The sequence below is a fragment of the Bradyrhizobium sp. 33ap4 genome (genome assembly GCF_032654765.1).
GTDB lineage: Bacteria > Pseudomonadota > Alphaproteobacteria > Rhizobiales > Xanthobacteraceae > Bradyrhizobium > Bradyrhizobium australafricanum.
The window spans coordinates 38,472-95,951 of record NZ_JAUMTJ010000018.1 but is presented as its reverse complement, the minus strand read 5'-3'; the positions used below and the strand labels follow the sequence as shown (position 1 = coordinate 95,951).

Annotated in this window: 50 protein-coding genes and 1 pseudogene (1 of these 51 cut by a window edge); 15 read left to right on the top strand and 36 right to left on the bottom strand. The window is 65.1% G+C overall.

The features are described from left to right. The 8 genes from Q2M23_RS15980 to Q2M23_RS15945 all read right to left on the bottom strand — a co-directional run. Window positions 1-451: the 5' portion of a calcium:proton antiporter gene (locus Q2M23_RS15980; RefSeq protein ID WP_057019011.1), read on the bottom strand. 647 nt of this gene lie to the left of the window's left edge; 451 of the gene's 1,098 nt are visible here — the first part of the coding sequence; it begins with the start codon at window positions 449-451; its stop codon lies beyond the left edge, outside the window. Between the two features lie 53 nt (window positions 452-504). Further along, complete coding sequence (locus tag Q2M23_RS15975) at window positions 505-1,323, bottom strand: alpha/beta hydrolase (protein ID WP_168855435.1); 819 nt, start codon at window positions 1,321-1,323, stop codon at window positions 505-507. Window positions 1,324-1,338: 15 nt separating this feature from the next. Beyond that, a complete protein-coding gene (locus Q2M23_RS15970; protein ID WP_200844487.1) occupies window positions 1,339-1,509 on the bottom strand; it encodes a hypothetical protein in 171 nt (56 codons plus the stop codon). A gap of 10 nt (window positions 1,510-1,519) precedes the next feature. Beyond that, entirely contained in the window at window positions 1,520-2,917 is a 1,398-nt protein-coding gene (locus Q2M23_RS15965) for an NAD(P)(+) transhydrogenase (Re/Si-specific) subunit beta (protein ID WP_253638613.1), read from the bottom strand. A 43-nt stretch (window positions 2,918-2,960) separates the two neighbouring features. Next, the gene (locus Q2M23_RS15960; RefSeq protein ID WP_016841609.1) at window positions 2,961-3,278 is read right to left on the bottom strand and encodes a proton-translocating transhydrogenase family protein; all 318 of its coding nucleotides are present in this window, start codon (window positions 3,276-3,278) and stop codon (window positions 2,961-2,963) included. Between the two features lie 11 nt (window positions 3,279-3,289). Then, window positions 3,290-4,414: a Re/Si-specific NAD(P)(+) transhydrogenase subunit alpha gene (locus tag Q2M23_RS15955; protein ID WP_229192827.1), complete on the bottom strand. Its 1,125-nt coding sequence runs from the start codon at window positions 4,412-4,414 to the stop codon at window positions 3,290-3,292. A 144-nt stretch (window positions 4,415-4,558) separates the two neighbouring features. After that, entirely contained in the window at window positions 4,559-4,711 is a 153-nt protein-coding gene (locus tag Q2M23_RS15950; protein ID WP_092080774.1) for an aa3-type cytochrome c oxidase subunit IV, read from the bottom strand. A 267-nt stretch (window positions 4,712-4,978) separates the two neighbouring features. Then, window positions 4,979-6,895, bottom strand: a complete 1,917-nt coding sequence (locus Q2M23_RS15945; protein WP_168855433.1) for a M3 family oligoendopeptidase — start codon at window positions 6,893-6,895, stop codon at window positions 4,979-4,981. Between the two features lie 142 nt (window positions 6,896-7,037). Between Q2M23_RS15945 and Q2M23_RS15940 the strand changes: the two genes are divergently transcribed. The 3 genes from Q2M23_RS15940 (at window position 7,038) to Q2M23_RS15930 (ending at window position 12,994) form a co-directional block, all read left to right on the top strand. Further along, a complete protein-coding gene (locus Q2M23_RS15940) occupies window positions 7,038-8,528 on the top strand; it encodes a sigma-54 dependent transcriptional regulator (protein WP_316396090.1) in 1,491 nt (496 codons plus the stop codon). A gap of 307 nt (window positions 8,529-8,835) precedes the next feature. Next, entirely contained in the window at window positions 8,836-11,133 is a 2,298-nt protein-coding gene (locus Q2M23_RS15935; RefSeq protein WP_316396089.1) for a murein L,D-transpeptidase, read from the top strand. Window positions 11,134-11,398: 265 nt separating this feature from the next. Beyond that, window positions 11,399-12,994 (top strand): DUF882 domain-containing protein, encoded by a 1,596-nt coding sequence (locus Q2M23_RS15930; protein WP_316396088.1) that lies wholly within the window; start codon window positions 11,399-11,401, stop codon window positions 12,992-12,994. Window positions 12,995-13,030: 36 nt separating this feature from the next. Here the strand turns inward: Q2M23_RS15930 and Q2M23_RS15925 are convergent, their stop codons facing one another. From Q2M23_RS15925 to Q2M23_RS15915, 3 genes are all read right to left on the bottom strand, one after another. Beyond that, the gene (locus tag Q2M23_RS15925; protein WP_076828030.1) at window positions 13,031-14,794 is read right to left on the bottom strand and encodes an adenylate/guanylate cyclase domain-containing protein; all 1,764 of its coding nucleotides are present in this window, start codon (window positions 14,792-14,794) and stop codon (window positions 13,031-13,033) included. A gap of 173 nt (window positions 14,795-14,967) precedes the next feature. Further along, entirely contained in the window at window positions 14,968-15,240 is a 273-nt protein-coding gene (locus Q2M23_RS15920; protein WP_016841616.1) for a DUF2312 domain-containing protein, read from the bottom strand. 271 nt (window positions 15,241-15,511) lie between these two features. Next, on the bottom strand, window positions 15,512-15,814 hold the full coding sequence (locus Q2M23_RS15915; protein ID WP_050422684.1) for a DUF1244 domain-containing protein: 303 nt from the start codon (window positions 15,812-15,814) through the stop codon (window positions 15,512-15,514). 196 nt (window positions 15,815-16,010) lie between these two features. Between Q2M23_RS15915 and Q2M23_RS15910 the strand changes: the two genes are divergently transcribed. Then, window positions 16,011-16,619 (top strand): DUF1036 domain-containing protein, encoded by a 609-nt coding sequence (locus tag Q2M23_RS15910; RefSeq protein ID WP_038377731.1) that lies wholly within the window; start codon window positions 16,011-16,013, stop codon window positions 16,617-16,619. After that, window positions 16,616-18,052: a pyruvate kinase gene (gene pyk / locus Q2M23_RS15905; RefSeq protein ID WP_316396087.1), complete on the top strand. Its 1,437-nt coding sequence runs from the start codon at window positions 16,616-16,618 to the stop codon at window positions 18,050-18,052. Before Q2M23_RS15910 ends, pyk begins: the two co-directional genes overlap by 4 nt. 77 nt (window positions 18,053-18,129) lie before the next feature. Here pyk and Q2M23_RS15900 read toward each other — a convergent pair whose 3' ends face one another. Further along, window positions 18,130-18,558, bottom strand: a complete 429-nt coding sequence (locus Q2M23_RS15900; RefSeq protein ID WP_016841620.1) for an OsmC family protein — start codon at window positions 18,556-18,558, stop codon at window positions 18,130-18,132. Window positions 18,559-18,652: 94 nt separating this feature from the next. Beyond that, window positions 18,653-19,327 carry a TetR/AcrR family transcriptional regulator gene (locus Q2M23_RS15895; RefSeq protein ID WP_026191806.1) on the bottom strand — a complete coding sequence of 225 codons (675 nt, stop codon included), beginning with the start codon at window positions 19,325-19,327 and terminating at the stop codon, window positions 18,653-18,655. Between the two features lie 397 nt (window positions 19,328-19,724). On the opposite strand from Q2M23_RS15895, the gene Q2M23_RS15890 reads away from it, so the two are divergent. Then, window positions 19,725-21,224, top strand: a complete 1,500-nt coding sequence (locus Q2M23_RS15890) for a hypothetical protein (RefSeq protein WP_316396086.1) — start codon at window positions 19,725-19,727, stop codon at window positions 21,222-21,224. Window positions 21,225-21,434: 210 nt separating this feature from the next. Here the strand turns inward: Q2M23_RS15890 and Q2M23_RS15885 are convergent, their stop codons facing one another. From Q2M23_RS15885 to Q2M23_RS15820, 14 genes are all read right to left on the bottom strand, one after another. Beyond that, on the bottom strand, window positions 21,435-22,634 hold the full coding sequence (locus Q2M23_RS15885; protein WP_316396085.1) for an ABC transporter substrate-binding protein: 1,200 nt from the start codon (window positions 22,632-22,634) through the stop codon (window positions 21,435-21,437). A gap of 121 nt (window positions 22,635-22,755) precedes the next feature. Beyond that, window positions 22,756-22,932: a hypothetical protein gene (locus Q2M23_RS15880; protein WP_316396084.1), complete on the bottom strand. Its 177-nt coding sequence runs from the start codon at window positions 22,930-22,932 to the stop codon at window positions 22,756-22,758. A gap of 250 nt (window positions 22,933-23,182) precedes the next feature. Further along, window positions 23,183-25,105: an ATP-dependent zinc metalloprotease FtsH gene (ftsH, locus tag Q2M23_RS15875; protein ID WP_057018122.1), complete on the bottom strand. Its 1,923-nt coding sequence runs from the start codon at window positions 25,103-25,105 to the stop codon at window positions 23,183-23,185. A 258-nt stretch (window positions 25,106-25,363) separates the two neighbouring features. Then, window positions 25,364-26,398: a tRNA lysidine(34) synthetase TilS gene (tilS, locus tag Q2M23_RS15870; protein ID WP_316396082.1), complete on the bottom strand. Its 1,035-nt coding sequence runs from the start codon at window positions 26,396-26,398 to the stop codon at window positions 25,364-25,366. Window positions 26,399-26,450: 52 nt separating this feature from the next. Beyond that, window positions 26,451-27,491 (bottom strand): tol-pal system protein YbgF, encoded by a 1,041-nt coding sequence (gene ybgF / locus Q2M23_RS15865; protein ID WP_168855424.1) that lies wholly within the window; start codon window positions 27,489-27,491, stop codon window positions 26,451-26,453. Between the two features lie 250 nt (window positions 27,492-27,741). Continuing rightward, a complete protein-coding gene (gene pal, locus Q2M23_RS15860; RefSeq protein WP_016846948.1) occupies window positions 27,742-28,224 on the bottom strand; it encodes a peptidoglycan-associated lipoprotein Pal in 483 nt (160 codons plus the stop codon). 272 nt (window positions 28,225-28,496) lie between these two features. Next, on the bottom strand, window positions 28,497-29,231 hold the full coding sequence (locus Q2M23_RS15855) for an N-acyl amino acid synthase FeeM domain-containing protein (protein ID WP_057018120.1): 735 nt from the start codon (window positions 29,229-29,231) through the stop codon (window positions 28,497-28,499). A gap of 172 nt (window positions 29,232-29,403) precedes the next feature. Beyond that, window positions 29,404-31,728 (bottom strand): putative bifunctional diguanylate cyclase/phosphodiesterase, encoded by a 2,325-nt coding sequence (locus tag Q2M23_RS15850; RefSeq protein ID WP_316396081.1) that lies wholly within the window; start codon window positions 31,726-31,728, stop codon window positions 29,404-29,406. 184 nt (window positions 31,729-31,912) lie between these two features. After that, the gene (tolB, locus tag Q2M23_RS15845) at window positions 31,913-33,238 is read right to left on the bottom strand and encodes a Tol-Pal system beta propeller repeat protein TolB (protein ID WP_028340643.1); all 1,326 of its coding nucleotides are present in this window, start codon (window positions 33,236-33,238) and stop codon (window positions 31,913-31,915) included. A gap of 72 nt (window positions 33,239-33,310) precedes the next feature. Then, a complete protein-coding gene (locus Q2M23_RS15840) occupies window positions 33,311-34,243 on the bottom strand; it encodes a cell envelope integrity protein TolA (RefSeq protein WP_316396080.1) in 933 nt (310 codons plus the stop codon). Between the two features lie 30 nt (window positions 34,244-34,273). Then, window positions 34,274-34,741 (bottom strand): biopolymer transporter ExbD, encoded by a 468-nt coding sequence (locus tag Q2M23_RS15835; protein ID WP_016846953.1) that lies wholly within the window; start codon window positions 34,739-34,741, stop codon window positions 34,274-34,276. 34 nt (window positions 34,742-34,775) lie between these two features. After that, window positions 34,776-35,489 (bottom strand): protein TolQ, encoded by a 714-nt coding sequence (gene tolQ / locus Q2M23_RS15830; RefSeq protein ID WP_016846954.1) that lies wholly within the window; start codon window positions 35,487-35,489, stop codon window positions 34,776-34,778. A 550-nt stretch (window positions 35,490-36,039) separates the two neighbouring features. After that, window positions 36,040-36,426 carry a fluoride efflux transporter CrcB gene (gene crcB, locus Q2M23_RS15825; RefSeq protein WP_057018130.1) on the bottom strand — a complete coding sequence of 129 codons (387 nt, stop codon included), beginning with the start codon at window positions 36,424-36,426 and terminating at the stop codon, window positions 36,040-36,042. Window positions 36,427-36,669: 243 nt separating this feature from the next. Next, window positions 36,670-37,269 carry a superoxide dismutase gene (locus tag Q2M23_RS15820; protein ID WP_016846956.1) on the bottom strand — a complete coding sequence of 200 codons (600 nt, stop codon included), beginning with the start codon at window positions 37,267-37,269 and terminating at the stop codon, window positions 36,670-36,672. A gap of 139 nt (window positions 37,270-37,408) precedes the next feature. Between Q2M23_RS15820 and Q2M23_RS15815 the strand changes: the two genes are divergently transcribed. The 3 genes and pseudogenes from Q2M23_RS15815 to Q2M23_RS15805 all read left to right on the top strand — a co-directional run bounded on the left by Q2M23_RS15815 (window position 37,409) and on the right by Q2M23_RS15805 (window position 40,164). Further along, complete coding sequence (locus tag Q2M23_RS15815) at window positions 37,409-37,939, top strand: GNAT family N-acetyltransferase (RefSeq protein ID WP_316396079.1); 531 nt, start codon at window positions 37,409-37,411, stop codon at window positions 37,937-37,939. A 136-nt stretch (window positions 37,940-38,075) separates the two neighbouring features. Further along, window positions 38,076-39,461 carry an MATE family efflux transporter gene (locus Q2M23_RS15810; RefSeq protein ID WP_316396078.1) on the top strand — a complete coding sequence of 462 codons (1,386 nt, stop codon included), beginning with the start codon at window positions 38,076-38,078 and terminating at the stop codon, window positions 39,459-39,461. Between the two features lie 260 nt (window positions 39,462-39,721). Beyond that, a pseudogene (locus Q2M23_RS15805) lies at window positions 39,722-40,164 on the top strand (DUF2147 domain-containing protein). Window positions 40,165-40,408: 244 nt separating this feature from the next. Here Q2M23_RS15805 and Q2M23_RS15800 read toward each other — a convergent pair. From Q2M23_RS15800 to Q2M23_RS15780, 5 genes are all read right to left on the bottom strand, one after another. Continuing rightward, window positions 40,409-41,557: a DUF3095 domain-containing protein gene (locus Q2M23_RS15800; RefSeq protein WP_057018114.1), complete on the bottom strand. Its 1,149-nt coding sequence runs from the start codon at window positions 41,555-41,557 to the stop codon at window positions 40,409-40,411. 171 nt (window positions 41,558-41,728) lie between these two features. Next, window positions 41,729-42,934 (bottom strand): zinc metallochaperone GTPase ZigA, encoded by a 1,206-nt coding sequence (zigA, locus tag Q2M23_RS15795; protein ID WP_316396077.1) that lies wholly within the window; start codon window positions 42,932-42,934, stop codon window positions 41,729-41,731. Between the two features lie 258 nt (window positions 42,935-43,192). Further along, window positions 43,193-45,055, bottom strand: coding sequence for a molecular chaperone HtpG (gene htpG, locus Q2M23_RS15790; RefSeq protein ID WP_316396076.1), 1,863 nt, complete (start codon window positions 45,053-45,055; stop codon window positions 43,193-43,195). Between the two features lie 91 nt (window positions 45,056-45,146). Further along, complete coding sequence (locus Q2M23_RS15785; protein WP_168858395.1) at window positions 45,147-45,953, bottom strand: MBL fold metallo-hydrolase; 807 nt, start codon at window positions 45,951-45,953, stop codon at window positions 45,147-45,149. Window positions 45,954-46,013: 60 nt separating this feature from the next. Beyond that, window positions 46,014-46,994 (bottom strand): AraC family transcriptional regulator, encoded by a 981-nt coding sequence (locus Q2M23_RS15780; RefSeq protein ID WP_076828101.1) that lies wholly within the window; start codon window positions 46,992-46,994, stop codon window positions 46,014-46,016. 184 nt (window positions 46,995-47,178) lie between these two features. Here Q2M23_RS15780 and Q2M23_RS15775 point away from each other — a divergent pair, with 184 nt between their 5' ends. Next, on the top strand, window positions 47,179-47,730 hold the full coding sequence (locus Q2M23_RS15775) for a sigma factor-like helix-turn-helix DNA-binding protein (RefSeq protein ID WP_244558823.1): 552 nt from the start codon (window positions 47,179-47,181) through the stop codon (window positions 47,728-47,730). On the opposite strand, the gene Q2M23_RS15770 is transcribed toward Q2M23_RS15775, so the two are convergent. Beyond that, entirely contained in the window at window positions 47,690-48,784 is a 1,095-nt protein-coding gene (locus Q2M23_RS15770) for an asparaginase (protein ID WP_194295354.1), read from the bottom strand. The genes Q2M23_RS15775 and Q2M23_RS15770 overlap by 41 nt on opposite strands. A 112-nt stretch (window positions 48,785-48,896) precedes the next feature. Beyond that, on the bottom strand, window positions 48,897-49,370 hold the full coding sequence (locus tag Q2M23_RS15765) for an AMP-binding protein (RefSeq protein ID WP_316396074.1): 474 nt from the start codon (window positions 49,368-49,370) through the stop codon (window positions 48,897-48,899). Window positions 49,371-49,403: 33 nt separating this feature from the next. On the opposite strand from Q2M23_RS15765, the gene Q2M23_RS15760 reads away from it, so the two are divergent. The 3 genes from Q2M23_RS15760 to Q2M23_RS15750 all read left to right on the top strand — a co-directional run bounded on the left by Q2M23_RS15760 (window position 49,404) and on the right by Q2M23_RS15750 (window position 52,821). Next, on the top strand, window positions 49,404-50,576 hold the full coding sequence (locus Q2M23_RS15760) for an acyl-CoA dehydrogenase family protein (RefSeq protein ID WP_316396073.1): 1,173 nt from the start codon (window positions 49,404-49,406) through the stop codon (window positions 50,574-50,576). Window positions 50,577-50,732: 156 nt separating this feature from the next. Continuing rightward, on the top strand, window positions 50,733-51,347 hold the full coding sequence (locus Q2M23_RS15755; RefSeq protein WP_076828126.1) for a TetR/AcrR family transcriptional regulator: 615 nt from the start codon (window positions 50,733-50,735) through the stop codon (window positions 51,345-51,347). 283 nt (window positions 51,348-51,630) lie between these two features. Beyond that, a complete protein-coding gene (locus Q2M23_RS15750) occupies window positions 51,631-52,821 on the top strand; it encodes an OpgC domain-containing protein (protein ID WP_076828107.1) in 1,191 nt (396 codons plus the stop codon). A gap of 44 nt (window positions 52,822-52,865) precedes the next feature. Here Q2M23_RS15750 and Q2M23_RS15745 read toward each other — a convergent pair whose 3' ends face one another. Beyond that, a complete protein-coding gene (locus Q2M23_RS15745) occupies window positions 52,866-54,155 on the bottom strand; it encodes an MFS transporter (protein ID WP_316396071.1) in 1,290 nt (429 codons plus the stop codon). 183 nt (window positions 54,156-54,338) lie between these two features. Here Q2M23_RS15745 and Q2M23_RS15740 point away from each other — a divergent pair, with 183 nt between their 5' ends. Continuing rightward, window positions 54,339-54,653 (top strand): hypothetical protein, encoded by a 315-nt coding sequence (locus Q2M23_RS15740; RefSeq protein ID WP_316396070.1) that lies wholly within the window; start codon window positions 54,339-54,341, stop codon window positions 54,651-54,653. 271 nt (window positions 54,654-54,924) lie between these two features. Further along, window positions 54,925-56,439 carry an ATP-binding protein gene (locus Q2M23_RS15735; RefSeq protein WP_316396069.1) on the top strand — a complete coding sequence of 505 codons (1,515 nt, stop codon included), beginning with the start codon at window positions 54,925-54,927 and terminating at the stop codon, window positions 56,437-56,439. A gap of 165 nt (window positions 56,440-56,604) precedes the next feature. On the opposite strand, the gene Q2M23_RS15730 is transcribed toward Q2M23_RS15735, so the two are convergent. Next, window positions 56,605-57,480 (bottom strand): hypothetical protein (locus tag Q2M23_RS15730; protein WP_316396068.1); only part of this gene is annotated, 876 nt, incomplete at its 5' end.

Genomic DNA, 57,480 nt, shown 5'->3' with positions numbered 1-57,480 from the left:
TCGCGAGCACGAACAGCACGCTGAGGTAAAGGTTCGCCCCGGTGATCTGGAAATCCTGCTCCTTGTAGCGCAGGCCGCCGATGAAGATGCAGAGCCCGACCAGACCGTTGCAGACGATCATCACCACCGCAAACACCGTGTCGCGGGCCAGGGTCGGCGCCGGCGTTTCGCCCAGCATGATGGTCGAGATCAGCGCCACCTCGATGATCGTCACCGCGAGCGTCAGCAGCAATGTGCCGAACGGCTCGCCGATCCGCTCGGCTATCATCTCGGCATGGTGGACCGCCGCGAACACGGTGCCGAACAGAATGACCAGCAGCACCGCCGCAAACACCCAGCCCCCGGCCGATGGCGCGAAGCTGTAACCGGTGGCCGTGACCGCGGCAAACAACAGCACCGCCAAAACGGGATACAGCCAGGCCGACCGCGGCATCGGTCCGTGTGCACTCATCGTGGGGTCCCCTCACTTCGGTGGCGCGATTATGCGACAGACAATCGCCGCCGTCAGCCTCTTGCGGCGCCGATAAACCGCCGCGCCGTCGCCATCGCACCGAAATCGTCGAGATTGTCGTGCCCGCCACCGGGCAGTCGCACGAATTGCTTGGGCTCATGGGCGAGATCGAACAGGCGCTCGCCGAAGCGAATCGGGATCACCGGATCGTCGGTGCCATGCATGATCAGGAGCGGCGCCTTGACCTGCGCGATGAGCCGGTCGGAGTGGAATTGATCGCGCATCAGGAGGCTGACCGGCACATACCAGAAATGCGCACCGGCGACGTCAGCCGTTGATGTGTAGGGCGCCTCCAGGATCAGCTTGCCGAGGGGATGTTCGGCGGCGAGCGCGACCGCAACGCCGCTGCCGAGCGAGAAACCCCAGGCCACGATCTGCTCGGCGCGGTAGCGCGCGATGGTGAAGGCGTAAGCCGCTGCGGCGTCCTGCAGCAGTCCTTGCTCGCTCGGAGACCCGCTCGACCCTGCGTAACCCCGAAAGGACAGCGCCACCAGCCCGGTGCCGTCGGCCGTGATGGCCTTGAAGCGCGCCACGCGCCCGGCAAGGAAATCGCCATTGCCATGAAAGAACAGCGCGACGGGCCGGCCCGGCTTCGCCGGCACGTGCCAGACGATGACCTTCTCGCCGTCGCCCGTGGTCAGGACATGCTCTTCCGCTTCGGGAAGGCCCGCGGCTGCCGGCGCAGTCCGTCCGACCGGCGGGATCGGAAACAGCAGCTCGCGCTGCTTGACGTAGAGCACCGCGAGCCCGCCGAGATAGACGACGACCGCGGCGATCAGGAACCATTTCAGGATTGCGAGTGCCAGCGCCATCAGCGGTGGCCGCGGCTATGTCTTGCCGTGGAGCTTGAGCAGCTTCTCGACGTCCGCCTTGATGCTGTCGGGGACCGGTCGGCACGCGCACGCCGCCGCATGCGCGACGTGCCACTTGATGCGCTGCTCGCGCGTCGCCTGGAGCGGCATGCGATGCGCTCGATGCCACTCCCGGTTCAGCGCCATCGCTACCGCCTTACATCGCCTTGACGATGTTCTCGGTGACCTTCTTGGCGTCGCCGAGCAACATCATGGTGTTGTCGCGGTAGAACAGCGGGTTGTCGATGCCGGCATAACCCGAGGCGAGCGAGCGCTTGATGAACATCACGGTGCCGGCCTTCCAGACCTGCAGCACCGGCATGCCGTAGATCGGCGAGGTCTTGTCCTCTTCCGCCGCCGGGTTGGTGACGTCGTTGGCGCCGATCACGAAGGCGATGTCGGCCTGGGCGAACTCCGAGTTGATGTCCTCGAGCTCGAACACCTCGTCATAGGGCACGTTGGCCTCGGCCAGCAGCACGTTCATGTGGCCGGGCATGCGGCCCGCCACCGGGTGAATGGCGTATTTCACCTCGACGCCTTCCTTCTTCAGGATGTCGGCCATCTCGCGCAGCGCGTGCTGGGCCTGCGCCACCGCCATGCCGTAGCCGGGCACGATGATGACCTTCGAGGCGTTCTTCATGATAAAGGCGGCGTCATCCGCCGAGCCGAGCTTGGCGGGCTTCTGCTCGCCCGAGCCGCCGCCGGCCGCGGCGGTCTCGCCGCCGAAGCCGCCGAGGATCACCGAGATGAACGAGCGGTTCATCGCGTGGCACATAATGTAGGACAGGATCGCGCCGGAGGAGCCGACCAGCGCGCCGGTGATGATCAGCGCCGAATTGCCGAGCGTGAAGCCGATGCCGGCCGCGGCCCAGCCGGAGTACGAGTTCAGCATCGAGATCACGACCGGCATGTCGGCGCCGCCGATCGGAATGATCATCAGCACGCCGAGCGCCAGCGCGATGATCGTGATCAGCCAGAAGTCGAGCGCGCTGCCGCTCATCACGAGGCCGACGATGAAGAACACCAGCGCCAGCGCCAGCACGATGTTGATGACGTGGCGGAACGGCAGGATGATCGGCGCGCCGCTCATCCGTGCCGACAGCTTCAGGAACGCGATCACCGAGCCGGTGAAGGTCAGCGCGCCGATCGCGACGCCGAGCGACATCTCGACCAGGCTCTGCGGATGGATGTGGCCGGGCGTGCCGATGTCGAACGCCTCGGGCGCATAGAACGCACCGGCGGCGACCAGCACCGCGGCCATGCCGACCAGCGAGTGGAACGCGGCGACGAGCTCGGGCATCGAGGTCATCGGCACCCGGCGCGCGATGACGGCGCCGATGCCGCCGCCGATCGCGACCGCGAGGATGACCAGCACCCAGGCCACGCCGTCGGCCGGCGGATGGCTCGCCAGCGTGGTGCCGACGGCGATCGCCATGCCGATCATGCCGAACATGTTGCCCTGGCGCGACGACGCCGGGCTCGACAGGCCGCGCAGCGACAGGATGAACAGCACCCCCGCCACGAGATACAACAGTGCAGAGAGATTGGCGCTCATCTCAGGTCCCCCAAAATCCTCATCACCCCGAGGTGATTGCCGCTCACTTGGCTTTCTTCTTGTACATCGCGAGCATGCGCTGGGTGACCAGGAAGCCGCCGAAGATGTTCACGCAGGCGAAGATCAGCGCGACGAAGCCGAAGCCGCGGGCCCAGCCCGAACCGCTCGAGACCATGCCGACGCCGACCGCAAGCAGCGCGCCGACCACGATCACCGACGAGATCGCGTTGGTCACGCTCATCAGCGGCGTATGCAGCGCCGGCGTCACCGACCACACCACGAAATAGCCGACAAACACGGCGAGCACGAAAATCGACAGCCGGAACACGAACGGATCGACGGCCTGCGCGAGATGCTCCATGGCTTCTCTCCTTACTTCGGCTGGAAGTTGGGATGGATGACGGCGCCGTCCTTGGTCAGCGCAGTGGCCTTCACCAGCTCGTCGTCCCAATTGACCGCGAGCGCTTTGTTGGCCTTGTCGACCATCGTCTCGATGAACGAGAACAGGTTGCGCGCGTAGAGCCCCGAGGCCGACGCTGCGACGCGGCCGGCGACATTGGTGTAGCCGACGATCTTGATGCCATCGGTCTCGACCACTTCGCCGGGCCTCGCGCCCTCGACATTGCCGCCGCGCTCGACCGCGAGATCGACCAGCACCGAGCCGGGCTTCATCGATTTCACCATCTCGCCGGTGACGAGCATTGGTGCCGGACGGCCGGGGATCAGCGCGGTCGTGATCACGATGTCCTGCTTCTTGATGTGCTCAGCGGTCAGCGCGGCCTGCTTGGCCTGGTACTCCTTGGACATTTCCTTGGCGTAGCCGCCGGCGGTCTGCGCGTTCTTGAATTCCTCGTCCTCGACGGCGAGGAATTTCGCGCCGAGCGATTCGACCTGTTCCTTGGTGGCCGGGCGCACGTCGGTCGCGGTGACGACGGCCCCGAGCCGCCGCGCGGTCGCGATCGCCTGCAGGCCGGCGACGCCGACGCCCATCACGAACACCTTGGCGGCCGGAACGGTGCCGGCGGCGGTCATCATCATCGGGAAGGCGCGGCCAAACGCCTCGGCGCCCTCGATCACGGCGCGGTAGCCGGCCAGATTGGCCTGCGAGGACAAGACGTCCATCACCTGCGCGCGGGTGATGCGCGGCATCAATTCCATCGCGAAGGCGGACACGCCGGCATCGGCCATCGCCTTCAGGGCGGCCTCGTTGCCGTAGGGATCCATGATCGCGATGACCAGCGCGCCGCGCTTGTATTTGGAAAGTTCGGAGGCTTCCGGCCGCTTCACCTTGATGATGATGTCGGCGTCCTTGAGCGCGTCCGCGCTGACGGTGGCGCCAACCGCGGTGAACTCCGAATCGGGAAGGCCCGACTTGATGCCCGCGCCCGGCTCGACCGCGACCTCGGCGCCGAGTGCCCTGAACTTCTTCACGGTATCGGGCGAGGCCGCAACCCGCGGCTCGGACGGATCAATTTCCTTGGCAACGGCAATCTTCATGGGCCCTCCGGCGGCGCGAGCGGCGCACGCGTCTTCAAACTAGCGTTATTTTCGCCAGATTTGGATACCCGGTTTTTACATCCGGGTTTCGACAGCAATTCCGGCACCGCCGCGGGACGGCGGCGCCGCTAGCCGATCTAAGGATCAGACCAGGAAATAGGCCATCAAGGCGAGAATAATGGCGACGCTGATGGTGCCCCATTTGACCAGCATGAGAAACCCTTCATAGGTCTGCTCATGCGCCACGTAATCGTTGCCGTCGGCGGTCGTGTAGGCCACTTCGCTATGGTCTGCCATCGCTGTCCCCAGTCAGAAATTCGCGTCCTCCGCGAGCCATTACCGCAAACGGATAGGCAGGGCAACGGCGCGGTCCCGATCGGGCGATTTGAAGCGCAAATCGTCCCCGATCCACGTTCGAGCGACGACGCCGCGGCAGCCCCTCGGCAGGATTGGCCTCCCAAACGCAGGCATCATGGAACGATCATGCCGCCAGGCGCAAAAAACGCCGAACGAAACTGGCACGGGACCGGCTGCCGCCCGGCCCGGCCGGAACGCCGATGGGCCTCAGCCCATCGCCTCCAGTTCGTCGATCATGCCGGCGATGACGGACAGGCCGCCGTCCCAGAATTTGGGGTCCTTGGCGTCGAGCCCGAACGGCCGCAGCAGCTCGGAATAGTGCTTGGTGCCGCCGGCGGCGAGCATGTCGAGATAGCGCTCCGCAAAGCCTTCGGACGCGTGCTCATAGACCGCATAGAGCGAGTTCACGAGGCAATCCCCGAACGCATAGGCATAGACGTAGAACGGCGAGTGGATGAAGTGCGGAATGTACATCCAGAACGTCTCGTAGCCCGGCTTGATCTCGATCGCCGGCCCCAGGCTCTCGCCCTGCACGCTGAGCCAGATCTGGCCGATCCGCTCGGCGGTGAGTTCGCCGTTCTTGCGCTCGGTATGAACCGCGCGCTCGAATGAATAGAACGCGATCTGCCGCACCACGGTATTGATCATGTCCTCGACCTTGCCCGCGAGCAGCGCCTGGCGCTGCTTGGCGTTCCTGGTCTGGGACAATAGCCGCTTGAAGGTCAGCATCTCGCCGAACACGCTTGCGGTTTCCGCCAGCGTCAGCGGCGTCGGCGCCATCAGCGCGCCGTTCTTCGCCGCCAGCACCTGATGGACGCCGTGACCGAGCTCGTGCGCCAGCGTCATCACGTCGCGCGGTTTGCCCTGATAGTTCATCAGCACATAGGGATGCGCCGACGGCGTGGTCGGATGCGAGAACGCGCCGGGCGCCTTGCCGGGACGGACCGGCGCATCGATCCAGCGATCGTCGAAGAAGCGCTCGGCAATCTCGGCCATCCTGGGCGAGAAGCCGCTATAGGCCGACAGCACCATGTTGCGCGCCTCGGGCCAGGCGATGGTGCCGGTCGCCGCGAACGGCAGCGGGGCGTTGCGGTCCCAGTGCGGCAGCTTCTTCTTTTTGAACCAGCCGGCCTTCAGCGCGTAATAGCGGTGCGACAGCTTCGGATAGGCCGCGCGCACCGAGGCGACCAGCGCATCGACCACCTCGCGCTCGACGCGGTTGTTGAGATGGCGGGAATCTGCGACATCCTGGAAGCCGCGCCAGCGGTCGGAGATTTCCTTGTCCTTGGCGAGCGTGTTGGTGATCAGCGCGAAGCTGCGCTCATTGTCCTTGAAGGTCTTGGCGAGCGCCTGCGCGGCAGCCTTGCGCTTGTCCCCCGCCTTGTCCTGCAGCAGGTTCAGCGTCGGCTCGATCGCGAGCTCCTTGCCGCCAATCTTGAAACGCAGACCGGAGATGGTCTGGTCGAACAGCCGGTTCCAGGCCGCGTAGCCGCTTTGCGCCTTTTCGTGGAACAGCTGCTCGACGCGATCCTCGAGCTGGTACGGCTTGTCCTTGCGCAGATCCTCGATCCACGGCCGGTAATGGCCGAGCTCCGGTTCGGCCATCGCGCGCTCGATCACGTCGTCGTCGACGCGATTGAGCTCGAGCGAGAAGAACAACAGATGCACCGACGCGGCGGTCAGCCGCTCGGAGACATCGCCGTAGAATTTCGAAATCGCGGGATCGACGCTGTCGCCGGCATGGACCAAGCCGGCGTAAGAGCCGAGACGGCCAGCCAAATCGTCGATCGCCTCATAGCGCCTGATCGCCTCGGCCAGCCACTTTCCGCCGCCTTCCTTGGCGGTATTTTCGGCAAGCTTGCCCTTGTAGTCGGTCTCAAACGCGACGCAATCTGCGTCCATTTTCTGCAAGTCGCGTGCGACCTCCGGCGCATCGATTCCGGAGTAGAGATCTGCCAGATTCCATTCCGGAAGCTTGCCGGTCTTGCTGGCTGCCTTTTTCGCCGCCGGACCGCCTGCGGACGATTTGCGTTGCGCGGCCGTTTTGCGCAACGCGGCTTCCTTGCGGAGAGCGGCCTTGCCGAGGGCAGACTTGTTGGATGCAGTTTTGGAGCGCGAGGTCATCTTGTTCGTAACCTTAGTTCAGTCGGAAAGATGTCGGCGGCGGCGGAATGAATGCGGGTTTGCAACATTTAAGAGTGCGTTAATCGGCATCGGCGACATTGCCCCGATTCGAGACAAATAAACGTAGCGTGCGGGGAAAACCATGGCTGCCACCATTTTGATCGCCGATGACGACGCAGTACAGCGCCGTTTGGTTGAAAACATGGTGCAGAAGTGCGGCTATGAGCCCCTCGTCGTGGACAGCGGCGACGCGGCGATCGCGGCCCTGACCGCATCCGAGACGCAGGCGATTGACGCCGTCGTGCTCGACCTCGTGATGCCGGGCCTCGACGGTCTCGGAGTCCTCGCAAAAATTCGTGAAGCTGGTTTGACCGTCCCGGTCATCGTGCAGACCGCGCATGGCGGCATCGACAATGTCGTGTCGGCGATGCGCGCCGGTGCCCAGGATTTCGTCGTCAAGCCGGTCGGCTTCGAGCGGCTGCAGGTTTCCCTGCGCAACGCCCTCAACGCCTCGGCGCTGAAGGGCGAATTGCAGCGGATCCGCCACAGCCGCGAGGGCCGGCTGACCTTCTCCGACATCATCACCCGCAGCGAGGCGATGGCCGGGGTGCTGCGCACCGCGCAAAAGGCCGCGTCCTCGACGATCCCGGTGCTGATCGAGGGCGAATCCGGCGTCGGCAAGGAACTGTTCGCGCGCGCCATTCACGGCAGCAGCGAGCGCAAGGCCAGGCCGTTCGTTGCGGTGAATTGCGGCGCGATCCCGGACAATCTCGTCGAATCGATCCTGTTCGGCCACGAGAAGGGCGCCTTCACCGGCGCCACCGAGCGCCATCAGGGCAAGTTCGTCGAAGCGCATGGCGGCACGCTGTTCCTCGACGAGGTCGGTGAATTGCCGCTGGCCACGCAGGTGAAATTGCTGCGCGCCCTGCAGGAAGGCACCGTCGAGGCGGTCGGCGGCCGCAAGCCGGTCAAGGTCGATGTTCGCATCATCTCGGCGACCAACCGCAAGCTGCTCGATCTCGTGAAAGGCGGCCAGTTCCGTGAGGACCTGTTCTATCGCCTGCACGTGCTGCCGCTGACCATTCCGGCGCTGCGACAGCGGCGCGAAGACATCCCGCATCTGCTGCGGCATTTCCTGGCGCGATTCTGCGCCGAGGAGAACCGCAACATCACCGGCATCAGCGGCGAGGCGATGGCCCACCTCTCGCAGCTCGACTGGCCGGGCAACATCCGCCAGCTCGAGAACACGGTGTATCGCGCCGTGGTGATGAGCGATGGCGACCAGCTCGGGCTCGCCGATTTCCCGCAAGGAACAGCGCATCCGGCGCCGGACGGCAAATCGCTGCAGGGCGAGCCGCTCGTGGTGTCGCCTTCCACGGCCCCCGCCATGATTTCCGGTAATGAAATACCGGTTGTCGCCTCCCTGCCAACCGCCGGCGGCCTTTCCATGCTCAATGCCGCGGGCGAGGTGCGCCCTTTAGAAGATCTCGAGAACGAGATCATCCGCTTCGCGATTTCGCATTATCGCGGACAGATGTCGGAGGTCGCGCGCCGCCTCAAGATCGGCCGCTCGACGCTCTACCGCAAGCTCGACGAAGCTGCGGCCGGCGCGCGCGCAAGCGACGCCACTTAGCTCTCGAGGCCGACAGGCCGCACCAGGGAACCTTTTGAACCGTGTCGTGGCGGTGACAGACAAAGGCTGTGCCGCGTGGCAAAAACGCACAGCCCGGAGCGAAATCAGCTGCTTCGAGGTCAGTTTGTCGTGAGTTGCCCCGCATGGCGCTGGCTGCATGAGAGGGGCAAAGGTATCGTCTGCGTTCGTTGTGTGCAGGCGTGCGAGTCGATCGAGAGGCCGGCGCTTTCGCGCAAGCTATGAAACCAAATTCTGATTTGAACTGTTCCAGCTTGATGAGGGGCAGTTTCACCCAGGGGGTGTGACGATGCGTGACTGTTCGAACAACCGTCGAGGATTTGACCGCGTATTGATGGCCGTCGCGGCAACCTTCCTCACGGTGTCCGCGACCGCGGCCTTCGCGCAGGACACGCCGCACTCCAGCGCCTCGGAACTCGCGATCGACGCGGCGATCCCGCGCCCCGAACCGGCCAACGTGCCGCCCCCCACCGCAAGCGATTTCAAGGCCGACACCACCGCCGCGCTGCCCGATGCAGCCAAGCCGGCCGACGTGAAGCCAGCGGATGTGCACGCCACCGAAGCCAAGCCTGCTGAGACAAAGCCGGTCGACGCCAAGCCGGCAGAGCCGAGCGCGACTGCAAAGGCCGTCGAGCCGATGCCCGCCGATGCCGTAACCGCGCCGGCGACGAAGCCCGCCGACGCGCCAAAGACCGATACCGCCGTCGCGCCGGCGGCGGCCACCCCCGCCCCTGCAACGGCCACCGCGCCTGCCGCAAGCCCCGCGCCTGCAACGGCAGCGGCGCCGACCACAGCTCCTGCTCCCGCGACCGCCGCAGCGCCGGCGGGCGAACCGGCGAAGGCGGCAAGCAACGTTGCTGCCGAGGATCAGCCGGTTGCCGACAAGCTGCGCGAACTGCTCGCCAGCAAGTCGCTGCGTAGCTTTGACCGCAAGAACGAGCGCGCAGCGGCCGAGAAGTTCTATTCGGCTCGCGAATACGCGCCGGTGTTCACCAAGGCCGGCAAGCTGACCGACGCCGGCAAGGGCGTCATCGCCCGCCTGAAGGACGCGGCCGCCGACGGCCTCGATGCATCAGACTATCCGGTGCCGGATTTCGCCGCGGCGACCTCGCCGGACGCGCTGGCCGACGCCGAGCTGAAGCTCGCCGCCAGCATGCTGGACTACGCCCGCCAGGCCCAGAGCGGCCGCATGCACTGGTCGCAGGTGTCGGCGGACATTCTCTATCCGGAGCACCCGATCGATCCGGCGGAAGTGTTCGCCAATGTGACCTCCGCCAAGGACGCCTCCGCCGCGCTCGACGGCTACAACCCGCCGCAGAAGCTCTACAAGGAGCTGAAGAAGAAGCTCGCCGAGTTGCGCGGCCAGGGCGACGGTCCGGTCATCACGATCGCGGACGGTCCGACGCTGAAATATTTGCCGGCGCGCAAGAAGCAGGCCGCGGTCGAGATGGACGATCCGCGCGTGCCGGACCTGCGCAACAAGCTCGGCATCACCGAGGATGCCGACAGCACCAAGTATGACGCGACGGTCGCGCGGGCGGTGGAGAAATTCCAGAGCAGCGTCGACCTCAAGCCGACCGGCGTTCTCGACGAGCGCACGGTCAAGGCGCTGAACAATCCGAAGCGCGACCGGCAGATCGACACCGTGATCGTCAACATGGAGCGCTGGCGCTGGCTGCCGCGCCAGCTCGGCGCGGCCAGTGTCGGCAATGCCTATGTGATCCTCAACATCCCGGACTACACGCTGAAGGTGATGCAGAACGGCGCGCCGGTCTGGACCACCCGCGTCGTCACCGGGAAGCCCGGCCAGCATGCCACGCCGCTTCTGACCGAGACGATGAAGTACATCACGGTCAATCCGACCTGGAACGTGCCGCCGTCGATCATCTACAACGAATATCTGCCGGCCCTGCAGCAGGATCCGACGGTGCTGCAGCGCATGGGCCTCAGGCTCGAGCGCAACCGCGACGGCTCGATCCACATTTCGCAGCCGCCGGGTGAAGCCAACGCGCTCGGCCGCATCCGCTTCAACTTCCCGAACAAGTTCCTGGTCTATCAGCACGACACGCCGGACAAGTACCTGTTCGCGAAGGACGAGCGCGCTTTCAGCCACGGCTGCATGCGCGTGCAGAATCCCGATCAGTACGCCGCCGTCCTGCTCAACATTACCGAGCCGAACCAGCACTACACGCCGGAGCGGATCCGCAGCATGTACGGTTCGAGCGAGGTCGACCTGAAATTCCCGACGCCGATCCCGGTGAACATCACCTACCAGACCGCGTTCGTGGACGATGCCGGCAAGCTGCAATTGCGCAGGGACGTTTACGGCCGCGATGCCAGCATGCTGTCGCTGCTCAGGAACAACCGCGGCAAGGATCTCGAGACGGTGGTGGCGCACGCCCAGCCGAGCTACTCGCGTCCGCCGAGCAGCAGCCTGCCCGCCGGCGTCAATGTCGCCGGCGACAACGGCTTTGGCTCCTCCGGACCAAACTTCTTCGAGCGGCTGTTCGGGGGATTCGGACAGCCGGAGCCGCAGCCGATCCGTCGTGGGCAGGCCCAGCAGCAGCGCCGGGTGATCACCCGCTAGTCTGCATTTCGGCCCGATTGGGATAAATTTTGAAGCAAAATCAACGATCTCGCTCAAAAGGCGAGATCGTTTACGTTAACCATTTCGGGTCTCGGCCGGGGAGCATGGCTATCTTTTGCCACAGTCGCCCAGTTAGTTAAGCCTAACTTGGGGGCGGGTCGGTAAACCTCGGTTAACCCTCCCGCTTTAAGAAAGCGTTCACCGTCTTCCGCAGGGGGTCTGCGAAAGATGCCGACCGAACGCTCGTCGACTGGGTGGGCTCATAGTGCTGGCTGTCTTCGCACGCCGCTGCAATCCGCTGTCGTTGCCTAAGGCCGGATACCAAGTCGGCCTGACTGCGCTATTGCTGTTGGCGGGCGCAGGATCGGTGCACGATGCCACCGCGCTGAACCAGACCCGCACCCTCTCCTTCCACCACACCCATTCCGGCGAAGACCTCACCGTCACCTTCAAGCGCGAGGGCCGCTACGACGAAGGCGCGCTGAAGCAGCTCAACCACTTCCTGCGCGACTGGCGTTCCCAGGATGAAACGGTGATGGACCGTCACCTCTTCGACATCCTGTGGGACGTCTATAACGACGTCGGCGGCAAGCAGCCGATCCAGATCATCTCCGCCTATCGCGCCCCTGCCACCAACGCCATGCTCCGCCGCCGCTCCTCGGGCGTCGCGCGCCACAGCCAGCACATGCTGGGGCATGCGATGGACTTCTTCATCCCGGGCGTGCCGCTGGAGCAGATCCGCTACGCCGGCCTCCGCCTGCAGCGCGGCGGCGTCGGCTTCTATCCGACCTCGGGCTCGCCGTTCGTCCATCTCGACACCGGCAGCATCCGCCACTGGCCGCGCATGACCCGCGATCAGCTGGTCAAGGTGTTCCCCGACGGCCGCACCGTCCATGTCCCGACCGACGGCACGCCGCTCAAGGGCTATGAGCTTGCCAAGGCCGATATCGAGCGCCGCGGCAATGGTGACGATGCCGCGACCATCGGCAAGCCGAGCCTGTTCGCGAAGCTGTTCGGTGGCGGCAAGTCGAGTGACGATGAAGACGAAGGCGCGGCCAGCGTGAACGACAAGCCCGCCGCCAACACCGTGGTGGCTGCCGCCGCGCCCGCCAAAGCCGCCGATCCGGTTCCGCTGCCGCGCGCCAAGCCGCAGTTCGCCGCCGCCATCCAGCTCGCCGCCGCCGACGCCCAGCTCGTGCCGATGCCGAAGGCGAAGCCGGCGGTGCAAGTGGTGCAGGTGGCCGAGAACACCGCGCCGCAATCCCCTGCCGACATCATCAATGCCCGCGGCTTCTGGGGTGACGAGGGTGAGGCGCCGAAGCAGGCGTCGGCGGCGCAGATTGCCGCGCTGAAGGCCCGCGAGGCGGTCGGCGGTAGCGATCCGCAGACCACTGCGAGCACGACAACCGAAAACTTCAACAAGGCGCTGGCCTATGCGCCCGCGGCCTCGCCGGTCGATCGGGCCAACATCGTCGCAGCGACCGCGCCGATCCCGCGCAACGTGCGCCCGACGCGCAATGGTGCGGTCCCTAGCACCGAAATCAACACCGTCGTTGCCAAGGGCGCACCGAGCCAGGGCGTGATCACCACCTCCGCGCGGATCTCGGCTGCCAAGGGCAACGATATCTGGATGCGCGTGGTGATGCTGGCGCCGAGCGCCAGCAATGCCATGCTGACCACGGTGCTTGGCGACACCGACATGACCATGATGCGGGCTCATTTCGTGAAGCCGCAGGCCGCCGTCGTCATGACCTTCTCGGAAGATCCGATGATGGGCATGACCTGCGACCGCTTCTCGGGCTCGGCGACCGCCCTCCTGACGACCCAGTCCTTCGTGCTCCGCACCGCCTCGCTGCGCTGAGCCGCGCTTCTGCCGACAAGATAGCTTTCCGCCCCTTCAGGCCGGCAGCCCTGCCTTGAGCAGGCCGGCCTCGTAGCGTGCCCGATCGGGCTCATACTTGTAGCGCTGGGTTGTCAGATGCGCGGCAACCGAGAAGGTCGGCTCGCGCTTCAGCACCTCGGCGGCGTGGGCAGAGGCCGCCACCGTGTTGCCCATCTGCGCGAAGGTCGCCGCGAGGAAGGCATGATGGGTGTGGTCGGGGCGCGTGATGCGCGAGAACGCCTCGACGGCGTCGGCGTATTTCTCGGCGCAATAGCAGGCCCGGCCGAGATGGCTCCAGAAGCGCTCCGGATGGAACGGATTGAGGCGCATCGCCCGCTTGATCCAGTCGATGCCCTCCTCGGGCCGCCCGAGCCAGGTCAGGAGCTCGCCCTGCTGCACGACCACGAGGTCGTAGTTCGGGTTCAGCGCGAGCGCGCGCTCCTGGTGGAAGGCCGCCTTGTCGTGGTCGTCGCGGTTAAGGTTCAGCGCGGCGAGGATCCGGTGCACGTCACTGTCATTGTCGTCGAGCTTGAGCGCGATCTCGAGCTCTGCGGCGACCTGCGCCATGGTCGCGTCGCGGTCGGTGCACCAGTTGTAGACCCAGGTCTGGCCGAGCACGCAGGCCCGCCAGGCGTGGGCATGGGCATAGTTTGGGTCAAGCACGATGGCCCGCTCGAGCAGGCGCTGCGCCTCCGCGTTGTCGTCCCGTGCCGAGCGATGATGCAGCACCTTGGCGGCAAGCACGCACTCGTAGGCCGCCATGTTGTCGGTCGGCTTGCGCTTGACGCGGTCATGCGCGGCAGCCTCGACGCGCCCCGGCAAGGTCGCCACGATCGCGCGCGTCATCTCGTCCTGGATCGCGAAGATGTCGGCAAGCTCGCGGTCGTAGCGTTCGGCCCAAACGTGCCGGTCGGCCACGGCGTCGATCAGCTGCACGGTGACGCGGATCCGGCCGCCCGCCTTCCGCACGCTGCCTTCCAGCACATAGTCGACGGCGAATTCCTTCGCGACGTCCTGCACCTTCACGGCCTTGCCCTTGTACACGAAGCTCGAGTTGCGCGAGATCACCAGCAGATCGTGGAAGCGCGACAGCTCGGTGATGATGTCCTCGGTGAGCCCGTCGGCGAAGAATTCCTGCTCGGGATCGCCGCTCATGTTGACGAGCGGCAGCACGGCGATGGAAGGCTTCTTGGCGACGACAGGGGCGGCCACCGCACTCGGGTGCTCCGGAACGGGCCTGGCACCGGATTCGAGATGAACGCGAAAAACCCGGATCGGGCGCGCGATGTTCTTGACGGTCTGGTCGCCGAGATCCTCGAAGCTCAGATCTTCCAGGCGATCGCCGACCTGATCGCGCACCGCGCCGGAAATGCAAATGCCGCCGGGCTCGGCCAGCGTCTCCAGACGGGACGCGACGTTGACGCCGTCGCCGAAGATATCGGCGCCGTCAACGATCACGTCGCCAAGATTGATGCCGATGCGAAACTGCATCCACCGCGCCGGCGCGACGTCGGCGTTGCGCTTCGCCATCCGGCTCTGGACCTCGGCCGCGCACAGCACCGCATCGACGACGCTGTGGAATTCGACCAGCAGGCCGTCGCCGGTGGTCTTGATGATGCGGCCGCGATTCTTGGCGATGGCCGGATCGATCAGCTCGATGCGATGGGTTTTGAGGCGCGCAAGGGTGCCCGTCTCGTCAGCCTCCATCAGGCGGCTATAGCCGACCATGTCGGCGGCGAGGACCGCAGCGAGCCGGCGCTCTGGTCCTGGCACGTCCATCTGAACGATCTGCCCGGTTACCTCGCCGGCAGTGTAGCAAATCCCGGGATTTCACCCAAGCCTCGACAGGAGGCCTTCCAGCAGCTTTGACCTGAGCCTTTGAGGGGCGCGCCTTGGAGGACGCCTTTGGGGGCGCCCTTGGCAAACGCCAGCAGGGGTGGCCGCTGGCCGCCTCAGAGCATCCCCAGCGCCTGCATGTAGGTCTCCAGGATGGTCTCCTGCTCCTGGCGCTCGTTCGGATCCTGCTTGCGCAGACGGATGATGGCGCGCAGCGCCTTGACGTCGAAGCCGTTGCCCTTGCTCTCGGCATAAACGTCGCGGATGTCGTCCGAGATCGTCTTCTTCTCTTCTTCCAGCCGCTCGATGCGCTCGATGATGGACTTGAGCTGGTCCTTGGCAAATCGCGTTGCGGGCTCTTCCTTGACGGCGGCAGACGTGGTGGCCATCGCGCACTCCTGAACTGGCATCGAAATGTTACGCGAATACGCGCCTTGCGCACCGCTTGCTGCGGGCGACCCTCGATTTTGGCGCGCGTTCCGTCAAGGAAACATCGCGCTCATCCACAGCGCGCCCACAGGAGATGCTGGTCTTTCAGGTATAAACGTCATTCCGGGGCGATGCGGCAGCATCGAACCCGGAATCTCGAGATTCCCCGATGCGCAATTGCGCACCTGAGGTCTGGTGCTAACGCACCATCCCGGAATGACGTTGCTCGGCTTAATGCCCGCTTTGGGCTTTCTTCATCGCCGCGAGTTGCTCCGGCGTCGCGCTGCCCTGATACTTCGCCTTCCATTCCTCATACGGCATACCGTAGACCGCCTCACGGCTCTCGTCCTTGCTCACGGCAAGGCCCTTGGCGTCGGCCTCTTCCTTCATCCAGTTGGACAGGCAGTTGCGGCAGAAGCCGGCGAGGTTCATCAGGTCGATGTTTTGCACATCGGTGCGGTTGCGCAGGTGACTGACGAGACGCCGGAAGACCGCGGCCTCGAGTTCCGTTCTGGTTTTGTCGTCAATGCTCATGATCGTGATCCCGTGTGTCGCGCTCACCATATTGATATCAGGTGGGAATTGTCACAGATTTTGCCATATCGGCGCGCAAAACGGACCGGTCCGGCCACCCCGGCCATGGTCCGACAGCGTCGCAGACGGGCGCCCGCCCGTTGACAGTGCCGGCCGGGCACGCGAAATCGTCCATGATTTGATATAGCTTCGCTGCATGAGCCCAACAGATTCCCTCGCCTCAGCTCCCCGCAATATCCGTCTGACGTTGGCCGGCCTCCTGCCGGTGCTGGCGCTGGTCGCGGCCTGCCTGTGGACGAGCCCGGCGGCGGCCGATTTCCGGCTCTGCAACAACACCTCGAGCCGCGTCGGCATCGCGCTCGGCTACAAGGACGCCGAGGGCTGGACCACCGAGGGCTGGTGGAACGTGTCGTCGCGCACCTGCGAGACCTTGCTGCGCGGCAACCTTGTGGCGCGCTATTACTACATCTACGCTCTCGACTATGATCGCGGCGGCGAATGGTCCGGCCAGGCCTTCATGTGCTCGCGCGACAAGGAATTCACCATCAAGGGCACCGAAAATTGCCTGGCGCGCGGGTTCGACCGCACCGGCTTCTTCGAGGTCGACACCGGCGAGCAGCGTGCATGGACCGTCCAGCTGACCGAAGCCAACGAACAACAGCCGCAGAAAGTACCGGGAATGCCGGGCGGCGTGGGTCCAGGAAGTCCCGGGGCGATGCCGGGCCTGCCCAACCCGCCGCCGGGCGCAGCGCCGCCGGGCGCGTCTGGTCTGCCGCCAGCCGCACCACCCGGAAACAAACCATGAGACGACTGCGTCGAATCAAGATCCTCGCAACGCTCGGCCCGGCCTCCTCAGACAGCGCGATGATCCGCAAGCTGTTCGAGGCGGGCGCCGACGTCTTCCGCATCAACATGAGCCATACCCCGCATGACAAGATGCGGGAGCTGGTCAAGACCATCCGCAATGTCGAATCGAGCTACGGCCGGCCGATCGGCATCCTGGTCGACCTGCAAGGGCCGAAGCTGCGGCTTGGCTCGTTCGTTGAAGGCGCGACCCAGCTCAAGAACGGCCAGAGCTTCATTCTGGATTCCGACAAGACGCCGGGCGACAACAGCCGCGTCCAGCTTCCGCATCCGGAGATCCTCGCGGCGCTCCGCCCGGGCCATGCGCTGTTGCTCGACGACGGCAAGGTGCGGCTGATCGCCGAGGAAACCTCGCCCGAGCGCGCGATCACGCGCGTCGTGATCGGCGGCAAGATGTCGGACCGCAAGGGCGTCAGCCTGCCCGATACCGATCTGCCGGTGTCGGCGATGACCGCAAAGGACCGCGCCGACCTGGAAGCCGCGCTGCCGGAGGGTATCGACTGGGTCGCGCTGTCCTTCGTGCAGCGCGCCGAGGACGTGATCGAGGCCAAGAAGATGATCCGCGGCCGCGCCGCCGTGATGGCCAAGATCGAGAAGCCGCAGGCGATCGACCGCCTTGCCGACATCATCGAAGCGTCGGACGCGCTGATGGTGGCGCGCGGCGATCTCGGCGTCGAACTGCCGCTGGAACGGGTACCGAGCCTGCAGAAGCAGATGATCCGGATGGCGCGCCGCGCCGGCAGGCCGGTGGTGGTCGCAACCCAGATGCTGGAATCGATGATCCAGGCGCCGGTGCCGACGCGCGCCGAAGTCTCCGACGTCGCCACCGCCGTCTACGAAGGCGCCGACGCCATCATGCTGTCGGCGGAATCCGCCGCCGGCAAATTCCCGGTGGAGGCAGTCTCCACCATGAACCGCATCGGCGAGGAGGTCGAGCGCGACCCGACCTATCGCAACGTGATCAACGCGCAGCGCGTCGATCCCGAAGCGACGGTGGGTGACGCCATTGCCGACGCCGCGCGGCAGATCGCCGAGACGCTCGACCTGTCGGCGATCATCTGCTGGACGTCATCAGGTTCGACCGCGATCCGCGTGGCGCGCGAGCGCCCCAAGGTGCCGGTGGTCGCGATCACGCCGAACCTCGTCACCGGCCGCAAGCTGTCGGTGGTGTGGGGGGTGCATTGCGTGGTCGCCGAGGACGCTCACGATCTCGACGACATGGTCGACCGCGCCGGCTCGATTGCGTTCCGCGACGGTTTTGCCAAGGCCGGCCAGCGCGTCATCATCGTTGCCGGCGTTCCGCTGCGCGCGCCCGGCACCACCAACATGCTGCGCATCGCCTCGGTCGGCCCGAGGGGCGACGCGCAGCTCTAGATTCCAGTTTGACGCGTCTTCTTCACACGAACCGGTGCCTATTTCGCTCGAAAACGCTCTAACCCGCCCCGCCGCGATCAGCCCTGCAATGACGCGTCGAGCGTGATCTTGGTGTTGAGCAGCTTCGACACCGGACATCCGGCCTTCGCCTTGCCGGCCAGTTCCTGGAACGTCGCATTGTCGGCGCCCGGGATCTTCGCCGACAGCGTCAGATGCACCGCGGTGATCGCGAAGCCGTCGGCGACCTTCTCCAGGGTCACATCGGCCTTGGTCTCCATATGCTCCGCCGTGAGCTTGGCTTCGCCCAGGATCAGCGACAGCGCCATCGTGAAGCAGGCGGCGTGCGCCGCGCCGATCAACTCCTCCGGGTTCGAACCCGGTTTGCCCTCGAAACGGCTGGCGAAGCCGTAGGGGTAATCCGAGAGCGCGCCGCTCTTGGTCGAGATCGCGCCCTTGCCGTCCTTGATGCCGCCCTGCCATTTGGCCGAGCCATGGGTTGTCGTCATGCGTTGCTCCGTGAGGTTGGTTGAACCCAGCCCGCAAAACTACAACGCCAATGCGACAGAAGTGTTCTTCGCGCGCGTTGGCCTCATCCTGGACTCAGGCGCCGACCAGCGCCTTCGCCGGAGTCGTCGCCTGCACCACGAGGCCACGCGCGCGTGCGTCCATCACGCCGACCGCGCGCAGCGCAAGCAGCGTCACGGTCTGCACCGCGTCACGCAGCTTGATCGGATCGTCGAGATTGGCCGGCGCCAGCGGGCCGACCAGCGCTTCGTGCAGCGCGCCGAGCAAGGCGGTGGCGGCCAGCGCCGTGTCCTGCGCCGGCAGGTGTCCGGCGCGCACCGCGGCATCGATGCGCATGGCCAGCTCGCCGGAAATATCGCGGCGGCTGGCGAGGCGCGAGGCGGTGACGTCGACGTCGACCGGCTCGGCCAAAATGCCCCAGGCGAGCTTGCGCTGCGACAGCACGTGGACCGCGATCGTCGTCACCGCGGCGGCAAGCGCCGATGACGGCCCTGGCGCGGCATCGGCGGCACGCCGGATCGCCGTGAGCTCGTCGCGCGAGACTTCCGTGATCAATTCCGAGATCAGCTCGGCCTTCGACGGGAAATAGCGGTAGACTGTTCCCGCCGCGACATTGGCCCGCACCGCGACGGGTGCGATCTGGACCGCCGCCATGCCGCCTGCCGCCGCCGCGTCCCGCGCAGCCGACAGGATGGCGCTGCGCCGCGCGGCCAGCCGTTTCACGACCTGATGAGTTCGCCGGTAAACCATGGCATTCCGTCCCCCCGCCGTGCGCCCCGGCCGGCGCCCACCGGCAGAACACACGAGTCTTCAACGTTTTGAGCGATTGATCCCGCAATCGCCTGAAGAAGTGAACAACTATTCAGACTGGTTGACAAGCTGGAATTGTAAGGATTTTTTTGCAACCTCTGGTACCACCTCTGATTGAGCCGGCGGTGCTTCGGGCCTCTCCCCGACCGGTTCAGGGCCGCGATGGTAAATCGCCGGCTAAGGTGATCGCTCGAAATCGAGACATCTGATCTTGCACACACTCGCGATATCGCCGCGGCATTTACCCGAATTTATCGGAAGCCGTGGTCGAGTGCGCGCCAGCATCACGCGTGGCGTTGGCTCTGGATGCCCCCGGCCGAAACAAGCAAGAAAGCGCATGTCACTCTCCATCACCAGCAGCGTGAGCAGCCGTAGCGCGGCGCGAGGACTGGTGCCGCTGTGCGCCGCCGTGGGCGCCTATCTGTTTTATCTCTCGGCCGGCGAAATCCTGCTGCGCGATTCCGACACGATGTGGCAGATCCGGGTCGGACAGTGGATCCTCGAACACGGCGCGATGCCGACATCGGACGTGTTCTCGTTCACCCGTTTCGGCGAGCCCTGGATCTCGAGCTCGTGGCTGTCGCAGGTGGTGTACGCGCTCGTATACGGCGGCGATTGGGCCGGGCCGGTGATCCTGTCGTCGATGGCGATCGGCGCGACGGTCGCAATCTTCCTGCATCTGTTGAGCCCGTATTTCGATCCGGCGCGCGCGCTTCTGATCGCGGCGCTGGCGCTGCTGTTGTCGACGATCCACTTCTTGGCGCGGCCGCATGTGTTGGCGCTGCCGGTGCTGCTGGCGTTCATCGGCGGCCTGCTCGTGGCCGCGGATCGCCGCGCCTCACCGTCATGGTGGCTGCTGCCGCTGATGACGCTGTGGGCCAATCTGCATGGCGGCTTCGTTCTCGGCCTGGCGCTGATCGGACCGATCGGACTGGAGGCGGTGTGGAACGCGGAGCCCGGCCGCCGCCGCCAGCTTGTCGTGCGATGGGGCCTGTTCGGCCTCGCCGCGCTGGCCGCGAGCTGCCTGACGCCCTATGGCTGGAACAGCCTGCTCGGCGCGACCAAGATCCTCAGCCTCGGCAAATTGCTGACGCTGATCGGGGAATGGAAGCCGGCCGATTTCAGCAAGCCCAGCTTCTTCGAAGCCACGCTGCTCGGCCTGATCGGCCTGATCTGCTATCGCAGGCTGACGCTGTCGGTGCCGCGGATCCTGCCGCTGCTCGGGCTGATCTGGATGGCGCTGAGCCATGTCCGCAACATCGAGGTATTCGCGTTCATCGCTCCGCTGGTGCTCGCCAAGCCGATCGCCGAGCAATGGGGAACGGCAGGCGCCACCGCCGCCCGCTTCGGAGAAACGCGCGCATTTCCCGTCGTCACGATCCTGGCTGTGATCGTGATGGTGATCGGCGCGTGGGTGACGACGGCGATGTTCGTCGCGCAGCATCAGTTCAAATTCCTCCCGATGTTCTCGCCCGTTGCCGCGGTCGACGTGCTGCAGCAGCACAAGGCGCAACGCGTGTTCAGCACCGCGCCGTTCGGCGGCTACATGGTCAGCCGCGACATGAAGGTGTTCATCGACGGCCGCGCCGAGCTCTATGGCGAGCAATTCGTGCTCGACTATTACGATGCGCTCGACGCCCGCGACGTCGGCCGGCTGCTGGGCCTGCTCGACAAATACCGGATCGATGCCACGCTGCTGAGCTCGGACTCGCCCGCCGGCAACGCGCTGGATCACCTGAAGGGCTGGAAGCGGCTGTACAAGGACGACATCGCCGTGATCCATGTGCGCTCGGACGAGACGAAGACCGGCGCGGCGGCGGCCACGGGTTCGAAGTAGCTTTGCTATTGCGTTGCCTGGAATCGCGCACTGCTGAGCCCGTCATCCTGAGGTGCGAGCCTTGCGGCGCAATTGCGCCGCTGGGCGAGCCTCGAAGGATGAATCGGCCACCAGTCGGGCCGTCGATCCTTCGAGACGCCGCTGCGCGGCTCCTCAGGATGACGGGTTTGAGCCCCGGCGCTCACAGTTCAAGCGCGATCAGCCCCACCCTCAATTCCCTGTCTGAAGCTCGCCGAAGCGATCCCAGGTCTTGCCGTTGAAGCGCATCAGTTGCATCTGATCGACCGGCACGTGGTCGGCCGGCGAGGTGTTGACCTTGATGCCCGGCAGCAACATCGGCAATTCCAGGCCCTTGATCGCGAATGCCTGACGCAGGATGTTCTCGGTCGAGAGATCGTCGCCGCAGGCCTTCAGCACCGCCTCCAGCGCCATCGCGCTGTTGTAGGCGTTGACGTAGTTGGTGTCGTGCTGGTCGCCTTCCGGCACGTATCCGCTCATGAACTCGCGCCAGCCCTTCATGCCGGGATCGTCGCTCCATGCCGGGTCGTCCGGATCCTTCACATAGGCCGTGGAGATGATGCCGGTGCCGGCCTCGAGGCCGGCAGGCTGCATCACGGTCGAGATCCACACCGCTGTGTTGGACAGGAAAGTCATCGGCCGCCAGCCGATTTCAAAGGCCTTGCGGATCGACTGCGCCGCGAATTTCGGCGTCGCCGCGATCACGAAGACGTCGGCATTGGTGGCCTTCAGCTTGACGATCTGGGAGTCAATCGTCGGGTCCGTGATCTCATAGGTCGCAACCGTGACCAGAGACTCATACCTCTCGCCGAGCACGTCCTTGAGGCCGGCGAGATAGTCGCGGCCGTAGTCGTCGTTCTGCGAGATGACGGCGAACCTTGCATTCGGATTCTTCGCCAGCGCATAGCGCGCATAGAGCCGTGCCTCGTAGCGGAACGGCGCCTGCACGCCCATCGTCGCCTGCGGGAATTGCGTGACGTCGCCGAATTTCGAGGCGCCGGAGGCCAGGAACAGCTGCGGGATGTTCTTGCCCTGCAGGTACTTTGCGATCGCGGTGTTGTGCGCGGTGCCGATCGAGGAGAAGATCAGCGCGACCTCGTCGCTCTCGACGAGGCGGCGCGTCTGCTCCACCGTCTTCGGCGGCGCGTAGGAATCGTCCAGCGAGATGAAGTTGATCTTGCGGCCATTGATGCCGCCGCGATCGTTCAGCATCCTGAAATAGCCGGCTTCGCCCTTGCCGAGCGCGCCGAACGCCGACACCGGCCCGCTATAGGGCATGGTCTGGCCGATCCTGATTTCGGTTGATGTGACGCCGCGCATCTCGGCGGCGAGAGAAGACGTGGGCAGCAGCAGGAACGAAATGGCGCCAAGCGCGCCGAATGCCTTGCGCATCGACCTCCCCTCCCCTTTTTCTTGCCGCGCCTTCAGACATCGCGGCTGTGCCGTTTGACGGCTTGGCGGGAGGATGCCACGGCGTTGCAGCGGAGGCCACGGATATTCGAAAGGCGCGATCTCAGCGCTTGCCGCGGTCCTTGACCGGGATCACGAATTTCAGCCCCGACCAGACGTCATCGACCGCACAGACCTTGACGTCGACCAGGCCGTTCGCGAGCCCGGTTGCGCGGACCTCCTTCTCCGTAAGGTCGGTCGCGACACCCGAACTCTTCTTCGGCCACGATACCCAGATCATGCCGTCAGGGGCGATCGCATGACGGTAACGCCGCAGCCTGGCCGCAAGCCCCTCGGCCTTGGCGGCGAACAGGTGCTACGGCATCGAGCGGTGCCCGTGCGGTCTTCGCTACCAGCACATCGGCGGGCAGCTCGCCGACAACGTCGCCATAGGGAACGGACAACCCGTCGACAAAAATACAAAAGCCCGGCTTGAGGCCGAGCTTTTGCACAACTGGTCTGCCGGAAGTGCCGGCCATCGCGGGCGAGGCTTACGCCTGCGGCTGCGGCTCCATGCCGGTGTCCGGATCGGGACGCGGGCGCGGCTTGCCGGCCGGCGGCACGGCGGATGCGCGCGGCGTCGACGGCTCCAGCACCGACTCGCGATTGGGCTTCTTGCCCTTCAAGAGGTCGATGATCTCGTCGCCGGTCAACGTCTCGAACTCAAGCAGGCCCTTGGCGAGCGCCTCGAGGTCCTCGCGCTTCTCGGTGAGGATCTTGGTCGCCTCGTTGTAGCCTTCCTCGACCAGACGCCTGATCTCGGAGTCGATCTTCTGCACGGTCGCCTCGGACGCGTTCTGCGTGCGCGAGACCGACATGCCGAGGAACACCTCGTCCTGGTTCTCGCCGTAGGAGACGGTGCCGAGCTCTTCCGAGAGGCCCCAGCGCGTCACCATCATGCGGGCAAGGCGGGTCGCCTGCTCGATGTCGGAGGCAGCACCCGAGGTCACCTTCTCGCGGCCGAAGATCAGCTCTTCGGCGACGCGGCCACCCATCATGATGGCAAGGCGCGAAGTCATCTGCTCGAGCGACATCGACAGCTTGTCGCGCTCGGGCAGCTGCATCACCATGCCCAGCGCACGGCCGCGCGGAATGATGGTCGCCTTGTGGATCGGATCGGTCGCGACGACGTTGAGGCCGACGATGGCGTGGCCGCCCTCGTGATAGGCCGTCAGCAGCTTCTCTTCCTCGGTCATCACGAGCGACTTGCGCTCGGCGCCCATCATCACCTTGTCCTTGGCCTCTTCGAACTCGGCCTGCGTCACCATCCGCTTGTTGCGGCGGGCGGCGGTCAGCGCAGCCTCGTTGACGAGGTTCATCAGGTCGGCGCCCGAGAAGCCCGGGGTGCCGCGCGCGATGGTCTTGAGGTTGATATCCGGCGCCAGCGGCACCTTGCGAACGTGAACCTTGAGAATCTGCTCGCGGCCGACGACGTCCGGGTTCGGCACCACGACCTGGCGGTCGAAGCGGCCGGGACGCAGCAGCGCGGGATCGAGCACGTCGGGACGGTTGGTCGCCGCGATCAGGATCACGCCCTCATTGGCCTCGAAGCCGTCCATCTCGACCAGCAGCTGGTTCAGCGTCTGCTCGCGCTCGTCGTTGCCGCCGCCGAGGCCGGCGCCGCGATGACGGCCGACCGCGTCGATTTCGTCGATGAAGATGATGCAGGGCGCGTTCTTCTTGGCCTGCTCGAACATGTCGCGGACGCGGCTCGCGCCGACGCCGACGAACATCTCGACGAAGTCAGAACCGGAGATGGTGAAGAACGGCACGTTGGCTTCGCCCGCGACCGCGCGCGCGATCAGCGTCTTGCCGGTGCCGGGAGGGCCGACCAGCAACACGCCGCGCGGAATCCGTCCACCGAGCCGCTGGAATTTGCCGGGGTCGCGGAGGAATTCGACGATCTCCTGCAGGTCCTGCTTGGCCTCGTCGACACCAGCGACGTCCTCGAAGGTGACGCGGCCATGGGCCTCGGTCAGCATCTTGGCGCGCGACTTGCCAAAGCCCATCGCCTTGCCGGCGCCGCCCTGCATCTGCCGCGACAGGAAGATCCACACGCCGATCAGCGCGATGAACGGCAACCAGGAGACGAGCAGCGAGACGAACCACGGCACGTTGTCGCCGGGCGCCTTCGCGGTGATCTGCACCTTGGCGTCAAAGAGGCGCTTCACGAGCGTCGGATCGCTCGGCGCGTAGGTCTGGAAGCTCGTGCCGTTGTTGAAGGTGCCGTGAATCTCCGGTCCCTGGATCACGACGTCGCGGACATGGCCCTGATCGACCTCAGTGAGAAGCTGCGAGAACGAGATGTCCGAGGACGACGAGCGCTGGCCAGGATTCTGGAAAAGCGTGAACAACGCCAGCAACAGCAGGACAATGATGACCCAGAGGGCGAAATTCCGCAGATTGGCGTTCATGGTCTTCCTTCGTGGTCGCGCGGATCGCGGCCTCTCTCTATCCTTGGGCAGGCTCTGTGGGAATCCCCAGGGAATCCATCCCGTCGATGGCATACAATTTAGGTGCCGCTGGGGTAGATGCCAAGGGAACCACGCACGACTATTTACCGCATCCTAGCGCGATTCCCGGTCAAAAAATGGCGCTGAATCCGGTGTTTTTCCGGGGTGGTTAAGCCTCTTTGCCCGATTATGACAGCGATTGAAACAATCGAACCCGGCTCAGCGGGAGCGCCCCCGGCGGGGCGGTGCCGGGCCGATCCTGATCCGGCCGGCGGCGATGCTGATGACCGCTCCGGCAAGGGTCTGTTTCAGCCTGGATTCGCGTTTTCCCAAAGTCCCATCCAAGGCCTCGTCCATCGCGGCGACCAGGGTTTCGACCTTGCCGAGCTCGGCCGGGCCCTCATGTCCGACGCGGTCGATGGCGCGCTTGAGCAGACGGACGCGGATTTCCTCGGGCATTACTGCGAACAGTGCAGCATCGAAGCCCGCGCCGGAGTTATCCTCGCTCTTCAACGCAAGATAGTGCTCGGCGCCGTCGACCAGCACCTCCAGCGCGGCGTTGGCGCGCGCGATCCGCGCGGCAAGCCGCGCCAGGTTCCGCGCGTCGCCGCCCTCCGCCGCGAGCATCGGCATCAGCGCGCGCAACCGTGGACGCGTGTAGGATCGATCGCGGTTGGTCGGATCGTCGGCAGAGCCGATGCGCGCCTTCTTCAGCGTCGCGATCAGCTGGGCCTTGGAGATGTCGAGCAGCGGCCGTGTCAGCAAGACGCCGTCGCGCTCGGTCTCGCGCGCCATTGCCGAAAGGCCCGCAACGCCGCTGCCGCGCAGCATCCGCATCAACAGCGTCTCGGCCTGATCGTCACGGGTGTGCGCGGTCAAAATATGCGTGGCGCCATGCTTGCGTGCGGCCTGCGCGAGCAGTCGGTAGCGGGCCGCGCGCGCGGCCGCCGGCACGCCGGTTCCAGGCTTTGGTCCAGTCCAACGCAACGTGTGATGCGGCAGCTCGAGACTTCGCGCCAGCCGCTTGACGTCGCGCGCCTCGCGAGCCGCTTCAGGACGCAGGCCGTGATCGACCGTGACCGCCACCAGCCGCGGTCCCTGCGCGAGCGCGCGGCGCCAGCGCGCGGCGAGCCACATCAGCGCGACTGAATCGGGACCGCCGGACACCGCAAGCAGGAGCGCCGGCGCGCCCGCAAGGCCTGCGAACAGGCGCTTGGCGTCCCTTGCCGGGATGGCGGATTGATCGTCGGGCATCGCAAAACCAGCTGCTGGCGGAGAGGCCGGAAGCGGCCTTCCCGCATCTGGTTTAGCACTTCACGCGCTTCTGCTCGCGGTCAACCGCAGCCTTGACCCCGCCGGACGCGCGCGGGTACTTCCGCGTGATCTCGCCGAACGCGGCGCAGGCCGCTTCCTTCTCCTTCAGCGCCGCCAGCGACTGGCCGAGCCGCAGCAGGGCGTCGGGCGCCTTCGCGGACTTGTCGAACTTGGTGGTCACGCCGAGGAAGGTCTCCGCAGCATCGCGATATTGCTGGCGCTGGAAATAGCTTTCGCCGAGCCAGTATTGCGAGTCCGCCACCAGGGGATCGTTCGGATACTTCTGGCCGAAGTTCTTCATTGTCTCTTCGGCGAGCGCATAGTCCTTGCGCTGCATATAGCCGATGCCGAGGTCGAACTCGTCCTTCGACGTCGCCGACGGCGGCAGCGTGGTCAGGGCTGCGCTCGCGCCGGGCGCACGCTGCGGGCTGGTGTTGCCGAGATTGAGCGGCTCGCCTGCGCCACGGCCGCCGGGCGCACCAACCGCCGCCTCACTGGGCATCGGCATCCCGCCGCCGCCAAGTGCGCGCGGCGCCCCTGGGGCATTCGGGTTCTGGTTCGGATCGAAGGCATCGCCGCGGCCGCGGCGGCCGGAAGCCGCCGGCGCCGGCTCCTGCGCGATCGGCGCAGGCGCCGCGATCTGCTGCTGCTGGTCATAGCCGCCCTGCGGCGGCCTGCCATATCCTTGCTGCGGCTGGCCGTAGCCTTGCTGGGGCTGGGCGTAGCCCGGCTGCGCTTGCGGGTAGGCCTGCGGCGGCTGCGCCGGTGGCGCCGCCGCAACGGGTTGGCCCGCCGGAGCCTGTCCAGCTGGGCCGGGCGGTTGCCCGCCAAGCTGCCGCAGCCGCTCCTCGAGCTGGCGGTTACGGTATTGCAGTTCCTCGTTCTGGCCGGTCAGCTGCCGCAGCTGGTTCTCGAGCCGCTCGATCCGCATTTCAGCATCGGAATCGTCGGATTGGGCAAACACTGGCGCGGAAACGGCGAGCAACGCCGCGATCGCCGCGGCGGAGGAAAGAAAATGAATCCTGGATGACATTTTGCCCTGACGACGAGATCGACGTGAAAAGCGAGCGACATTGAAAGACGGAGTACGCCGGAATTGTGACTGGCACTTCAAATCCGGGACAGCGTCGCGGGATACCGGTTTAGTACGGACGCTGGAACAAGCAAGCGGCCAATTGCGCGCAGCTTCGTTCATCTTGATGACGGCGGGCCGGGCCTTCATGCGGCAAAAACAAAACCGGCGCCCGAAGGCGCCGGCTTGAAAACACTCATTCAGGATCGCGTCAGGAGCTGGCGTTCAGCACGGTGACGGCACGACGATTCTGCGACCAGCAGGAGATGTCGTTACAGACCGCGACCGGACGCTCCTTGCCGTAGGAAATGGTGCGCATGCGGCTCGGATCGATGCCGCGCGAGGCGAGGTAAGCGCGGACCGACTGGGCACGCCGGGCACCGAGCGCGATGTTGTATTCGCGCGTGCCGCGCTCGTCGGCATGACCTTCGATGGTGAAGGAGTAACGATTATAGGTCTGCAGCCACTGCGCCTGCTTGTCGAGGGTCGCCGTCGCCTGCGGGCTGAGATCGGTCTGATCGCTCTCAAAGAACACGCGGTCGCCGACATTGACCACGAAATCCTGCTGGCTGCCCGGGGTCGCGGCGCCCCCAATCGCGCCATTGGCGTCCAACGGGTTCTTGTTGGCACAGGCACCCATCGACAGCGCCACCGCCAGAACCGCAACCAGCTTCATACCCTGGAGATAATTCATTCCCGGAGCCTCCACGCTCGCGCTCTTCGTACTACCCAATCGGTCTACAGGGCGATGGTTAAGCGAACGTTCCGTCAACCTTGACGAGACCTTGCTGAACCCCATCAAATGCCAGGCAATGGCGAAAAGCGCCCCCGATGGTTAATGGGTGGCAAATGTGGCGCGATGGTGAAGGGGAGGCAAGGTTCGCGGGAACCGGCCGCTTTTGCAGGACAATTTGGCCTGCGCGCAACAGTCGATCGACACTGACTCGATGAGAATGGCCGATTCCCTCAGGGATTCGGCACGATCGAAGCGCGCTCGAACGGCTGCACGAAGCCGTCGGGCTGCAACTGGCCTTCGCGGTCGAACAGCATGCGCCGCTCGAAGGCGCTGGAGCGCAGGAAGGGATAGCGGGCCAGCACGCGTTCCCGCACCGTCGGCAAATGCGACGCCATCAAGCCGACCGGCTTCACCAGCCCGGGATAAAGCCGCGGCTCCGACCAGGTCTCGTGCAGGAACACACGCCGGTAGAACGCCATGTGCTCGGGCCGGACCGGCGCCAGGCCGTAATCGGCGTTGAAGTGCACGCCCGCGGTCGAGCCGAGGCGCACGGTGACATAGGGCAGTTCCGGAACGTTCCGGGCCTTTTCGGGATCCGCGACGAAGCGCGTCGAGTCGATGAAGACCAGACCCTGATCAAGCTTGGGCAGCAGCACGTCGCCGAACACCTCGAGCGTCGGCGAGGTACGCCATTCCGGCGTCACCACGGTGATGCGGATCGAGCTGCAGAGTTCGCCTTGCAGATAGACACCGAACACCCAGGCATTCGGCGCATCATCGAACTGATCGACAACCCGCTCGTCCGCCGAGGGCCGGATCGCACCTTCGCGCAGATAGGCGCGATAGCGAAGCCGGTAGATCTCGTCTTTCTGTTCCGGGGTCTGAGCGAGGCGGTAATCGACTTGATCCAGAGGGTCCGCAAGCCTTCCTGTCGCGGGCTTGATGGCTTCGGCCGCGGACCTCATTTGGTACTCCCTGAACAACGCAACAACTTCAACGCGCGGCCAAAAGATTAACAGCTTCTTAATTTCCGTCAAAGCAATCGAGGCAATACAGTTAACCTCTCGCCGCAAGGGCACACTACGAATGGTGCAGCCGAAGGCTCTCACAACTATCGATTGAGGGTATTGCGCCGGGTCAAGCGATCGAGCGCGAGGGAACCACGTGCAGTTGCTCGTCGGTCCGCCGGCCGTGCGAGGCATTGAGCAGCTGGCGGATGCGGACGGAGGGAACCGGCCGGCTGAACAGGTATCCCTGTGCTTCGGTCACCGCGCCATCGGCGCTGATCAGTTCGAGCTGCTCATTGGTCTCGATGCCCTCGACCACCACCGACATGCCGAGATCCGCCGACAGCCGCGCCACCCCGCGCAGCAGGGTCAGCGGACGGTCGCTGTCGATGCCTTCGAGGAAGGAGCGGTCGATCTTGACCTTCTGCAGCGGGAAATTGTGCAGGTAGCTGAGCGACGAGTAGCCGGTGCCGAAATCGTCCAGCGAGATCCGCACGCCGAGCGAGCGCAACTGGGACAGCAAGTCGTGGGTCAGCTCGGTGTTGTGCAGCAGCGAGGATTCGGTGATCTCGATCTCGAGCCGGTGCGCCGGCAGGCCGGAGACCTCGAGCGCGTAGCGAACCTCGCTCAGCACGTCGCGCTGGTGGAACTGCTGCGGCGAGAAGTTGACCGCGACGCTGACCGCCTCGGGCCACTTCATGCATTCCATGCAGGCCTTGCGCAGGATCCAGCGGCCGAGATCGACAATCAGGCCCATGTCCTCGGCAACGGGAATGATGTCGACCGGAGAGACCGTGCCGCGTGCCGGATGGTTCCAGCGTAGCAGCGCCTCGCAGGTGCTCACCTTGCCGGACTTCAGGTTGATCAGCGGCTGGTAGAACAGCTCGAACTCCTCGTTGGCGAGCGCCTTGCGCAGGTCGAGCTCGAGGATGCGGCGGGCCTCGACGGTTTGCGCCATCTCGTCGCGGAAGAAGCAGAAGGTACCGCGGCCGTCGGCCTTGGCGCGGTAGAGCGCCATGTCGGCGTTCTTCAGCAGCGTGTCGGCGCCGACGCCGGGCGCGGTCATCGCGATGCCGACGCTGGCGCCGATCTCGACCAAATGGTTGTCGATCTTGTAACGCTCGCTGAGGCGGTCGACGATGCGCCGAGCCAGCGCCGCAGCGTCCTCGTGCGAGTGGATGTTCTGCTGGAACACCACGAACTCGTCGCCGCCGAACCGCGCCACGAAATCCTCCGGCCGCAGCATCTCGCGCAGCCGCTCGGCGACCGCGCAGAGCAGCTGGTCGCCGCAGGGATGACCGAGCGTATCGTTGACCTGCTTGAACTGGTCGAGGTCGACGAACAGCAATGCGGAGCGATGGTCGCCGTGCTGCATGGCGAGCAGCCGGCCGATTTCGTCGCGGAAATTGACGCGGTTGGGCAGCGCGGTCAGCTCGTCGTAGCGCGCGAGGTGGCTGATCCGGGCCTCGGCGTCCTTGCGCTCGGTGATGTCCTCGACCAGCACCACCGTGCCGCCGCCGGCCATCGGCTGGAAAGTCCAGTCGAGCGAGCGGTTCTTGGTTGGGTCGGGATCGCTGGTGACGATATCGCCGCGCTGCGAGCTCTCGATCTCGTAGAGGATCTGCTGTGCGGCCGCGGCCGAGATCGAGCCGGACAGGACACAGGCGTTGCAGATGTCGGTCGCGCTGGCGCCGCGCTGCACGAAATCGTCCGACAGCTTCATCATCTCGATGAAGCGGTGGTTCATCACCGCAACGCGGCCGTCGGCGCTGAACATGCACAGGCCGTGCGGCATGTTGTTCAGCGCGGTATCGAACTGGCCCGCCAGCGCGGCCTCGCGCTCCTTGGCGATCCAGGCGTTGACGTAGATGCGCTGCAGGCTGGAGGTCAGATGCCGGATGGCGCTGAAGAACACCAGGCTGAGCAGTGCAAGGGCGATGTGATAGGGGCCGCCGACATACATCAGCGCCAGGATCAGGGGACCGATCGACATCAACAGATGCAGGTGGAAGATCTGCGGCCGGCCGAAGGTCCGCCCTACCCCCGCCGAGGTGTAGGCGACCACCGTGGTCACGCACAGCATGTGCGCGGCGGCATCATTGGTCGTGAGCAGCACGGTGACGCCCCAGATGCCGAGCGAGATGCCGTAGGCGATGGTGCCGATCCGGTAACGCTTCTCCCAGGTCACGGACTCTTCGACGGTGAGCCGGGAATTGCGCTGCTGGTAGCGGTACATCTGCAGCGCGCGCGCCAGCCCCACCACGATGAACAGCGGCACGCATAGCCAGCACAACAGATTGCTCGTGACAGCCGCAATCACGGCGCCCGCAATGGCGGGACCGAAGGCGCCGAAAATCATGGGCGCTGGGTTCATGAACAGGGAATCGACCAGTGCCGCCGAAATCGTCGGCGACATCGACCGGTCCGGTTCACCCGTCTGACTTGCAAACTGCATTGTGAGAGCGCGCGTCCTTTTCAGCTCGCACTCTTACTGATCGCAGGTGAAGTCTTTCTGAGCGAACATCGTTAGCAAGTCCTTGCCGCGCCCAGGCGACGACCGGAATTCACTATAAAATTCAGTGCGCTAGGTGAGAAGTGCTGACCGCCGCCGAGGTTCCCGGAGCAGCTCTGCACCCGGCTCACGACAACAGCGGCGACCAGGCCGGGTCGGAGGCAAAGCCCGGGGTCGGTACCCGCAGCTCGTTGCGGCCGGAGACGTCGATGGTGAACAGCGACGGGCCGCTGTTGCCGCCGGGATCGCGGAAAAACATCACGACGCGCCCGTTCGGCGCAAAGGTCGGGCCTTCATTGTGGAAGCCCGAGGTCAGGATGCGCTCGCCCGAACCGTCGGGTTTCATGATGCCGATCGCGAACTGCCCGCCGCCCTGCTTGGTGAAGGCGATGTAGTCGCCGCGCGGCGACCAAACCGGCGTCGAATAGGTGCCGTCGCCGAACGAGATGCGCTGTGCACCGCCGCCGGTTGCCGGCATCACGTAGATCTGCGGCTTGCCACCGCGATCCGACTCGAAGCACAGCCGCGTGCCGTCGGGCGCGTAGGACGGCGAGGTGTCGATCGCCGGCGTGTCGGTCAGCCGCGTCATCGACTTCGAGCGGAGATCCATCACGAACAGGTTGGAGTTGCCGCCCTGCTGCAGGCTCATGATGACGCGCTGGCCGTCGGGCGAGAAGCGCGGCGAGAACGACATGCCCGGGAAGTTGCCGACGATCTCGCGCTGGCCGGTCTCGATGTTGAGCAGATAGACGCGCGGGTCGCCCTGCCCGAATTCCATATAGGTGATTTCCTGGGTCGACGGCGAGAAGCGCGGCGTCAGCACGAGATCCGAGCCGCGGGTCAGGTAGCGCACATTGGCGCCGTCCTGGTCCATCAGCGCGAGCCGCTTGACGCGGCGATCCGCCGAGCCGCTCTCGTCGACGAACACGACGCGGGTATCGAAATAACCCTTCTCGCCGGTCAGCCGCTCGTAGATCTGGTCGGAGATGATGTGGGCGATGCGCCGCCAGTATTCGGCCGAGGTGTCGTACTGCTGGCCGGCGAGCTGCTGGCCGGTGTTGACGTCCCAGAGCCGGAACTCCGCCTTGACGCGCCCGTTGCCCTGGCGCGTCATGCGGCCGGTCACCAGCGCCTGCGCGTTGATGCTCTTCCAGTTGTTGAAGTTCGGCGCCGCGTCGATGTTGATCTGCTTCTCGAGATAGGCCGCCTGATCGATCGGCGCAAACAGGCCGCTGCGCTTCAGATTGTTGGTGATCACCTGCGTCACGCCGACACCGACCTCGGTGTCCCCGGGCGTACCGGCGGCGAAGTTCGGGATCGCGATCGGCAGCGGCGCGAAGTCGCCTTCCGGAATGACGACGCGCTTCTGTGCAAAGGCGCTGCGGCTTCCGGCCAGCACGCCAAGGGCAGCCATTCCGGAGATCATCTGTCGGCGGTCGAGGCGAAACGTCATTGTACGCAAATCGTTCTGGTCGGTCATTGTCCGTAGACTTTGTTTGCTATTGGCCAAGCGACGCCGTCGCCCTCAGGTCTTTCGCTCTGTGAACACCGGCGCAAAATACTTCCATTCGTCGAAGAAGGCCGCCGGCAGATTGTACGGCTGGCATTCGATGATCGCCCGCAGCGCGCTCTCCTGATAGACGCGCAGATAGGGCGTCGCCGGCGTGCCTTCCGGCACCGGCATGCCCTCGAGCGAGCCGTCACGCTTCAGCTTGATCGAGAACACCGCCTCGGTCTGCTGCGCCTCGATGCCGCCATAGGGCTTCTTCCAGCAGCGCTCGACCTGCTGCTTGAACATCGCGCCCCAGGTCGCGGAGTTGTCGGCAGCCTTGCCCTTCGCGGTGCCGAGCGCCGCATTGGCATTGAGCGTATCGCCGGTCGCCGCGGCCCGCGTCGGGTCACGCTTGTCGAGCAGGGCTGCGATCTTGCTCTGGTCGAACACGCGATCCTTCGGCTTCTGCTCCGGCGGCGGCTTGGCGGCCTGTGCGACCGGCTTCGGCGGCGGCTTCTTCTCTTCCTTCTTGATCGCTTCCGCGATCGGGTCGGGCTTCACCGGATCGGGTTTCTTCTCGACCGGCTTCGGCTCTTCCTTCGGCTTGTTCTCGACCTTCTTCGGCGGATCCGGCTTCTTGTCTTCCGGCTTCTCCACCTTCGGCGCCGGCTGCGGCGCGGTGTCGGTCACGACAGGGGGCTTTTTCTCCTCGACCTTGCCGACGGTGTCGTCGACCGGCTTGGCTTCAGAGACCTTGTCGACCAGCGGCTTGGGATTTTCCTTCTTGCCGTCCTTCTGACCGGCCATGACATGCGAGAGCTGGTCGGGCGAGATCACGTCGACGGCAACCGATTCCTCTTCGGGCATCACGTACGCCTTGGTCGACCACGACACGAGGCCCCACCCGATCACGAGGACGTGCAGGACAATCGATGCCGCCAGAGTCTTGTCGACCTTGACCTTCAAATCAGGCTTCCCCGTGCCTTGGCATGGTGGTTATCCGCCTTCCGGGATGATGACGATATTCGCCTTGAATCCCGCGGCCCGGACCTCCCCGAGCAGTTTCATCATATCCGTGTAACAGACGTCCTTGTCGCCACGCAGATAGACCACTTTTTCGGCATCCGACCGGGCGTCACCGATCGCCTTGATCTTGGCCGGAAAATCGGCGGCCGTGACCGGCGCGTCACCCAGATAGAGCTCGACATTCGAGTTGCAGCCGCCGCCGGTGCGCTTGACCGACAATGTCAGCGGCGGCTGGTTCGACGAGATCGACTTGCCGCCGCTCGCCACCGGCAGGTCGATGTCGATGTTCGACGTCATCAGCGGCGCCGCGACCATGAAGATGATCAGCAGCACCAGCATCACGTCGACCATCGGCGTGACGTTGATCTCGGCCATGACCGGCTTGCGGCCGCCGCGGCGGCGTCTGCCACCGCCGGACCCTGCCATGCTCATCGCCATGATCGCGCACCCGCAAAAGTGACCATCATCTAACTCAACCCCGCTCGTCGATCTGACGGGACAGGATGGCGGAGAACTCGTCGGCGAAGCCCTCCAGGCGCGCGGCCTGCCGGTTCACCTCCGAAGTGAACTTATTGTAGAAAATAGTCGCCGGAATTGCGGCAATCAGGCCGATTGCAGTGGCAAACAGCGCTTCCGCGATACCGGGCGCCACCACCGCCAAAGAGGTGTTTTTGGAGGCCGCGATCGACTGGAAGCTCGACATGATGCCCCAGACGGTGCCGAACAGGCCGACAAAGGGGCCTGCCGAGCCCACGGTGGCGAGCACCAGCAGCCGGCGTTCCAGCCGCTCCACCTCCCGGGCGATCGAGACGTTCATGACCTTCTCGATCCGCGCCTGCAGGCCGGCAAAGGACCGCGACTGGCTCTCGAAGGAGCGCTTCCACTCCCGCATCGCCGCGACGAAACAGGCCGCCATCGACTGGGTCGGCTTGGCCGAGAGGGCCCGGTAGAGTTCCTCGATCGACTGGCCGGACCAGAACGCCTGCTCGAACTTGTCCATGGCCCGCTTGGTGCGGGCGTAGAGCAGGATCTTGTCGATTGCGATCGCCCAGACCCACACCGAGCAGGACAGAAGTCCCAACATCACGCATTTGACGACCCAATGGGCCTGCCAGAACAGCGCGATCAGCGACACGTCGCTCGATGCCAGTGGCAGAGTTGACTGAGCCACGTCGGCGGGATTCATCGGCAATATCCTCTCAACGCAAGTGTCCCAATTCGGCGGGCCGCCAATCGGCACCCCTTCCACGGCCGCGCGCCCGGCGCGGCAAAACTGCGCGAGAGCCTCTTACATCTGTCGCATGGGGGGCCCGTCCAAAGCCGCGCCCTGCTTCCCCTGCCAACATGTCAAAACGAGGGCTTTTCACGCGTCATTCCGACCCTAACCAAACGCTAATCATGGTTAAGGCGAGGTTACCAAAGGGAAATTTGGAGGCGGGAAATGCCGCCGGCCGGGGAGGTTGGCGGGTTCCACAGATGAACAGTTTCCGCATGGAAGGTGACGAGACCCCTTCCCACGTCGTCCTGGCGAAAGCCAGGATCCATAACCACCGCACTCAGTGATGAACGGGATCGCGGCCCCAGCGCGCGCAACATTTGAGACTTGGGGTAATGGATCCCGGCCTTCGCCGGGACGACGGGAAGGATGGTTCTCGATTCAAGTTGCCACACCACGCGGTGTCATCACCCGCATGCGGGTGATCCAGTATTCCAGAGACGGCGGTCCCGAGTGCATCTCACGTCAAATGCCTGATGATCGCGAGCCCGGCGAACAGGCCGGCGATCGAGAGAGCGACCGAGCCCGCGACATACAACACCGCAAGGCCGAGCTCGCCGCGCTCGTAGAGCAGCGCGGTGTCGAGCGAGAAGGCGGAGAAGGTGGTGTAGCCGCCGAGGATGCCGGTCATCAAAAATAGCCGCCAGGGCTGCGAGGCGTCGCCCTTGAAGGCGAGATAGCCGGCGATCAGGCCCATCACGGTCGAGCCCGTGATGTTGATGATGAAGGTGCCGTAGGGAAACGCGGTGCCGATGCAGCGCGCGCAGGTGACGTTGATCAGCTGGCGCAACGTGGCACCGAGACCGCCGCCGAAGAAGACTAGGAGATAGCTTGCCGCGTTACCCACCAATGCCCCCGCTGGTGTGTCGAGTGAGGGCGCATCTTGCCGCACACTCAAATCACCCACCCCTGAAAGGGGAGGGTCGATGCGAATGAAATGAGCGGCGGGGCGGGGTCACAGTCTCTCCATTGAGAGACTGCTCGTGCTGAGAGATGACCCCTCCCCGTTTCGCATTTCGCTTCGCTGCATGCGAAACGACCCTCCCCTTTCAGGGGAGGGTGAAGAAATATGCGACGGTCGAAGCCGCGCTTAGCCGGCCTTGCCGAACAGCTCGTCGACATAGTCCCAGTTGACGAGGTTTTCGACGAACGCCTTCAGATAGTCCGGACGGCGGTTGCGGTAGTCGATGTAGTAGGAGTGCTCCCAGACGTCGACGCCGAGGATCGGCACCGCGCCGTGGACCAGCGGGTTCTCGCCGTTCGGAGTCTTGGCGACCTCGAGCTTGCCGCCCTTGACCTGCAGCCAGGCCCAGCCGGAGCCGAACTGACCGGCGCCGGCAGCGGCGAAGTCGGCCTTGAACTTGTCGAAGCCGCCGAGGTCCTCGTTGATTTTCTTCTCGAGCCGGCCGGGCAGCTTGCTGCCGCCGCCATTCGGCTTCATCCACTTCCAGAAATGGATGTGGTTGTAGTGCTGACCGGCATTGTTGAAGACGGCCGCGTTCTTGCCGAACGAACCCTTCACGATCTCCTCGAGGGACTTGCCTTCGAATTCGGTCCCCTTGATCGCGTTGTTGCCGTTGGTGACGTAGGCTTGGTGATGCTTGTCGTGGTGAAACTCCAGCGTTTCCTTGGACATGTAGGGAGCAAGGGCGTCGTGGGCGTAGGGCAGATCGGGTAGCGTGAAGGTCATGGGGTAATGTCCAACAGAGGGTGGGAGACTACACTTAACGGGCCCCCCTTATAGAAGGTTCCATGGCGGAGAAACACCGCATTTTCGGATCGCCCATGACAGATCGGCACAGCCCGAACCAAGACCAAGGACCCAGACGATGAGCATCGAAATCGACATTCTCAACGGAGGTGCGTCGTGGCGGCGCGCCGAGCCGCTGCTCCAGGCGGTCTGGAGCCCGGATGCCGCCGAGAAGCCGGTCTGGGCGGACATCAAATGGGCCCACGCGGATTTGCGCGTACTGCTCGATGCGCCCGACGACAGCGGGCTGGCCTGCCATGTCGGTATCTATTTCCGGACCATCACCTGGAATGGCCACAAGGTGCATGTCGGCGGCATCGGCGGAGTCTCGACCCGTGCGGACTGCCGGCGGCGCGGCTATGCGTCACTGGCGTTAGATGCCGCCGTGCACACCATTCGTGCCAACGACGCGGTGAAATTTGCAATCTTATTCTGCGAGCCGCACAATTTCGCGTTCTACCAGGCGCGCGGCTGGCATCCCTTCAGCGGCGAAGTCTATTGCGAACAGCCTTCCGGGCAGATCCGCTTTGAGGCGATGGCGCCGTTCGTCAACGACATCGTCCGCGCGCCGCGCCAGGGCAAGATCGACCTATGCGGCCTGCCGTGGTGACCCCTGCATCGGCGGCGGTGGCGATGATCGGTGCAACATCGTAACATGTCGATCATCATTTATTGATTGCGAGCCCGGTTCACTGACGTTGGATTGCAGTGCGCCCCTCTCCCGCTTGCGAAGTGAGCCGTGACGCATGACCATTGATGCCTCGATCGACGACGTGCAGCCGGCCACGCCCGCGCCCGCCACGCCGGTCAATGACCTGCTGACCGCGCCGATCCTGCCGACGCTGCTTCGCCTCGCGATCCCGAACACCATCGCCATGTTCGGCTCGACGCTGGTCGCGGTGGCCGAGACCTCTTACATCGGCCGGCTCGGCACCGAGCCGCTGGCCGGCATTGCGCTGGTGTTTCCGTTCGCGATGCTGACGCAGATGATGTCGGCCGGCGCGATGGGCGGCGGCGTCTCGTCGGCGATCAGCCGCGCGCTCGGCGCCGGCGACCGCGACCGCGCCGCCGATCTGGCGCTGCATGCGGCAATCATCGGCGGATGCGCCGGACTGTTCTTCACCGTGATGATGCTGGGCTTCGGCCGAAACTTCTATGCGCTGCTCGGCGGACATGGCGGCGTGCTCGAGCAGTCGATGCATTACTCGCAGGTGCTGTTCTCCGGCGCGATCTCGATCTGGCTGGTCAACACGCTCGCCTCCGTGGTGCGCGGCACCGGCGACATGCGGATTCCCTCGATGACTCTGATCACGGTCTCGATGATCCAGATCGCGGTCGGCGGCGTGCTGGGTCTCGGGTTGTTCGGCATGCCCGGTCTCGGCATGCGCGGCGTCGCCGCCGGACAGCTCACGGCCTTCACGTGTGGTGCGATCTTCCTCGCCTGGTATCTCGCCTCTGGCCGCAGCCGGTTGAAACTCGACTTCGCCGCCTTCAGCTTCCAGCGCGCGATGTTCCTCGACATTCTCAAGGTCGGCGCGATCTCCTGCCTGTCGCCGCTGCAGAGCGTGCTGACCATCCTGATCTTCACCAAGATCCTGGCCAGCTTCGGCACCGAGACGCTGGCCGGTTACGGCATGGGCTCGCGGTTGGAGTTTTTGCTGATCCCGATCGCGTTCGCGGTCGGCGTCGCCTCGGTGCCGATGGTCGGCATGGCGATCGGCGCGGGACTCGTGACCCGCGCCCGCAAGGTGGCGTGGACCGCCGGCACCGTCGCCGGACTTGTCGTTGGCTTCGTCGGACTTGTGGTCGCGCTCAAGCCGACGCTGTGGATTGCGCTGTTCACCACCGATCCCGGCGTGACCGCCGCGGCTTCGTCCTATTTCGCGCTGGCCGGCCCGGGCTTCGGCTTCTTCGGCGTCGGCGTCTGTCTCTATTTCTCCTCGCAGGGCGCGGCCAAGGTCGGCGGACCGGTGCTGGCCGGCACCATCCGCCTGCTGCTAGTCGGCATCGGCGGCTGGTGGCTCGCTACCGTGAGCGCCCCGGCGTGGACGCTGTTTGCGCTGGTCGGCGGTGCAATGGTGGCGTTCGGCCTCGCCACCATCATTTCGATCCGGCTGACCCGCTGGGGATAAATACGACGCAGCGCCCTCGCACCGGAGCGTTGCCTGAGCATGACTGCTCCGGAAACAGGCACCAAATTTTGTCGGGACCGCGCTCACCTGATCGCGCGAATATGACATTGCAGAAATTCTTCGGCTTGCTATGCAGGCCGACCTCTAAAGCGCGATGAGATTGGGTCGAATCGTCATCGCGCTTTAGCTCTTTGTTTGATCACGATCTTTTCGGAAAACCGCTTCGCACTTTTCCGGATCATGCTCTGGGGGAATGAGCCATGGCCTGCAGATTCGAATTCATGATCGCAATCATTGCGACGGCGCTTGCCGTGCCCGCCGCGCATGCGCAAGGCGCGCCTGAGCCGGTCGGGTCTGGCAGACCCAGGCCGGCGATGCCCGCGTCAAGATCAGCAAATGCGGCGGCGGCATCTGCGGCGTGGTGGTGAGCCTGCGCGACCCGATCGATCCGATGACCGGCAAGCCCCAGGTCGACAACAAGAATCCGAATCCGTCGCTGTCCAGCCGGCCGATCATCGGGCTGCCGCTGTTTTCCGGCATGCATCCGGTCGCCGCGGGCAAATGGTCGGGCCAGATCTACAACGCCGACGACGGCGGCACCTATGCGAGCAGCATCTCGGTGACCGGCGAGAGCACGCTGCGCGTCGAAGGCTGCGTCGGCGCGCTGTGCGGCGGCGAGACCTGGACGCGGGTGGGGCGGTAATTCTGAGCCGAGCGGTAACCGCGACGGGACCGTGCTCCCTCGCCCCGCTCTTGCGGGGAGAGGGTTGGGGTGAGGGGCTCTATCCGCGTAGCCATATCTGAATTGTAGTCAGCTCACCGTCGATCTCGCGAGTCTGATGAATATCTCCTTGCGGCCACGCATTGCCTGCCCTCACCCGGAAGCCACGCGAGGCGTGGCGTCCGACCTCTCCCCGCAAACGAGCGTGGAGAGGTGAGAAAAATTGCTACACCGCGCGCGCCTTCAGCACCGTCGCGGCCGAGGCGTAGCCGCCGCGGGCGCCGTCGATGAAGTGGACGTGGTCGGCGCGCATCACCGACGGGGTGAAGCAGGTCATCATCGCGGCATCCTGCTCGTGCAGGCCATAACGCACGATGCCCTGCGCCGCGGCGGCGGCGAGGCGCTGCTCGATGTCGGAAGCGAGCTCCGGCGTGCAATCCAGGATCATGCGCAGGCCGTCGTCGAACTTGCGAAAGTCTGAATTCTCGACCACCTGCTGCAGATAACGTTTCGGCGCGAACTTGCCGACTGGGATGTTGAACCGCATCAGCGTATAGGCCCACAGCGTGAATGTGAGCACCACGGCGCGACGCAGCGCGAGCGGGCCGCGGCGCCGTGCGCGCGCCTCGTACTCCATTCCCTGCGGCGGCCAGTGCAGCGGCGGACCGCTGGCGGGCACCGGCCGTCCGGCATCGGGACTTTTCTCGACGCGGACGACGATATCCTCGATCACCTTGCGGAAGGACGCGGGATCGGCGTTCTTCGCCGGCAGCACCAGCACCGACAGAATGACGCCGCGCGCGGACGGCATCACCTCGAAGCGGCAGGACAGGCCGGACAAATCGGGTTGCGTGCCCTGAGGCGCCGGATCGACCGCGAACTCGGCGCGCTTCATCGCGGCATCGGCGTAAGCAAGACCGCCGCCTGAGAACATCGCATAGGACAGATTGGCCGACGGCCCGAAGCGCGCGACGCGGACATCGGCGCCCGCGGCGCGGATCGCCGCCATCGGCACCAGCGCCACCCGCAGCACCAAATCGAGGTCGTCGTGCACCCAGCGCGCGGTCGCGGCGAGGGCTTCGCGCGCCTTGTCGAGATCGGCGGGCGCGACCGCAAAACTCGCACCGTCGCCGCCGAACACGAAGGGGAATTCGCGGCCCTCCAGCGCATTGGTGACGGCGGCGACCACCGCGGCGCCGGCCATGTTGACCGCCTTGTAGCGCTGCGCTGCGATCGCCTTGGTCGATTCCACGATGTCGGCGACGCCGACCGTCCAGTCATCCGGCAACGGCGCATACAGCGCGGGGTCCATCAGCCGCGCGAAGCCGCGAAACACCGGAATGCCGCCGTAGAAGATATCGCTGCCGCCAGCCATCGCAACGCCGCGCCGTTTCCGCCCTGATGCGGGATTCTCTAGCAGAAACGGCGCGGGTTGGGACCGGTTTTAGAAGCGTAGCCCGGATGGAGCGCAGCGAAATCCGGGGACCTCTCAAGCGGCGGGAGACCCCGGATTGCGCTTCGCTCCATCCGGGCTACGGTGACTGTCTCACGCCGCCTCGCCTGTCCTGCTCCACGGCGGAAACGGATCGCGCAGCCCGGCCCAGGCTTGCGGGTCCATGCCCGGCCTGCCGGTGACGAGGCAGGCATCGAGCCTGCGGCGGATGTAGTCCTCGTCCATGCCGGAGCCGATGAAGACCAGCTCCTGCCGGCGATCGCCGTAGAGATCGTTCCAGCTCCGCTGCATCATCAGCCGCCAGTCCGGATGATCCGGCCAGCGCTCGCGCGGGATCGCGGCCCACCACGAACCGAGCCCTTCGGTCCGCACGATGGCGCCGGCCTGGCTCAGCTCGCCGCACCAATCCGGGCGCGTCGCGATCCAGAAATGGCCCTTGGCGCGGATCACGCCTTGCCAGCTCTCGCGCAGGAAGGCGTGGAAGCGCAGCGGATCGAACGGGCGCCGCGCCCGGTAGACGAAGCTCGTGATGCCGTATTCCTCGGTCTCCGGCACGTGCCCGGCAAAGCCATAGAGTTCCTTGTGCCAGAGCGGATGCTGCTGCGCGCGCTCATAGGCAAAGCGGCCGGTGTCGAGCACGCGGTCGAACGGGACTTGCGCAAAATTCGCTTCGACGAGGTCGGCCTCGGGATTGAGCGCACGCACGATGGTACGGGCGGCCTCGCGCTGCGCAGGCGTCGCGGCATCGATCTTGTTCAGCACCACGACATCGGCGAACTCGATCTGCTCGACCAGCAGATCGACCAGCGTGCGCTTGTCGCCGTCGAGCGCTTCGCCGCGCTGGCTGAGGAAATCGGTCGAGGCGTAGTCCTTCAGGAGATTGGCGGCGTCGACCACCGTGACCATGGTGTCGAGCCGCGCGATGTCGGAGAGGCTTTGGCCATCTTCATCGCGAAACTCGAAGGTCGCGGCGACCGGCAGCGGCTCGGAAATGCCGGTCGATTCGATCAGGAGATAATCGAAGCGGCCGCTCTCGGCGAGCGTGCGTACCTCCTTCAGCAGATCGTCGCGCAGGGTGCAGCAGATGCAGCCATTGCTCATCTCGACCAGTTTTTCGTCAGTCCGGGACAGGTTCGCACCGCCATCGCGAACCAGGTCGGCGTCGATGTTCACCTCGCTCATGTCGTTCACAATCACCGCAACCTTCAGACCGCGGCGGTTGTTCAGGACGTGGTTCAGCAAAGTGGTCTTTCCAGCCCCGAGGAAGCCGGACAAGATGGTGACGGGGAGTTTTTGCATCGAGATCAAACAGTTGCTGGAGGGATCGGCGGCGGCGGGACATGGGGCATTGGCTTGATGTTATGTTATAACATAACATCAATGAGGCGCGGCCTGTCAAGCGCCTGGGCGGCGCAGTCAGCCTGCCAGTTTTAGGAATGCGTAGCCCGGATGGAGCGCAGCGAAATCCGGGGCCGCGCTATCCACGGATGGACCTGTCCCGGATTGCGCTTCGCTCCATCCGGGCGGGCTCAGGATGACGGGTTCAGAGTTCGCGCTCTACTTCCCCAATCCGCGCAGCACGAGCTGGTTCATGCGCCCAGCGAACGCGGCGGGGTCGTCGGGCATCTCGCCGTCGAGGATCTGCGCCTGTTCGAACAGCAGCAGCGACAGGTCCTTCGCCTGCGCGGTATCGGTCGCGAGCGCCGCGACCAGCGGGTGGCGCAAATTGATCTCGAGCACCGGCTTTGTGATCGCGCCGCGGTTCTGCTGGGCGAGCAGCCGCTCCAGCGCGCGGTCGCGCGCATCGCCGCCGGCAACGAGGCACGACGCGCTCGCGGTCAGCCGCTGCGAAGCCCGGACGTCGGAGACGCGCTCGCCGAGCGCGTCCTTGATCACGGCGATCGTGGTCGCCGCGTCGGCCGCGGGTTCGTCCTTCTTGTCGTCCTTGTCGTCGGCAAGCGGGATCAGGCCGAAATCGACATCGCCCTGGCTCAGCGACTTCAGCGGCTTGCCGCCGAAATCGAGCGGCGCCGAGGTCCAGAACGCATCGACCGGATCGGTCAGGAGCAGCACCTCGATGCCGCGGGCGCGCGCCGATTCCAGCTTCGGGTTCGACTTCAGCCGCTCGACGCTGTCGCCGACCAGATAATAGATCTCGGTCTGGTTCGGCTTGAAGTCGTCGACAACCTGCTTCAGCGAGCGGTTCTCGCCCGACGTCGTGGTGAAGCGCGCCAGTGCCAGCAGCTTGTCGCGGCGCTCGAAATCCTCCCACAGGCCTTCCTTGATCACCGGGCCGAACGCGTTCCAGATCTTTGCGAAGGTCTCCGGCTCCTTCTCGCCGAGCGTCTCCAACTCGCCGATCACGCGGCCGGTGACGGCCTTGCGGATCTGCGCGAGCTGCGGATTGTTCTGCAGCATCTCGCGCGAGATGTTGAGCGGCAGGTCCTCACTGTCGATCACACCCCGGATGAAGCGCAAGTAAGCCGGCAGCAGCTCGGCATCGTCGGCGATGAAGACGCGGCGGACGTAGAGCTTGACCTTACCCTTGCGCTCGACCTGGAACAGGTCGAACGGCTTTTGCGACGGCGCGAACAGCAGCACGGCGTAGGACTGCCGGCCCTCGGCACGGTAATGCAGCGTCATCGCCGGCTCGTCGAACGCGCCGGCGATCTGCTTGTAGGCCTGGGCGTAATCCTCCGGCTTGAGCTCGGATTTCGAGCGCTGCCACAGCGCGCTCGCCGAGTTGATCTGGCGCGGCTCGCCCTCTTCCGGCACCAGCAGGATCGGAAACTGGATGTTGTCGGAATATTCGCGGACGATGCGCTCGATCTCGTAGGCCTCGAGATACTTGGCGGCGTCCTTCTTCAGATGCAGCACGATCTCGGTGCCGCGCGCGACACGCTGGGCGGCCTCTTCGCCCCCCGGTGCGATCTCGAAGCCGCTGCCGCCTTCCGACGTCCACACCCACACCTCGTCCGAGCCGGCGCGGCGGCTGGTGACGACGATCTTTTCGGCGACCATGAAGGCGGCATAGAAGCCGACGCCGAACTGGCCGATCAGGTTGGCGCCGTCCTTGGCCTCGGTGAGCTTCGACAGGAACGATCTGGTGCCGGAGCGCGCGATGGTGCCGAGATTGTCGATCAGCTCCTGGCGCTCCATGCCGATGCCGGTATCAACCACGGCAAGCGTGTTGGCCGCCTTGTTCGGGACGATCCTGATCTCCGGCGGCGTGCCGTCCGTGATCAGGGACGGATTGGCGATCGCCTCGTAGCGCAGCTTGTCGCAGGCATCCGACGCGTTCGAGATCAACTCGCGCAGGAAGATATCGGTCTCGGAATAGACCGAATGCACCATCAGGTGCAGCAATTCGGCAACCTCGGCCTGGAATGGCTGGGATTCGGCAGCGGCAGTTGTGGTCATGCGGAAACTCGGACAATCGGTAAGGGGCGGGAAAGCCCTGATATAGCGCGATCGCGCCGCGTGGCAAGGTTGCCAAAAGCGGCCGGAACCGTCAGTCCGAGATCGCCGCGAGATAGCGCTGCACCGAGCGGTCGAACGCCGCCTTGGCGTCGGAGGCGATGTTCTTGCCCCACCAGGCGCCATAGATCCGATCATAGGCCAGCGGCTCGACCGCGCGCGCGAGGCGGCGGACCGCTGATGCATTGAGCGGGATATAGTTCGGGTAGGAATACATGAAGCTGACCGAGCGGCGGTCCATCGCCACCATCGCGATATCCCCGGTCAGAAGCGCGCCGCGCCCGTCGGCGCCATTGCGCCAATGCAGCATGGTGGCGCCGGCAAAATGCCCGCCGCCGCGCACCAGCAGGATGTCGTCGGAGATGCGATGGCTGTCCCCCTGCCACGGCACGATCGACGGATAAGGCCGCGTCACCCATTGTGCATCGTCGCCGTGCAGATAGACCGGGGCATTGTCGAACGCCGCGCTCCAGTCGGCGACCGCGCCATAATAATGCGGATGCGAGATCGCAATCGCCTTCAGCCCGCCGAGCGATCTGACATGGGCGATCGCCTCGGCGGTTGCCAGCGGCACGCAGTCCCACATCACGCAGCCGCCGCGGTCCGGCACCAGCAGCGCGCGCTGCCCGATCGCAAAGGACGGCTCGAGCGCGATCCCGACGAGGCCAAGATCGTCGCGACAGACCAGTTTGTGCCGCTCTGCGAGCTCCTCGCGCGTCAGCCACGCCTGCCCCTTCCAGTTCACATATTGCCGCTCGTCCTCGCAGATCGGGCAAGCCGGCGGCGGCGCAGCGGTCTCAGGAAATTGCGCGCCGCATTGTTCGCAGGTCCACAGAGGCATTGGCAGCGCCCTCGTTGCGATGAAGCTGGTCTGCTGATCTAGCGCCGCGGCAGGAGGCGTTCAATGCCGCCGCCCCAGTTCCATCTGCATCTCCGCCGGTGCTATGCCGAACTTCCGGCGGAACGCGCGATGGAAATAGGACAAGTCGTTGAAGCCGACCGTATAGGCGATGTCGCTGACCTTGCGGCCGGCGCCCTCTTCGTGCAGCAGTAGCCGGCGCGCCCGCAGCAGGCGCTGCTCGAGGACGAACTCCGAGAATGTCGTTCCTGCGGACGCGAACAGGCGCTGCGCCTGGCGGGTGCTCAGCGCATTCGCCTTTGCTATGGCTTCGATCGTGAGCTTACCGTTGTCGAGATTTTTGAGAACATCGGCCTTCATCAGATCGAGCCGCGCCTTCGCCACGCCGTCGCGTGCCGACAGCTGCTTTGTCTCGGCGCTGCTGCCGAGAACGAGACCCGCCAGGTCGGCGAGATGGTGCGCCGCCGCCCGCTGGCCGGGCACGTCCAGATCGCCGGCAAGCTCGGTGCAGAGCACGGAATAGCGCTCGATCATCGCGCCCAGGGCCGGCTCGCGCCCGAGTACCCGCGCCAGCTGCGTTTCCACCAATGGTGCGACCTGGAGCAGCAGGCGCCGCGGAAACCGCGTCGTCGTAAAGCTGCCCGACCGGGTGAGGTCGGCGGTGCCGACGATATTCATTTCGGTGAGGCACATCTGGCCGCGCTGAAGCTCGATCGCCTTGCCTGCCTGCGTGACCTGCACCGTGCCGCGCGTCGCAGAGATCAGGACGAGGTCGTCGCAGCCGTCATTCAGAAGCGCGCGGGTGCGGGCGAAGCGGGCCGAGCCGCCGCGCGGCGTCGCGATGGCGACCGTATGCAGCAGCGTAAACTCGTTGTGGCAGTCGATGCGGTTGTCGTCGGTCGGTCCGACGTCGAGCCGGCAGAAGCCGCGGCAAATCCCTTCGCGCCAAGCCTCATAGGCCGGCCCTTTGGCCAGCCCATGATGGAAAATCGAGAACCGGTTGGGCACCTGTGTCTCGGACATGATCCGCGCTCCGACGCTCGATCGATCAGGGCTGACACGATCGATCGCTTGCTGTCCGCCGCGCGCATGTCGTGTGCGCACGTCGTTCCTGTCCCTACGCTTGGCGCGACGGTCCACGACTCCGGCGCGGAGCCTGATACCACTGCGCCGATTGCCGGTAAAGCTATTCACGAGATGCAACCCTATGATGCGAAGTGCGAAAGCCGGGAATAAAACGGCGCAGCAGTTTCGCGACGCGGCATTGCCGTGTCTCGACGATGCCTACGCGTTCGCCCAGGTCCTGATGCGGACCGAGGCGGACGCCGAACTGGCCGTGCAGGAATGCTATCGGCGCGCACTGCGCCGGTTCGACGGCGTTCGCGGCCCGGCCATCAGGCCGTGGCTGCTCGCGATCCTCAAAGCCGTCTGCCAAGAGAAACTCGACCGGAAACCCTCCGGCAACAATGTAACGCCGGAACGGCGCGACACCCCGACCATCCGGCAACTCATCCATGACCTGCCCGCCCCGCTCGGCGAGGTCATCGCGCTGCGCGAGATGATCGATCTCTCCTACAAGGAGATCGCCGAAGTCACCGGCATTCCTGTCACCACCGTGATGTCGCGCATCGCGGAAGCGCGCGCCCTGCTGCTCCCAGCGTGGCGCGCGGCGAACAAGGCCGCGCAGGCGAAGCCGACGGCGCCTCAAAACCGGTGGTCTACCGCGCGAACGCCTGTTGAACCGCCGACGGCTCGGTGATGCCGTTCGCGATCAGGAGCTCGAGCAATACCCGCGCCTTCTGCGGGTTGAGATCGAGCGAGACCGCGAAGCCGAGCTTGTCGTCCTCGACCTCGACGTTGCGGTTGACGAAGCCTGAGCCGACCCGGGTCGAACGCACCACCACGACGCCCTGCTTCGCCGCGGCGGCCAGCGCATCGATCGCGCCCTTCGATGAATTGCCGTCGCCGACGCCGGCCAGCACGATGCCCTTGGCGCCGCGCCTGACCGCATCCTCGACCTCAGCGGCGTCCATGTTGGCGTGCGAATAGATGATGTCGACCCGCGGCAAGGGCGGCGCATCCGGCAGCTTCAACCTGGCAGCCTTGACGGGTGCGGCCGGCTGCAGGAAGCGCAGCGAGCCGGTGTCGACATAGCCGACCGGGCCGGCTTCGAGCGAGCGGAACGTCTCGACGCTGGTGGTGTTGGTCTTCTGCACCCAGCGCGCGGCATGGATGGTGTCGTTGAGCACCACGAGCACGCCGCGGCCGCGGGATTCCGGGGCCGATGCGACCCGCATCGCCTCGTAGAGATTGGCCGGACCGTCGGCGCCGATCGCGGTCGAGGGCCGCATCGATCCGACCAGCACGATCGGGACGTCGGTGTCGAGTACGTTTTGCAGGAAGAACGCGGTCTCCTCCATCGTGTCGGTGCCATGGGTGATGACGACGCCGTCGACCTCCTTGTCGTCAATGGCCGCGCGGATGCGCTTGACGAGGTCGAACCACACGTTGTCGTTCATGTCCTGCGAGCCGATCGACGAAATCTGCTCGGCCGACATCTGGGCGAGCTTGTCGATGCCCGGGATCGCCGCGACCAGGTTGGCTGCGCTGACCTTGCCTGAGTCATAGGCGTTGCCGGCGCGTGCGCTGGCCTGCCCCGCGATGGTGCCGCCGGTACCGAGCACGAGCACGCGGGCCAGCGCGGTGCCGGAGGCCTGTTGCGCTGATACCGGCGAGGCAAGCCCGATCGTGAGGGCGGCGGCGAGGCCGAGGAAGAGCCGAACGGAATAATTGGATTGAAACGAACGTGGCATGATCTTCTCCCCAAAGCGACAGGTCGCCAGTCCACAACTCGTGGTTTTGTCCCGTAACAAGTGGACAAAGTTGCGGCGGAAGATGCGATGGTCGGAAGATGGGTTGAAGCGTTTAGTGAGCTTCAAACGTGTTGCGCAGCTCGATCTCCGTCCCGACGGTTCGCCAGATCGAACGATCGACGAACAGCACCCGATCCTCGGCGTGGGCGAGCAGTCTTGCGATATCAAGCGCGTGCAGGCGCGCATTGATGGTGTGCAGCACCGCGCCCATGCAGGGCACGGCGAGATAAAGCTCGAGGTGACGGCGCGAGTTCCAGGCCAGCGTGGCAACGCGCATGCCGCGCTCGACGCCGATCTCGGCGAGGAAGTTGGCGAGCTGGCCCGCGCGGCCGAGCAGCTCCGCATAGCTGATGACATGGACGCGGTCGCAATACCGCGTCGTCACCGTCTTGTTCGGATAGAGATCCGCGACACGTCCCTCACCAGATTGAGGGTGAGCGGGACCTGCTGCATCAAGCCTGCGAGCATGCCGTATTCTCCGGAACTTCCGCAAAACCTTGACATCTGCCGGAAGGCGGCGCAACATTTTTCGAAGATTATTCGACTTTTGGTGCCTGCGATGCATTTTGAGCTTCCCGACGACCTCCGCGTTCTGCAAGGCCGGATGCGTGAATTCGTGCGCAGCGAGCTACAGCCGCACGATGCCGCGATCGAGGCGACCGGCAAGGTGCCGGACAGCGCCATGGCCGGCCTGCGCAGGATGGGATTGTTCGGCACCAACACGCCGAAGCAATTCGGCGGCCTCGGCCTCACGATGCTGGGCAGCTGCATCGCGATCGAGGAGCTCGCGAAGGCCCACACCGCCTTCTACTATCTGAGCGGGGTCAACGTTCACATCGGCTCGAAGGCGATCGAGCTCTACGCGCAGCCGGCGATTCGCGACCGATGGCTGCCGGAGCTCGCCAGCGGACGGGTGATCGGCGCGTTCGCGCTGACCGAACCGAATGCCGGATCCGATGCCGCCCGGATCCAGACCCGGGCGCGGCGGGACGGCGATCATTACGTGCTCGACGGCCGCAAGACCTATATCACCAATGCGCCCGCGGCCGGCGTCTTCACGGTGTTCGCCACGCTCGATCCCTCCGCCGGCGCCAAGGGCATCGCGGCCTTTGTCGTCGACGCAAAGACGCCGGGCCTTGCCATCGGCCGCCTGGTCGAGATGGCTGCCGGACGCGGCTCGGAGCACGCCGAAGTGATCTTCGAGGATTGCCGTATTCCGCGCGAGAATCTGCTGGGACAGGAGGGCGAAGGATTCGCCATCGCGATGCGGTGCCTGGATGCCGGGCGCACCCATTGGGGCGCCTATTGCGTCGGCGCGGCGAGCCAGCTGCTGGACTACGCTCTCGACCATGTCTCGGAGCGCGAGACGTTCGGACGCAAGCTGCGCGACCATCAGGGCCTCGAGTGGCAGATCGCCGACATGGCGAGTTCGCTGCATGCCGCGCGGCTTGTCGCCTATGAGGCAGCCTGGCGTTACGACCGGGGCGATGCCGCCGCCCGCACCGCCGCGGCAGCGCTCTCCAAATATACCGGCGCCGACATGGTGCAGCGCGTCGCCGACACGACCATGCAGCTGTTCGGCGGTGCCGGTTATTCAAGAGACCTGCCGATCGAGCGCATCTGGCGGGAAACGCGGGTGGTCCGCATTCTAGACGGCACCTCCGAGATCATGCGCCAGATCATTGCCCGCAACGCGTTCCGCACACATGAACGGCGGAACGCGCCGGTCTGACCCGCAGGCTTTACCGCTGTATCCCGTCGCAATAGCACTTGTGTTCCGATCCCGCTGCCTTACTGTTTTTTTTACGGGGATGAGATTCCTGCTTTGACGCGTCTTCCTTGCGCGAACCGGTATCCACTTCGCGCGAAAACGCTCTTGGAGACCACCGTGGCTTCGGGGACGACACTCAAGCTCAAGCAGCAACGCAGCCGCGACCGGCGCGAGCAGATCCTCACGGCGGCCACCAAGCTGTTTGGCGAAAAAGGCATCGACGGAACCTCGCTCACCGAGGTCGCCGCCGCGGCGAAAGTACCGCTCTCCAGCATCTATGATTATTTCGAGGACAAGCGCGCGCTGGTGCTCGATGTGCCCGAAGGCAATTTCGAGGCGCTGTATCAGAAGACCGAGCCGCTGCTGGTCAAGGGTGGCGATCCCGTCGACCAGCTCCGCATCATCTTCCTCACCAACTTCCAGTACATCAAGGACAACCCGAGCTGGGGCCGGGTGTTCTTCCTCGAGATCTGGCCGAGCGTGCTTGCCGCCGAACCGCGGATCAAGAAGGCGGTCGACAGATACGCGCTGCGCTATGTGCAGTTGATCAGGCAGGCGAGCCGCGCCGGCACCTATCGCCGCAATCTCGATCCCTACACCGCGATGTCGCTGATGATGGGCGGGATGTGCCACCTCACCGCCGTCTGGCTGCTTTACGGCCGCAAATACGATCTGGTGAAGAAGGGCAAGGCGCTGTTCACCACGCTGCATAACGGGTTTGTGCAGCGTTAGCCGCGCCGGTGCGCGGCCGGCTCTCGTAGAATGGGTAGAGCGAAGCGAAACCCATCATTCGTCAGGTCGACACGGAGCGATGGGTTTCGCTTCGCTCTACCCATCCTACGCACCGCGTGGTTCGCGGCGCGAACGATTTGATCCAAATTCATCGCTGTTTGGCCGGCTGTGGCGGCGATCCGTTTCCGGAAAACCAATACACAACCGTCGAAATCCTGTTCTAGTATGACGTCGTGGGCGACCCGCGACCGGACACGCGGGCACTCGGGATGGGAGCGTACCGATGGACGTCAAGGCTGTTCTGCCGCCGCGTGGCCGCGACTATCGCCTCGATCTGCTGCGCGGCTTCGCCAACTGGGCGATCTATCTCGATCACATCCCGAACAACGCGGTGAACTGGATCACGCAGAAGAATTTCGGCTTCAGCGACGCGGCCGATCTGTTCGTGTTCATCTCCGGCTACACCGCATCCTTCGTCTATGCGCGCATGATGCTCGAGCGCGGCACCGTGATCGGCGCCACCCGCCTGATCAAGCGCGCTTGGCAGATCTATGTCGCCCACGTCCTGCTGTTCGTGATCTATATCGCCGAGATCGGCTATCTCTCCCAGCGCTACCACGACCCGAACCTGCAGGACGAATTCAACGTCGCGGGCTTCATGCACAATCCGGCCGAGACGCTCTATCAGGGCCTGATCCTGGCGTTCAAACCGGTCAACATGGATGTGCTGCCGCTCTATATCGCGCTGATGCTGTGCTATCCGCTGGTGCTGTGGGCGATGCTGCGCAAGCTCAATCTGACGCTGCTGGCCTCGTTCCTGCTCTATCTCGCGGCGCGGCAATTCGGCTGGAACCTGCCGGCCTATCCGTCCGGCTCATGGTATTTCAATCCGTTCTGCTGGCAGTTCCTGTTCGTGTTCGGCGGCTGGTTCGCGCTCGGCGGCGCGAGCGAATCGATCGCGTTCATCCGCTCGCGCGCCTTCCTTTGGCTCGGCGGCGCCTATCTGCTGTTCGCGCTGGTCATGACCTTGGCGGGCCGCTTCCCGGAGCTCGGACAGGCGATGCCGGCCTGGCTCTATGACGCCTTCAATCCGAACGACAAGACCAACCTTGCGCCTTATCGCGTGCTGCACTTCATCGTCCTCGCCTTCTTCGTCACCCGCTTCCTGCCGCGCGAATGGCCCGGATATGAATGGCCGATCTTCCAGCCGATCATCAAATGCGGCCAGCAGTCGCTCGAAGTGTTCTGCACCGGCGTTTTCCTCGCGGTCATCGCGCATGTGCTGCTGGTCGAGGTCTCCGGCAGCATCTGGATGCAGATCGCGGTCAGCATTGTTGGCATCGTGCTGATGACCGCACTCGCCTATTACCGCTCCTGGTCGAAGAAGGTCGACAAGGCGCCCGCGAAGGTACCCGTAGCTGCGCAGACGCCCGTGGCCGCGCAGACGCCAGCGACCGCGAAGCCGGCGGAGTAAGACGGCGCGCGGCCGAAGCCGCGCGCAACGTGCAAAGTAGCCTGCTATCTCGCCAGCGGCTTGCCGGCCGTCTCCGGCGCCAGGGCGATCAGCGGCAGGCCGACTACATAGATCAGCGACAGCATCGAAATCGCCAGCGGGAAGCTGCCGGTGCGGGCGGCGAGCGCGCCGATCAGGGTCGGGCCGGCGGCGCCGAGCACGCGGCCCATGCTGAAGGCGAAGCCGGAGCCCGAGCCGCGCAGCGCCGAAGGAAACATCTCCGGCAGCCAGATCGTGAACAGGCCGAACACACCATTGGTGAAGAAGCCGAGCACCGGCAGCAGCACCATGAACAGCGTCAGGCTGTCGAGCCATTCGATCGCGACCTCATAGGAGACCACGACGGAGATCAGCCCGCCGACGAAGAACAGCACCGCGGTGCGGCGCCGGCTGCCGAGCCAGGTCGTTAGCCATGGTACAAGGAGGCAGCCGATCAGCGTGCCGACATTGGTGATCAGGCCGGCCACCGCGCCCATCTCCTGCGCGTGCGCCGGCGTCGCGCCCGCGGCGACCAGCTTGGTCGAGATCACGGTCGGGGCCCAGAAGTTCGACGACCAAAGGCCGAAGATGATGCAGGCCATCATCAGCGCCGCGGCCCAGGTGGTGCGCGCCTGGTCGCCGGCAAACAAGGCCGCGACCGACGGCTGCTCGTGCGCAGCCCTGCGCTCGGGTTCGGGAATGTTGCTGCGCAGATACGCGATCAGCAGCGCGGGCAGAATGCCGAGCAGGAACATGCCGCGCCAGCCCAGCGTGCTGCCAATCGCAAGCGTGACGGCGGCGGCGAGGAATAGCCCGGTCGGCGTCGCCGTGTGCAGCCATCCGGCGAGCCGCACCCGCGTATTCTCCGGCACGGATTCCTGCAGCAGCGGCGTGCCCGCGGCCCATTCGCCGCCGATGCCGAAGCCGGCAACAAAGCGAAACAATGCGAACATCACGATACCGGTCGCAAGCCCGCACAGCGCCGTGAACAGCGAGTAGACCAGCACCGTCCAGCACATGATCCGGACCCGTCCGTAACGGTCCGCGGCCCAGCCCCAGACCATCGAGCAGGCCCAGCCCAGCATGAAGATCGAGAACAAGAGCCCGCCATAGATGCCGATACTGGCCTTGCTCGGCTCAATGCCGCTGGCGGGCAGCAATTCGCTCAACGCGCCGACCAGGATGTAGGCGTACATCGACGAATCGAAGCCATCGAGCATCCAACCGAACCAGGTCGCCCAAAACACTTTTCGCGGCGACACTGCGCCAGGCGCCGCGACCGACGGCGCAAGCGTATCGACGGTGCTCTCAGTCATGTTTCCTCGCACGTTTCTTTTGTGCGGCGGACTATGACGAGGTTTGCGCGCCGAGACACCACCGGCAAACGGGACGGAGGTATCCGGCATGAGAATAGCGACGCCGATCACATCGACGTCACTGCGAACGCCCGCTCCTTCTACGAAGGACGCGCGGAACGCCGGAAAATGTAGAAAGCGATGATGACCAGCGGCACGGCAAGTGCGAGCCAGGAGGCCTGGTCCCAGATCCCGTCGCCGAGGGGCGCCGAGACCTGCCCGAACGCGATAACGGCAAAGATCAATACCGACGCCGGAAAGATTTACGCGATCGACCATCTCGCTCCCGACATCAGGATCGCTCCGCCACATGCGCGCGTGAGCGGGGATAAGATCCGTGAAACCTTCGATTTTTGGCGGATGCCTTCGACAACGCGAGCCTTGCAAGCTGGGATCAATCCCGTTTGGATCCGGAAGAATGTAGGAAATGAATGCGTCGTAGTTGAACTCAGACATTGAGTTCGACGGGCTGAGAGTTCGACGGGCTGCTTAAATAAGAGCGGGTCCGAACCGGGCCGGATCGCGCAGCTGAACAGGAACTGGTTCGAAAAAATCTACATCAGACATGCAAGCCAACACGTTGTAGTGGCTCGATCAATCTTCATCTCGTCCGGCGAGCATCAACACCGTCCGCCTCCCGGCCGCGCCTGGGGATGATGGTGCGGTTCGCTCGACGCGGCGCGATCAGCTTGTTAAGCCGCCTCTCCGCAAGGGCAATTTGAGTCGGGACATGACCGTAGCGATCGAGATGGGACAAACGACGGCCGGCACTTCGGCGGCCATCGACCTCGAGGAGCTATTGGCGACGCGCCTCTTGGTACAAGGCAATTCGGGTTCCGGCAAATCCCATCTGCTGCGCCGGCTATTGGAACAGAGCGCCCCCTGGGTGCAGCAGACCATCATCGATCCTGAAGGTGATTTCGTCACCCTGGCCGAACGATTTGGCCACCTCGTCATCGACGCCGAGGACCACACCGAGCGCAGCCTGCAGGTCGCCGGCGAGCGCGTGCGCATCCATCGCGTCTCCACGGTGCTCAATCTCGAAGGACTCGACGCCGAGAACCAGATGCGGCGCGCCGCGGCCTTCCTCGGCGGGCTGTTCGACGTCGCCCGCGACCACTGGTATCCGATGCTGGTGGTGGTGGACGAGGCGCAGCTGTTCGCGCCGGCGGTCGCGGGCGAGGTGTCCGACGAGGCGCGCAAGCTTTCGCTCGGTGCAATGACCAATTTGATGTGCCGCGGTCGCAAGCGCGGGCTCGCCGGGATCATCGCAACCCAGCGGCTGGCGAAGCTCGCCAAGAATGTTGCGGCCGAAGCGTCGAACTTCCTGATGGGCCGCACCTTCCTCGATATCGACATGGCGCGCGCCGCCGACCTGCTCGGCATGGAACGGCGGCAGGCGGAAGCCTTCCGCGACCTCGAGCGCGGACAATTCATGGCGCTGGGACCTGCGCTCTCCCGCCGTCCGCTGGGCTTGCGCATCGGTCCGACCGACACCCAGCCGCGCAATGCGGCGCCGCGGTTGATGCCGCTGCCTGAAGCGGCACTGGAGGACGCACGCGCGATCATCCTCGCCGCTCCGCCGCCGGAAGCGGTGCGGCCGCAGCGCCGGACGCCGTCGCCGGACCTGCTCAGCCAGTTGATGGCCGCCAAGCAGCCGGCACCGGAGCCAGATCCCGAAGCTGCGGAGCCGCCGCCGAGCGCCGAGCAATTGGCCGAGCGGCGTGAACGGTTGGACCGTATCCTGCGCGCTATCCTCGCCGAGCCCGACGCCGGCTTCCGCGCCATCGGCGTGCTCTATCAGGAGTTCGTGGTCCGCTGCCGCATCGAGGGTCTCGGTGCCGTGGTGCCGGAGCTGACCGATTTCCGCCGGATGCTGACGCGCGCCCGCGCCGGGCTCGGCGCTGATGTCGCGGAGGACGACGCCTGGCAGGACGTCTCGTTGCGTGCCGCGCTGTTGCCCGAGGACATGCAGGGCGTCTTCATGATGATCGCCCGCGCCGCGAAGGAGGGCTGGCCGTGCCCGAGCGATGCCGCGATCGCCCGCGCCTACGGCACGCATTCGCTGCGCCGTGCCCGGCATCTTCTGACCTACATCGAAGAACAAGGCCTGATCGTCTGCCAGCTCGACGGTGCCGGCCGGCGGATCGTGACCCTCGTCGAGCTCGCCTGGGCCACCGCCGCGGCCGACCCGAATGTGGACGACCAGGCGGCGGAAGCAGCCTGTAACGGCTCGTCGCTGTGATCAGGTACTGAGCAACGAGGCGTTAGGTGTCGCGCGGCGTCGCGGAAACGCTGCAAGACAAGAAAAAGGCCCGCCAGGAGGCGGGCCTTTCAACTTTGCCGGTTGAGCGATCTTGGTTGCGGAGGGCCCGCAACAGGCCCTCCACAGCCGCCCTATCTCAAGCCCCTACGCATGCTGCGGCTGCGCAAGCTGACTGACCTGCATCGCCGGCGGATCGACGACCGAGGTACCACCATGGCCGTCGCTCGAGGCCGTGAATGTGGAAGCCATGTAGTTGCCCAGCAGCGCAATGCTGGCGGTGACAGTGCCGTCCGTCACCGTGAGCGTTCCGCCCGAGGCGTTTCCGGTGAAGGTCGGCGTTTGAACGTTCGCGAAATTGATGTTCGCGAAATCGATCGTGTCCGAACCGGACATCCCGGCGACAGTTCCGGTGAAGCTCGCGGAATTGTCGAGCTTCAGCGTCCCCGTGCTGCCCAGGAACGTAACGGCGGCGTTCGAAGCCCCCGTCAATTCCAGGGTGGTACCCGCTGCGATGGTGGCAGTGCTGGGGCTCTCTCCGGTCGCGTAGAACGGCTGCCACGCTCCCCATGCGATGCCGTCATAGGCCCGGATCCAGAGCTGGTCCGTACCCGAGCCGGCCTGATAGGTGGTCTCGGAAAGTTGCGCCGCCGTGATGTCGACCTCGACATTCGCAGCCTGCGTCGCTCCGTTGACGCTCCAATGCCCGTTGCCGTTGGTATCCCACAACGCGTATTTCGTCATGGTATCGCCGTCCGCGTCCGTCACGCTGAATAGGCTCGAAGCAGCAAAGACCTGCCCGGAGACCGTCGTAACGTTCGAGGCCGAGACCACCGGCGGCTGGTCGGTTGCCGTGGCCGCAAAGGCCGTCCACCTCCCCCACTGGGTGCCATCATTGGCCCGCACCCAGAGCGTATCCGACGGCGAGCCGCCGGGACCGAACACGTAACTCACCTGCGACAGGTTCGCCGCCGACACCTCGATGTTGGTGCCGGCTGCTTGCGCGACGCCATTCACCACCCA

Coding starts and splice junctions, on each gene's coding strand:
- Q2M23_RS15940 (WP_316396090.1), top strand. CDS start 7,038: ATGGCTGCCACCATTTTGATCGCCGATGACGACGCAGTACAGCGCCGT.
- Q2M23_RS15815 (WP_316396079.1), top strand. CDS start 37,409: ATGAGCATCGAAATCGACATTCTCAACGGAGGTGCGTCGTGGCGGCGC.
- Q2M23_RS15775 (WP_244558823.1), top strand. CDS start 47,179: ATGATGCGAAGTGCGAAAGCCGGGAATAAAACGGCGCAGCAGTTTCGC.
- htpG (WP_316396076.1), bottom strand. CDS start 45,055: ATGACCACAACTGCCGCTGCCGAATCCCAGCCATTCCAGGCCGAGGTT.
- Q2M23_RS15740 (WP_316396070.1), top strand. CDS start 54,339: ATGACCAGCGGCACGGCAAGTGCGAGCCAGGAGGCCTGGTCCCAGATC.
- Q2M23_RS15760 (WP_316396073.1), top strand. CDS start 49,404: ATGCATTTTGAGCTTCCCGACGACCTCCGCGTTCTGCAAGGCCGGATG.
- tolB (WP_028340643.1), bottom strand. CDS start 33,238: ATGACGTTTCGCCTCGACCGCCGACAGATGATCTCCGGAATGGCTGCC.
- Q2M23_RS15785 (WP_168858395.1), bottom strand. CDS start 45,953: ATGCCTCTGTGGACCTGCGAACAATGCGGCGCGCAATTTCCTGAGACC.
- Q2M23_RS15970 (WP_200844487.1), bottom strand. CDS start 1,509: ATGGCGCTGAACCGGGAGTGGCATCGAGCGCATCGCATGCCGCTCCAG.
- Q2M23_RS15965 (WP_253638613.1), bottom strand. CDS start 2,917: ATGAGCGCCAATCTCTCTGCACTGTTGTATCTCGTGGCGGGGGTGCTG.
- Q2M23_RS15820 (WP_016846956.1), bottom strand. CDS start 37,269: ATGACCTTCACGCTACCCGATCTGCCCTACGCCCACGACGCCCTTGCT.
- pyk (WP_316396087.1), top strand. CDS start 16,616: ATGAGACGACTGCGTCGAATCAAGATCCTCGCAACGCTCGGCCCGGCC.
- Q2M23_RS15895 (WP_026191806.1), bottom strand. CDS start 19,327: ATGGTTTACCGGCGAACTCATCAGGTCGTGAAACGGCTGGCCGCGCGG.
- Q2M23_RS15910 (WP_038377731.1), top strand. CDS start 16,011: ATGAGCCCAACAGATTCCCTCGCCTCAGCTCCCCGCAATATCCGTCTG.
- Q2M23_RS15750 (WP_076828107.1), top strand. CDS start 51,631: ATGGACGTCAAGGCTGTTCTGCCGCCGCGTGGCCGCGACTATCGCCTC.
- Q2M23_RS15880 (WP_316396084.1), bottom strand. CDS start 22,932: ATGATCTGGGTATCGTGGCCGAAGAAGAGTTCGGGTGTCGCGACCGAC.
- Q2M23_RS15780 (WP_076828101.1), bottom strand. CDS start 46,994: ATGTCCGAGACACAGGTGCCCAACCGGTTCTCGATTTTCCATCATGGG.
- Q2M23_RS15885 (WP_316396085.1), bottom strand. CDS start 22,634: ATGCGCAAGGCATTCGGCGCGCTTGGCGCCATTTCGTTCCTGCTGCTG.
- Q2M23_RS15950 (WP_092080774.1), bottom strand. CDS start 4,711: ATGGCAGACCATAGCGAAGTGGCCTACACGACCGCCGACGGCAACGAT.
- Q2M23_RS15770 (WP_194295354.1), bottom strand. CDS start 48,784: ATGCCACGTTCGTTTCAATCCAATTATTCCGTTCGGCTCTTCCTCGGC.
- Q2M23_RS15975 (WP_168855435.1), bottom strand. CDS start 1,323: ATGGCGCTGGCACTCGCAATCCTGAAATGGTTCCTGATCGCCGCGGTC.
- Q2M23_RS15835 (WP_016846953.1), bottom strand. CDS start 34,741: ATGGCGATGAGCATGGCAGGGTCCGGCGGTGGCAGACGCCGCCGCGGC.
- ybgF (WP_168855424.1), bottom strand. CDS start 27,491: ATGTCATCCAGGATTCATTTTCTTTCCTCCGCCGCGGCGATCGCGGCG.
- Q2M23_RS15745 (WP_316396071.1), bottom strand. CDS start 54,155: ATGACTGAGAGCACCGTCGATACGCTTGCGCCGTCGGTCGCGGCGCCT.
- Q2M23_RS15890 (WP_316396086.1), top strand. CDS start 19,725: ATGTCACTCTCCATCACCAGCAGCGTGAGCAGCCGTAGCGCGGCGCGA.
- Q2M23_RS15960 (WP_016841609.1), bottom strand. CDS start 3,278: ATGGAGCATCTCGCGCAGGCCGTCGATCCGTTCGTGTTCCGGCTGTCG.
- pal (WP_016846948.1), bottom strand. CDS start 28,224: ATGAATTATCTCCAGGGTATGAAGCTGGTTGCGGTTCTGGCGGTGGCG.
- Q2M23_RS15925 (WP_076828030.1), bottom strand. CDS start 14,794: ATGGACGTGCCAGGACCAGAGCGCCGGCTCGCTGCGGTCCTCGCCGCC.
- Q2M23_RS15945 (WP_168855433.1), bottom strand. CDS start 6,895: ATGACCTCGCGCTCCAAAACTGCATCCAACAAGTCTGCCCTCGGCAAG.
- Q2M23_RS15915 (WP_050422684.1), bottom strand. CDS start 15,814: ATGAGCATTGACGACAAAACCAGAACGGAACTCGAGGCCGCGGTCTTC.
- Q2M23_RS15810 (WP_316396078.1), top strand. CDS start 38,076: ATGACCATTGATGCCTCGATCGACGACGTGCAGCCGGCCACGCCCGCG.
- Q2M23_RS15855 (WP_057018120.1), bottom strand. CDS start 29,231: ATGAGGTCCGCGGCCGAAGCCATCAAGCCCGCGACAGGAAGGCTTGCG.
- Q2M23_RS15735 (WP_316396069.1), top strand. CDS start 54,925: ATGACCGTAGCGATCGAGATGGGACAAACGACGGCCGGCACTTCGGCG.
- zigA (WP_316396077.1), bottom strand. CDS start 42,934: ATGCAAAAACTCCCCGTCACCATCTTGTCCGGCTTCCTCGGGGCTGGA.
- tolQ (WP_016846954.1), bottom strand. CDS start 35,489: ATGAATCCCGCCGACGTGGCTCAGTCAACTCTGCCACTGGCATCGAGC.
- Q2M23_RS15850 (WP_316396081.1), bottom strand. CDS start 31,728: ATGCAGTTTGCAAGTCAGACGGGTGAACCGGACCGGTCGATGTCGCCG.
- Q2M23_RS15935 (WP_316396089.1), top strand. CDS start 8,836: ATGCGTGACTGTTCGAACAACCGTCGAGGATTTGACCGCGTATTGATG.
- Q2M23_RS15955 (WP_229192827.1), bottom strand. CDS start 4,414: ATGAAGATTGCCGTTGCCAAGGAAATTGATCCGTCCGAGCCGCGGGTT.
- Q2M23_RS15800 (WP_057018114.1), bottom strand. CDS start 41,557: ATGGCTGGCGGCAGCGATATCTTCTACGGCGGCATTCCGGTGTTTCGC.
- Q2M23_RS15900 (WP_016841620.1), bottom strand. CDS start 18,558: ATGACGACAACCCATGGCTCGGCCAAATGGCAGGGCGGCATCAAGGAC.
- Q2M23_RS15765 (WP_316396074.1), bottom strand. CDS start 49,370: ATGTTGCGCCGCCTTCCGGCAGATGTCAAGGTTTTGCGGAAGTTCCGG.
- Q2M23_RS15920 (WP_016841616.1), bottom strand. CDS start 15,240: ATGGCCACCACGTCTGCCGCCGTCAAGGAAGAGCCCGCAACGCGATTT.
- ftsH (WP_057018122.1), bottom strand. CDS start 25,105: ATGAACGCCAATCTGCGGAATTTCGCCCTCTGGGTCATCATTGTCCTG.
- tilS (WP_316396082.1), bottom strand. CDS start 26,398: ATGCCCGACGATCAATCCGCCATCCCGGCAAGGGACGCCAAGCGCCTG.